Source organism: Legionella steelei, from assembly GCF_001468005.1.
In the GTDB taxonomy this organism is placed as follows: Bacteria; Pseudomonadota; Gammaproteobacteria; order Legionellales; family Legionellaceae; genus Legionella; species Legionella steelei.
Window position 1 is genome coordinate 955,030 of record NZ_LNYY01000019.1, and the last position, 57,671, is coordinate 1,012,700.

Sequence of the window (57,671 nt, forward strand, 5' to 3'; positions counted from 1 at the left end):
TGCGTTTTTGCTTTTAAATTTTGTTGATACAGTGTATGCAGCAAGGCATGTCCTGTTCTATCTGCTGCAGCACAAGTACGCGCTGCTTGCTCACCACCAAAATTTTTTGATTGGCCACCAAACTGACGTTGATAGATTCTTCCATTATCCATACGCGAAAAAGGTAAACCCATGTGTTCGAGTTCATATACCGCTTCTGGACCTGTTTTACAGAGATACTCAATTGAGTCCTGATCACCAATGTAATCAGCACCTTTCACTGTATCATACATATGCCAACGCCAATCATCTTCATGAGCATTTCCCAATGCACAAGTAATCCCGCCTTGAGCTGATACTGTATGTGAACGCGTTGGAAATACTTTGGATAAGAGTGCGACTTTTAAACCAGAATTTGCCATCTGCAGTGCAGCACGCATTCCCGCTCCGCCTGCACCAATAATTACTGCATCAAATGTGTTACGTGCAATTGCCATGCTACTGCCCCCAAAGGATCATTAAGCCCCAGACAAATTGACTAAGGAGCCATAAAACGACTAACATTTGTACTGATAAACGCAGAGCAGTACACTTCATATAATCTGTAGTCACTGTCCAAATACCTATCCATGCATGCAATGAAAGAGCAAACAATGCAATCAGTGACGCGATCCGAACTAATACATTAGAAAAAAGGGCATGCCATTGTGCAAAACCTAGTTCCGGATGCGTTAACAAGAATCCAATAATAAAAAAAGAATAAACAGCAAAATAAACTGCGGTGACTCGTTGAATCAACCAATCTTTTAGCCCATTACCTGTTAAGCTGGTGACATTATTTACCATATCCAGATTCCTAGAAAAATTGACAAAATAATGGCAAGAATAATGACTAAAACAGCGGAACGCCGACCGGCATCAAGATGCTCACCAAACCCCATATCCATCACAAGATGCCTAATCCCTGCAAGTAAGTGATAAATCATTGCTGCACCAAATGCCCACATTATCATCTTATAAGCAGGATGCGACAACAAACTTTTCACTTGGGTAAAGGCCTCTTCTGATTGCACTGATTGGCCAAAGATATAAAGCATTATGGGTAACAGTAAAAATAAAACCACCCCTGAAATCCTATGTAAAATAGACGATATCGCCATAGGGGGATATTTTAAACTACCCAAATCCAGATTAACGGGTCTTTTTTTGTTCACTGTGAGTTTCTTCCTTAATGAGAAAAGTTAATTAAATAAAGCACAAATGCGAAGTATAGCACTCTGTTTTTATCACGCAAGATTAAGTCGATACGGATTCTTAACTTACCGCTATCTAATCCAAATAAATTCGTTCACTGCTGCTATTTTTTAAAAAATCTTTTTACGCGAAAAAATATTTAGTAAATTGAAGATAAAAAATGAATCAATGTGATTTTGGTTGTATAATTAACATACATTTATTACGTTTAGGCATCACTTATGGCAATATCTGACGATCCAAATGCACGACTTATCTATTGCGTCTCCAAAGGGCTTGTTAAAACCGTACACAATATTGTAAATGATAATGATATAAAGCGAATTCAGAGAATTCAACCAAAAGTCATTGAGCAAGCAATAAAAAATATATTAGATGCAACAAAATCTGGGCACTTAACTATTGAACAAATCAATAAACAAGGAGAAATTCTTACCTTACTATGCAACCTACCAAAAAATGTTCCTCAACCCAACCCTAAGATTGCAGCAACTGCATTGGCAAAATATGCTGAATATCGACAGAATCAACTAGATGAGGAACTGACAAATTTAATTCCCAATGGGAAGGTAAAAGAGAGCGATTGGGCTGCTGTCTTTGCGTATATTCAAAAACATAAGATGCAACCTTCTCAGGCATCCATAGGGTATTTATTACGCGTGGCAGGAGCCAACGGGCAATGGGATAACGTTAAACCCCTATTAAGCCATCGAGAGCCTGATTGGAGAATGGCAGGTGAGTTACTCTTTATGGCAGTAAAAGCGGGACAACTTGATGTGGCGAAGCAGCTTTGTGATTTGTCTCAAGAGAATATGCCCAATGTGAATGGCATTAAACGCGCATTGAAAGAAGCAAAAAAAGAAGGGCATCATGAAATTGCCAGTTATCTATCTTGTGAACTCATACATCAGAGTAATTTAGAAAAAGATCCTTTAGTACTGACACAAGCCCTACTTCAAGATTATGTGGCGCATTCATTTGTAGGAAGTAGTTTATTCAGTACTCAAGTAAAAGCGGTGAAAAATATCCTGTCACAAGTAAAACGTGCAGCCGCACAAGAACATGATGACACCTCAAGAAATCAAGCCGTACTCGATAGTGTTCAATTATTACAAAAAGTTGTGGGTGATAATAAAGAATTACGCGGGTATGTTGATTACATTAAAGCACACAGTGATAAGCCTGAAGAATCTCCTTCTCTAAAAGCTGAACTTTGATTGCTTAATATTCTGAACTGAAAGCCCTCATTTCAATAGGGCTTTTATTTAGTAGGCCGCATAGAAGAGCCTCTTGGTTGCTTATAAGTGTCACGTGGCGCTTCAAGCGGATACCCGTATTTGTCTGCGTTCTGTTTAACAATTTGTAAATAGCGTTCACCCCATGCGCCCGGATCAAAGTTAGTTACTACAACGTTATAGGGTAAATTGATAATCGATTCAAAGGCTTTTCTTTGAGGAAGTAAATGTCCACCAAAAGATACTTGCACTTCAGTTTCTTTATCAGTACCCCCGTCTTTTAAACGCTCAACCAAGATATAAATCATTTTTTCTATGGTCATATAGAGCTTATACATGGACATCCCAGCAGACAACATCTCTTCACTTTTGGAAGTCGACAATTTTGATCCTGAATCAAGAATAGGATATACGAATTCGTACTCATTTGTTCCTTGAATTAGTTCTGGCTTGATAACGATTGGAGGTGAAATAAGATCTACATATGGAGACACAATATAAAGTTGAAAATCAGCCCAACGCCACCAAATTTGATAAACCCGCTCAACTAAGGTTATAGGATCATTTAAATCCTCTTGCATTTGCAGTTTACGCAAATCAATACTGTTCTCAGCGTTCTCATCAAAACTTTCTAGATATTCTGCGTTTTCGTCAGTAGTGGGGAAATCTGGTTCATCAGCCATTTGCATACCACATATAAATCAAGCCTATACGTCTATATTAGCCCAAATTTAATGAATGAGCACGAAAGTTAAATGCGCTTCGGTAAAAAATCCGAAAAAAATGTGACTACATGCGCATAAGGATTTGATTTAGCTCAATAAACCTAGGCTAGGCTGCTAAGCGCAGCATGGAGATACTTGTTAATTGGTCTTCATAATGGAGTTTTGGCAGTACAAATTAAATTCAGCAAACGCTGAGCTTAACGGCCGGTAGGATCTGTTTTCATTTCGCTAGCTTGGGTCAAAATGGCTTGATTTTCGAGTAGCGAAGCGCAGTATACACAAGTATGTGAGCATCGGAACGCAGAAAATCAGGTCAGTTTGGCCAAGATAGTAGAAATGGAAACAGCTCCTAAAGGTATTGATAATATTCAGGGGCGTTAGTACGACACTTAAAGCATGTACTTTGGCAGTTTGCTTTTTCCTGGCATTTTCGGATTACTCCCTTGCCAATCCATAAATCAAGCATAGGTTGTAGTGCAGGGAGATCCAAACGAAACTCTCGAGTCAATTGCTGAGTACTCACGACTCCTTGACGGCAAATGTAATCACGTATTTGCAACAGCATTATTCCTCCGCATATTTCGTTTGCTGTATTGGCGTAATCCAATTACAAAAAACAGAACCAATAAGAACACAATGATTTCAAGAGCACCTTGTTCTGAACTCTGAATCCACTTAGCAGATTGATAAAACAAAACGGCTATACCATAAGCAACAACAAAAGACCAAGCCACCGAAATCCACATATACTTTCTATTGGCTTCTTGTCGAATTACTGCCATTGTCGATACACATGGGATATAAAGAAGTACAAACAACAGATAAGCATAGGCACCTATTTTACCGTCAAAACGTTGTGCCATAATGCCATATACAGATTGAGATACTGGACTATCCGCAGCACTAGCCAATACAGGATTTGCTAAAGCAGAGCCCAATTGCGCCAAATTCTGCGGCACAGACCAAAAAGCGGCTTTGATTCCTGCCCAAAAATCAAAATGAACGGCAGCGATTTCTCCCACATGCCCTACCTGAGCATAAAGTGAATTTAACGAACCCACCACTACCTCTTTAGCCAACATCCCCGTTAACAAGCCCACTGTTGCTGGCCAATTGTCTTGATGAATTCCCATGGGTGCAAATAAAGGGGTAATCCATTGTCCCATTAAAGAAAGCAATGATTGAGTACTGGCTTCACCTGAGTTAATCCCACCACCCAAAGTAATGGCATTCAAACCACCTAAAATAACACAAATAGGCACAATTAATTTTCCTGCCCGCATCACAAAAAAACGCAGTCGCATCAAAGTTTCTTTAAATAAGCGCTTGAATGTTGGCCTATGATAAGCAGGCAGTTCCAAAATTAATGGGGACGCATGTCCTTTTAAAGCGGATTTGCGCAAAAGGAATCCTGTTAAGACAGCCATCAAAATCCCTACGAGGTATAAAGAAAACACTACGTTTTGTCCACCCGATGGGAAAAAAGCAGCGACAAATACGGCATAAATCGCCAAACGAGCACTACAGGACATAAAAGGACTCATCATTACCGTAAGTATGCGATCACGCTCTGAATCCAGAGTTCGTGCCGCCATAATTGCCGGAACATTACAACCAAAACCAACAATCATTGGCACAAAAGACTTCCCGGGCAACCCCATCATACGCATTGCTTTATCGACGACAAAAGCTGCTCTGGCCATGTATCCTGATGTCTCCAATAAGGACAAAAAGAAGAACATCGCCGCAATCACTGGGATAAAGGTTAACGTAGTATTTATGCCTTTACCAACTCCGTTTGCCAATAAAGCAATCAACCAATTGGGCGCATGAATCTGTTGTAATAACCAAGCCGTTCCTTGAACGAATATCGTATCCGTGCTGATATCGAAAAAATCCTGAAACGCACCACCTATATTGATCGCGAATAAAAACATCAAATACATCATGGCAAAAAATATAGGGAGAGCAAAAAAGCGATGCAACATAATCTTATCAAGCTTTGCAGTAAAATCTTCGCTGGCATCGCTTCGCTTTTTCTGTACGGTTGTTACCATGTCATGTATTTTCTGATATCGGGCATCAGCTAATAAGACATCGAGATTAGGCTCTGCTTCGCTCAGTAAAGTTATATCTTTGGTAAGTGCCTTATCTAATAACAACTCATCTCCCTCTGCCAGCCTGCGTGCATAATAATAAGCGAGGGGTTGGCTATATCCTGCTTGACTTAACGTATCTTCCAAAGTCATTAAGGTGTGTTGCACCGTTTTGGGCACAGGCAGTGTCCAGGGGGTATGCTCTTGAGGTAAGTGAGTTAATGCCTGCATTAAGTGCGAGAGACCAATCTTTTTATGGGCTTGAATGGGAATAACAGGACAACCCAATTGTTGGGACAACAGATTAATATCTATAGAGATCCCACGCTGCTGAGCAATATCCATCATATTTAGAGCCAGCACTACGGGTTTGCCCAGCTCCAAAATTTGCGTCGTTAAATATAAGTGACGCTCCAGATGACAGGCGTCGATCATATTAACAATACAGTCTGCCTCCATAGTGACAACCGAATGAGCAGCAATGTGCTCATCCTGACTGATGCCATTGGCATTAGCTACTAAAGAATAAACCCCCGGCAAATCAGTCACTTCAATTCGCTGTTGCCCTACAAAGAATTCTCCGGTTTTCTTCTCAACCGTAACGCCGGGCCAATTTCCTATTCGCTGATTGTCACCGGTTAATGCATTAAATAAGGTGGTTTTGCCACAATTAGGGTTTCCTACTAACAGCACTTGAGTCATATACGCTCCAAAATCAATTGACTCGCTTCTTCCTTACGCAGGGTTAAAGCAGTTCCTCTGACTTCAATTTGTATAGGACATCCTAAAGGTGCAATGCGGACCACTAAAAGTTCCGTACCGCAGGTCACGCCCAAAGACAAAAGCCTGCGTCTATATTGCATATCAGTTGTACCAAAATCGGTTAACCGTACTCTATCACCAGGTACTAACTCTGTAATTTTAATCATGTCCTAACAGCAAATAGTGAAATAAATTTGATCTTAGCACAAATGAAATCGAGAATCATTCTCAATTAAGAAAAAAATTATACATTTTTCCTGTCAGAAAAAACCTGTAGCCTGGGTGCAGCGCAGCGAAACCCGGGGTTACGAGATTGATAAACTGCTGCGTTCCCGGATTCTGCTGGCTCAGGTTACGGTACTTGCCATAATCAAGAATTATCAGCAAGTAACTCTTTAAGTTCTCTTTTCGGATGGCGTGCCAAATAATCTACTGACTGCATTTCCTGTAAACGACTTAATGTGCGCATGTAGGTTTCTTTCATTTCCCCTTCAACATACAACTCGTCTAGCGCAACTTCTGCAGAAATAATAATATTGATGCCACGGTCATACATCACATCGATAAAGTGAATGAACATAATGGTTTGCAACGTATGATTTACCGTTAAAGACGGTATGTTGCTTAAAAAAATTGTGTCGAATTTATCTGCAAGCTCTAAATAATCCAATTGGCTACGAGGTAAATTACACAAAATATCAAAAGCAAACCAAATCGACTTTTCGGCACACTTAAGATAGGGAATATCACGATTTTGTATTGTGATAAAACCATTTTCTCTAAATTCGCTGGCTAAAAGCGCAAATTGTTTCTCCATGATCAACGACGTTTGCTCATTTAAAGGAAATAAATAAGCATCGAGTAAAGGAGCTCGCCCAACGCGATAATCTCGTTGCTCATTTAAATGCAATACTTCGCAATTTTCTTTAATGGCAGCAATAGCTGGTAAGAATCGTTTTCTATGAACCCCATTTCGATACAAATCATCCGGAGGTATATTCGAAGAAATAACTAAAATAACCCCATGCGCAATCAAAGCTTGTAGCAGTTCCGCTAAAATCATGGCATAGGCAACGTCATGAACCATAAATTCATCAAAACAAAGTAGTCGTGTTGTTTTTGCCAACTCTTTGGCGATTTTGCGAAGTGGATTTTTTTGTCCTTGTAATCGTCTTAACTGAGAATCAATTTGTTGCATAAAATGATGAAAATGAAAGCGTGCTTTCTTTTTTTCCTCAAGACAATCATAAAATAAATCAATTAAATAGGTTTTTCCCACCCCAACAGGACCATAAAGATACACACCCTTAACTCGGGTTTTCATGAATGGATAAAACCAAGATGAATTCGACTTTTTTACTTCATCAGCTAAATATTGCATCCGCGCCAATATCTCTCGTTGCAACATATCATCATCAATTTCGCCACGATGAATTGCAGCCTCATATTGGGTAAGCACATTCGTCATAAAACAACCTGAGAATGAATATACTCCGTGAGTTTTGCTTTCAGTTCGATTAGTTTGCCATGAAAAAAATGGCCCGTATCGACAAAACGAATCACCGGGATCTCGGGATTAGCCTGAGTAGCAAACTCAAAAACCATATTGGAAGGAACAACCTCGTCGGCATCTCCTTGTAGCACAAGCCAGGGATAAGGTGCCGGGTTAAACTCATGATAATTATAATGATGTACTGCAGGAGCCACTGTAATTAACAATTTTGAGTCGACTTGCGATGCGGCCCGATAAGCCACATAAGAACCGAAAGAAAAGCCAGCAAAAATAAGTTTCTTCTCCGGCTGTTCCTTTTGCCATTCACGAACTAAAACCAGCATATCCTCACTTTCACCAAGTCCTGCATCATATTCTCCTTCAGACTGACCTACTCCTCGAAAATTAAAGCGCAATGAAGGAATACCTAATTCTCTAAAGGTACGCGCCAAGGTGGTAACAACTTTATTACTCATTGTACCGCCTTGCAGTGAATGAGGATGCCCCAGAAAAGCGATAAAAGCAGAATGATTTTCTTCTGGAACAGTTAAAACAGCTTCTAATTTCCCAACGGCCCCCTGCAAAAATAAAGCATGTTCACCAGGGCTCGCTAATTTTTCAGTGATTTGCATAAAAAACCTGTTATTATAAGTACACATTTCACGCAGCTATTTCAGTCTTCGCGACTAAGTGTTTCACAGAAGAGGACACTGCTTGAAGCATGAATGATAACTCGAATTATAGATGAACAAAATGCATAAAGAGCAAAAAGAAACAATGCCAATAACGAAATACCTCCCCTTTTCTAAACGTTTTGTTTTTTTAATTGTAATTCCAGCGGTGTTTGTATTCACCGGAAGTATTCTTTATCTGCTTGGGGGCCGTTATGTTGCAACAGATAATGCCTACGTCAAAGCGGATATGGTTCCTTTAAGTCCGCAAGTATCAGGGGCAGTTCAAGAAGTCTTTGTCATCGAAAACCAAAATGTAAACAAAGATCAGCTCCTATATCGCATTGATCCAGAACCGTTTAAAGTCGCGTTGACCAAGGCCGAATCTAAGTTAGCCCAAGTCCGCATTGATATTTTGGCGATGAAAGCCAATTATCTTGAAAAACAGGCTGAATTGGATCTCGCTCGTACTAAATATAATTTTTCTCTACGCACTAAAAAGCGCCAGACGGATCTCGCAGCAAAACATTTCGCCTCCTTATCTAGTTTAGATGAGGCGAATGAAGGCGCCGAACTTGCGGCGCAACAGATAGTTACTTCAGAGCATAATCTGCAGGGCCTGGCAGCATCTCTTGCGGGTAGTATTGATGAGCCTGTAGAGAACCATCCATCTTATTTAATAGCAAAAGCAGAATACGAGCAAGCCAAACTGGATTTGCAGCGTACTGAAATTAAAGCCCCGGTCTCTGGAACCATTAGCACGCCTCCCAAACTAGGACAATTCGTCACTAAAGGTTCCATCAGTATGACTTTAGTCGCTAATGAACATCCTTGGATTGAAGCAAACTTTACTGAAAAAGAGTTAACCTATGTGTATCCAGGGCAAAAAGTCATTACGACCATTGATATTTATCCTGGCAAAAAATGGAAAGGTACGGTCCAAAGTTTAAGCCCAGCAACCGGTTCAGAGTTTTCAATTATCCCAGCTCAAAATGCGACAGGAAACTGGGTTAAAATTGCTCAGCGTATTGCAGTACGCATCCAATTGGAGGCAGATCCTAACAGTCCGCCACTTCGTTCTGGACTGAGCTCCTGGGTGGAAATTGATACAGGACATAAAAGATATTCGTTTAAAAACGCTCCTCTTCCTAAAGTAGGGCAAGGTTAGAACCTTTGTAGCCTGGGTGTAGCGCAGCGTAACCCGGGATTATGAAACTCATTTACATGTAGAAACCCGAGTTACGCTGCGCTACACCCAAGCTACATTTTATCGATAAACTGATGAGCTCTATGGCAGAAACATATCAAGCGCCCCCAGGGTCACAAAGAGTATTTATTACATTATCCGTCATGCTTGCAACCGTAATGCAATCATTGGATACAACCATTGCTAATGTGGCCTTACCTCATATGCAAGGTGGGATGGGAGCAACTCAAGAGCAAATTTCTTGGGTTCTTACCTCGTACATTGTTGCAGCAGCCATCTTCACCCCTTTAACTGGTTTTTTGGGAGACCGCTTTGGAAGAAAACGAATTTTTATTTGGTCAGTAATTGGCTTTACTATTGCTTCCATGCTTTGTGGCGCTGCTCAAAATTTGTCGGAAATTGTATTATTTCGCCTACTCCAAGGCATTTGTGGTGCCAGTCTGGTTCCCATATCCCAATCCATACTTTTAGACTCTAACCCTCCAGAAAAGCAAGGCTCGGCTATGGCGATTTGGGGTATGGGGGTCATGGTTGGCCCAATTCTTGGTCCGTCTCTTGGTGGATGGCTTACTGAATATTACAACTGGCGTTGGGTTTTTTATATTAACCTACCCTTTGGAATACTTGCCTGGATCGGTTTAACCATGTTTCTTCAGGAAAATAAATTAAAAACCGAAAAACATTTTGACTTAATGGGATTTGCATTTTTAAGTATCGCAATAGGTTCATTACAGCTTTTTCTTGACCGAGGAGAGTCACTGGATTGGCTTAATAGCAATGAAATCATCATTGAAGGATTCGTTGCGCTTATCTGCTTGTATTTGTTTATTGTTCATATCCTCACTTCCAAGACCCCTTTTATCGATCCAATTATGTTTAAAGATCGTAATTTTAGTGTCGGGCTTACATTTATTTTTATTATTGGGATTATTTTGCTGGCAACGATGGCGCTACTCCCGCCATACATGCAAGGTTTAATGAATTATCCAGTCATTGACGTTGGACTACTCTTAGCTCCTAGAGGAGTAGGCACTATGACTGCGATGATGATTGTGGGCCGATTATCAGGAAAAATTGATGCACGTTATCAAATTGGTTTGGGATTAATTTTAACTGATTACTCCCTATGGCTAATGACCTTATTCAATACGGACATCAGCAGCAGCGACATCATTTCCTCAGGAATCATTCAAGGACTAGGTTTGGGCTTCATTTTTGTTCCCTTATCTACACTCTCCTTTGCCTCGCTGCCATCACAGTATCGTAACGACGGTACTTCTTTATTTAGCCTACTCAGAAATATCGGGAGCAGTATTGGTATTTCCATTGTCATGACCAAGTTAGCGCAAAATACACAAGCAAATCATTCAGCGTTTTCCCATTTTATTACTCCATTTAACATCAGCTTAAATCATGCAAATGAATCAGGAGTTTTTAATCTACAATCAACACAGGGGCTCGCTATTCTTGATGCAACAGTGAACAAGCAAGCTGTGTTACTGGCTTACTTACAAGATTTTCGCTTCATGATGTGGTTGGTATTATGTGCGTTCCCTCTTTTGTTTTTACTTAAACCCCCATCCAAAAAAGCTACTACTTCTCAATTATCTGAATTTGAAATATGATAACCCATGTGAGCCAGTATAATGGCTGCACATAACGACCTCCTTCCTAACTCGCTGAGGAGAGTGAAGTGCAAGAAGCCGCGAAGCATAGAGCTGAAGTGTACATAAGTACATGAAGATTCGAGCACCGCATCAACGAAGCAATTCATCTCATCAGAAGCTTTAGAATAAGGTCAAATGCATTGACCCACGTTGGCAGTGACTTTTTTAACTTTTTTTGGAGGACTTGATCCATGCGACAGGTACCTAGAGTAGTGTTTCTCGCTGTTCATAATGCTTGCTTCATTTTATTAAGGGGTAAGGCAATATGAAAATCCATGATTTCAAACGTAAAAAAGAAGAACAACAAAAAATTTCCATGATTACCTGCTACGATTATCCATCTGCCTGCATTGTAGCTGAATCGAACATTGATTGTGTTCTGGTGGGTGATTCTGTAGCTATGGCTGTCCACGGCCATGAAACAACAGTTACGGCAACTATGGAGATGATGATACTTCATACACAGGCCGTAGCACGTGGGATAAAACAGCAATTTTTAATCAGTGACCTCCCTTTTTTAGGTCATAAGACCTCATTACCCCAAACTGTAGAACATGTAAAAAGTCTTTTGCAGGCAGGTGCACATGCAGTGAAAATTGAAGGAGGTGATACCGATACGTGTCACACTATTTCTTATTTAGTCAATGCAGGAGTTCCCGTTATTGGTCATATTGGTTTAACACCGCAATCCATTCATCAATTAGGTGGCTATAAAGTCCAAGGGAAAAATCAAGAACAAGCAGAAAAACTAATACAGCAAGCACTTGATTTAGAGGCGGCGGGTTGTTTTGCTCTTGTCATCGAATGTGTCCCCCAACAATTGGCACAAGCAATCACCCAGTCTTTGGATATACCTACTATTGGAATTGGAGCAGGATCTAATACTGATGGTCAAGTACTTGTTTGGCATGACATGTTAGGTTTACAAACTGATTTTAATCCAAAGTTTGTTAAACGCTACATTCAAGGTAAAGACATTCTGCTGAATGCGTTAAATACTTATGTGCAACAAGTTCAACAACTGAGCTTCCCAACAGCCGAGCATTCATTTTAATTAGAAATTGTAACTATTCACATAAAAGTGTCTTAATTGTAGCGTAACCCGGGTTTAGTCCTGACTTCTCGGGTTACAGCAGACGCCTTCACCCAGGCTACAATGCCGATGACAACTCTATTGTGTGAATGCGTCCATAATTTCATAGGAGTTACCATGCAAATTTTCCACAATCTTGACGAATGGATAAGCTTTCGTAAAACTTTATCTCCCCAATTAACACTTGGCTTTGCACCAACAATGGGTAATTTACACGCAGGACATGCGTCATTGTTTTTAACCAGCAGCAAAGAAAACAACCATACTGTTTCAAGCTTATTTGTCAATCCAACGCAATTTAATCAAGCTGACGACTTTAATAATTATCCTCGCACTTTAGAAGCCGATCTTAAGATTATGGAAGATTCTGGCGTTGATTTTTGCATCCTTCCTAATGAACAATCAATGTATGCTGATAAATACAATTACCAGATTCAGGAAAAGCAACTTTGCCAACTGATGGAGGGGACGCATAGACCAGGACACTTTAATGGAGTATTAACTGTAGTAATGAAATTGCTCAACTTGGTCAAACCGCATCGAGCTTATTTTGGGGAAAAGGATTATCAGCAATACCTCTTAATTCAAGGCATGGTTAAGGCCTTGTTTATGGACATCGAAATTAAGGCCTGCCCAACCATTCGTGAATCAAGTGGCTTGGCTTACAGCTCACGCAACAACCGCCTTGATGGCGCGCAAAAAGCGTTAGCTGAAGAGTTTGCCGCCTTATTTCAACAAAAAGAACTAACATGTGCGCAAATCATCAACCAATTAACAGCAAGAGAGATTGTTGTAGAATATGTTGAAGAGCACCTAAATCGCCGTTTTGCGGCAATACGAATTGGCAACATAAGACTTATTGATAATTACTTATTAGGGTAAGGGATTAGCTGAAAATTGAACTTATCTTAATGCAACGTATTCTGGCTGTTTGCAGCCAGGATCCAATAAATGCATTTCTTGAAATCCTGGTTGCCTGCAATCAGGTTACAACAACTCGGGAATTGCTTCGCCTGAAACGCCTTCAGTAACCGCAGGTTGTCGAGCAACTTGCTGATGTTGGGTTCCAAGAGCAGTCGATTGAGCGGGAATTCCCGACCAATGGGTATTTTCAGGTAAACGCTCACCTTTCATCAATAAAGAAAGGCTGCCGAGAGAAGAGTTTTCTTCCATTAGCGTATTGTAGAGAACAATTGAACCAACCCCTACATTACAACCCGAACCAATAGTCACATTAGAGACTTTAAATATTCTATCTTCATAAAGGTGAGTTTGAATGATTGTCTCAGCGTTAATGCATACATCATTGCCTATCGTAATTAAATCAAACTCTGAAAACTCAGCACTGTCTGTGAAAATCCTTTTACCGGCTTTAGTTCCTAAACAACGATGTATCCAAAGTGCAAAAGGAGTTCCTAAAACTTTGTTCGTTAAATGCGGGTTCGTATAATAGTTATATGAATACTCAATAACATCATTTTTCCAAATAAAAGGATCCCAAATAGCCTTGGTTAAAGGTTTTAATTTACCGAGCATAAGCCATTTAAGCGCGACCAATACACCAACAAGGCAGACTGTAAAGAACATTTCAGCTGGAGGTAAAACCAGAGCTGTAGTAAGCCAAGAGTATTCGCTTAACATATAATCTAAAACATAAAGCATATTGAATAACGCAATCAATGAGAATGTTGATGGTAAAATAATTCGTATAAACTCAATAGCTAGACGCATACGATAGAGTTTTTTAGAGGGATAAAACGTATCCTTATCAGAAAAACCAACAAATAACTCTCGCTTTGGCAGAAAGACTGCCGGCGAACCCAACCAAGCAGAATGAGGCTCCTTTGCTTTGTCTCCTGGTGGCGTCACAGATAAACATCCTAATAAGGCACCTTCTCCCATCGACTTACCTGAAGACAATAAACTTACATTACCTACGAAAGCTCTTCGTCCAACAGTTACTGGAGCAAAAGAAATAAAACCATTGCAAACGCTAGGCCAAGCTAAAGCGACGGAACTGGCGGTAAATCCACCTTCTTCAATAGTTACTAGGTCAGGAATAATATGGGGGGTTTCTCCCATCTCGACCCCTTTGCCTAGCTTTGCACCAAGTAAGCGTAAGAACATAGGTAAATACAAGGTGTCCGCCATTACTGAAATTTCATCACCATCCAATAATTTCACCATGATCCAGTGGCGGAAATAATAAAAGCTCTTTAAGGGATATTCGCCAGGTTTTATCTTATCCATAATGATCTTTTTACAGATCACTATGCATAAATAGTATAGTACTAAGAAGAGTATTGCCCCTAAAGGTATTGCAAAAAACATCGTAGTAAAATAATGGCTTTGATCGTAGTAATAACTGATCAAAGAGATGGAAGGAATTAAGCATAGGTAATACACTACCATCACAAAAACGACGCCTAAATAATGCAAAATACCGAAAAGAGTATTTTCCAACATAGTAGACTCTTCTACCGCAATCTTTTTCCGGGTTATGTGGTCAACCGGAGCCATACCAGGCAATGCAGGAGAACCAGAAAAATAAGCCCCTTGAGGAATTAAACCTTGATCGTGAAGCATGGACATGTCATCCAAAATCCCATTATCTTCGATCTGTGTATTTAAACCCACAACCGCACGTGAGCCTACAAAACAATTATTGCCTATGTTGATAGTACCTATTTTTAACCAGCCATCTTCAACTATATAGCCGTTAAGTCTACAGTCGGCCCCTATAGAAGTATTATCTCCTATAGTTAACAAATCATGAGCAGAAACCTGCATAGAGCCCAAATGGCAGTTCTTCCCTATTTTGGCTCCTAATAATCGATAATATATAGCTGCTAATGGGGAACCAACCAAAAATTTACCTAAAAACAAATTCTTAAGCAGCCTTTGTACTAGCCACCAGCGAAAATAAAACCACCCCCAAAGCGGGTATTCACCTGGTTTCACTCGCCCAAGTAATATCCACTTCAAACAGATCGTAATAAATAACGAAATGATGGGCATAGATAAAAACAAGGCTAAAAATGCAAGCTGTGACTCTCTGGAAATAATTGAATACTCAGAGCTCACCCAGCTATAACACAAAATAACGGCCAATAGTTGTAAGGTACCTACTGCATATTGCAACAAGCATCCAAAAAATTGACCAACACCACACAAATAATACTTCCACTGCGGTGCTCTATATTTTTTCTTGGCCGCTTGTTCTTCGCTTACTTGTGGATTGGCATTAGGGTCATTAAATTTCTGCTCTAACTGGCCAATTGTTGGATTTTTATACAAATCAAGAATTGAGATATTCTTTAACGCAGGTATTTTGCGTAAGTTAGAAATCACTTTAGCCGCATGTAACGAGTGCCCACCTAAATCATAAAAAAAGTCTGCAGTTACAGAAATATTGATACAATCAAACACCTTTTCCCAGACATGAGCAATTTCTCGAGCAAGTTCAGACTCAGGTGCTTTATAAATACTGTCTATCTTTTGCTGTGCCGGTTTGGGCAACTTTTTTCGGTTTACTTTGCCGCTCGCTAACACAGGAAAATTGTCTATAATTTCAATTAATGCAGGTAGCATATAATCAGGTAGGCGCGCTCTTAAAAAGATTTTAAGTTCATTTGCATCCAGCACATGATTGTTATCAAGGAGCACATAAGCAACAAGGGTAGGTTGTTCCAATTCTTGTAAAGAAACTACCGCTTGCTTAATTCCAGCATATTGCATGATCACGGTTTCAATTTCGTTTAGTTCAATACGAAATCCACGTAATTTTATTTGATCATCCACTCGCCCTGCAAAACGCAGGTTCCCATTAGGCGCTTTGGAAACCAAATCACCTGTGCGATATAAACGTTGATTGTTGTTTGCTGGATTGAGGACAAATTTTTCCGCCGTACTCTCGGGACGATTGACGTAACCACGCGCCAAAGCAATCCCTGCAATACACAACTCACCCTCCTCACCATCCGCCACTTCTCGCAATTGTTCATCCACAATCAGTACTTCATAACCTGGTAAAGGTTGTCCAATAGTGATTTCTTTGTCGGAATGACATTCTGCATAAGTCGCGATGATCGTTGCTTCAGTAGGACCATACGTGTTGACTATCCTTAGACCGTCTCTACTCCAACGTGCGACTAACGTAGCCGGGCAGGTTTCTCCGCCCAAAATTAAAAGACGCAAATCAGGCAATTGTCCCTCTAACGTAGACAATAGAGTAGGCACTGTTGAAAAAACACTAACACGGTGTTGTTGTAAAAAAGAAATTAAACCTAAGCCTGAACGGATTTCTTTTGTCGTACACGCAATAAGAGCAGCACCATTAGCAAAAGCCATCCAAAACTCTTCTAAAGAAGCATCAAATGCTAAAGAAAATCCTTGATATACTCTATCATTACTGGTTATATCGTAAAGTGTGCTCGCAACGTCTACATAGTGACAAATGCTACGATGCGTAATTTCCACTCCCTTAGGTTTTCCTGTTGAACCTGAAGTGTAGATGATGTAACACAAATCATCGGGATTCAAATCATCTTGAATCAACCTTTGTGCAGGGCGTTTAGAAATTTCGTCAGCAAGCGCATCAACTCTATAAGTAGTAGGCCATGTCAGATTTTTTTGGGCTTGCACGGAAGACGTTAAAACTGCATTGAAAGGCAAATCAGAAAAAATGTGGTTAATACGCTCATCAGGATAATCCACTTCAATAGGTACATAAGCAGCACCTGTTTTCAAAGTAGCGAGTATTGCAACATAGCATTCTACAGAGCGTTCTAATAGAATACCAACAATACTTCCTTTGGATATTTTGTTCTCGGAAAGGAAATGAGCTAATTGATTTGCGCGATGTTCTAATTCTTGATAAGAAATAAAAGCGTTATCACAAATCAATGCGATGTTGCTTGAGTAATTATCAACTGTTTTTTCAAAAAAATGATGCAATTGCATAGTGTTATAACCGGGTGAAAAACTCAAATTGGTTGACTCCTACTAATTGCGCTATTTTTCCACAGTTTAATTGATTTAATTGCTTATTTTTAACAAAAAAAGCGAGCAAGAGCGTTTATTCTCAATATATTATATTTAGCATCAATAGTAAAAGGCTTATGGAAAAAAACACAGAAGTAAGACTATAATTTTGGGGATTATAATTGTTTGTCGAATTACAATCGAGCCTATTGAAATAATTTTTTTCAATATTTATTTTCAATGCTACTAGGGCCTGTTTACAGACCCTAATCTAGTCCTCTCTCGACTAAGAAGAACAACTCATTACCTAAAAATTTCCTGCAGAAAATGGGTCATGGCTTGCCAAGAACGGTGTGCAGCAACCTCATTATAAATGGTGCCCAATTGCATATCATGCGCCAGCGGATTCGAAAAAGCATGTTGTACATGCCCATACATATGCATTTGCCAATCCACATTGGCATCAGTCATCTCTTTACAAAATGCGTGCACTGTTTCAGGCGGAACCATAGGATCGTCGTAGCCATGCAGAGCTAAAATTTTGGCTTTAATGGGTTCAGACTTTAGACTACCAGGTTTATGCAACAAACCATGAAAACTTACCACTCCCTTAAGATCAGCACCAGAACGTGCTAACTCAAGAGCGCACAAGCCACCAAAACAAAATCCAATAATTGCAACTCGCTTACTATCCACTTCAGGCATAGAACATGCAGCGGTTAATCCCGCTTGAATACGACGACGTAATAAATTTTGCTCAGAAACTAATGGATTCATGAGTGCTTGTTTTTCCTCAGTAGTGGAACCAAGTTGACCATGACCATACAAATCTATCGCAAAGCCAACATACCCCATCTGAGCGAGTAATTTGGCTTTCTCACATGCAAACTCATTACGACCAGACCAGTCATGAGCGACCAATACCGTAGGGCGAGGACCAGAAAAAGCCTTATCATAAGCTGCAAAACCATGACATTCCAACCCATGATCATGATAAATATAATTTGAAGTGTGCATTCCAAGCTCCCTAAAATAAACCAAAATTAAACGCTTAATGTGCCCTAGTTTATTAAATTGAGCCCAAGAGATAAAGTTATGAAATACATTAATTATTATTTAGGCAGATTATTTTATATCTGCTGATTACAGATTCTCTTGATTTATTTTTTTGAGAAAAAACATCATCTTCTGTGTATCTTGCTTGGTATGAACTCATCGTGGACAATGCATAGAAAAAACAAAGATAATTTATTCTTTTTTGGACTAAACTTAAAGTAAACTCTGAAGGGAATATAATCATGATAACTTCATCATTACTTCATGTACGCGATATTTTACATGCACAGTTGTGTTATCAGGCTTTTATTACACCTATTTTTTTCCCGGTGGAAAAACAATATAGAGATTTTGCAAAATTGGCTTGTGAGTTTGTGGAGGGAAGACGTACCGAGGTAATACATAATGAATTTCCACGCCATCATGTATTGCATCGTTTTGCGGCACAAAAAAATGCAAAAGGGAAAAAAATACTGATTACCCATGGATGGATATCTCGCGCAGCTTATATGGCACGCTTAATCCATACGCTACATCAACAAGGCTATGAAGTATATGCTCTTGATTTTCCAGCACATGGCGAAGCCAAAGGACTTCAACTACCATGGACTGATGCGGTTGCGATTTTAAAGAATACAATCAATCAATATGGTCCTTTCTATGCAGTTATCGGGCATTCTTTTGGCGGCTCTATGTTACTCAATACCTTGAATGTCGCTGGCCAACTTCCCGAATGGCAGCTAAAGCATAAGCCCGAACGGGCGATTTTAATTGCATCACCAACTCAAATGCGTAGCCCCGTTAACCAAATTGCCAAAAAATTTAAATTAAGTGGACATGGATATCTGCATCTACGCCAGGTAATGAAGCAGCAAGCACGCTTTGACATTACGCTGGTGCGCTTACACAATTTCATCTCTCAATACCCCCATATCCCTTTTTTATGCATCCATGGGGAGCTTGATGAAACGATAAGTACTAAAGAATCGATAGAATTCTGTAAAAAATACCCTGACTCCAAACTGTGTCTGCTTCCTGATGCAAATCATGTGAGCGTCTTATTGGACGAACGAGTAGAACGGTTGGTTTGTGATTTTCTGGAATGACTCTGTGGTGTTGGGCCAACACCACATGATTTTAAACACTTTCTATATATTGTCGCAATTTTTTCATTGCATTTTTTTCAAGCTGTCGGACTCGCTCAGCAGATACGCCATATTTTTTAGCCAAATCATGTAATGTCAGTTTTTCTTCAGCTAACCAGCGTTGTTGTAAAATATCCTGGCTACGCTCATCTAATTGCTCTAGAGCAAGCATTAACTTCTCACGGCCTTGTTCTCCCGCACTTTCTTTTTCCAACATGACTGAAGGATCATCATTCGCATTAAACAAATACCGCTCAGGTGCCGTATAGAATTCATCATGCTCATCAGCATCAGGAGCATCGTAAGGTGTATCCATCGCATTTAAACGTTGTTCCATGAGTAACACATCTTCACAGGTTACACCCAGATCTTGTGCTACAGCGGTCACTTCTTCGCGACTCATCCAGCCCAAACGATTTTTCATTTGGCGAAGATTAAAAAATAACTTGCGTTGTGCTTTGGTTGTCGCAATTTTAACAATACGCCAATTGCGTAAAACAAATTCATGAATTTCTGCTTTTATCCAGTGCACTGCAAAAGAGACGAGGCGTACGCCCATCTTAGGGTCAAAACGTTTTACTGCCTTCATCAAGCCAATATTACCTTCCTGAATTAAATCATTCAGAGGCAAACCATAGCCTAAATAACCACGGGCTACGCGAACAACATAACGCAAATGCGCAAGAACCAAATGACGTGCGGCCTCAAGATCCCCTTCAGAATGAAAACGTTCGGCATAGGCAATCTCTTCCTCTAAAGTTAACATAGGAATTTGATTGACCCTGTGAATATACGAATCAAGACTGCCCACAGGTAAATTCATTTCGGCAAGTTGCAAATATTGACTCATGCTTCTTCCTCTAAAATTTCTCTGTACAAATTAGGTGAGAATAAGACAAAACTCATAATTGAGGTTCTATGGAGGCTAATTGACGTTTTACAGATAAACGCGCTCCCATCCATCCTAGTATAATTGCAAATAAAACAAGTAGCAAGATCTGCCGCATTGACAATCCGGTTAACGGATAGTGCATTTGGTAGGCAACTGCTAGCTGGTTTACAGCCGCTCCCAGGCTGAAAATAAAAATATTAACCATAAAAATAGCAAAAATAGCCCCTAACGCACCGTACCACACTCCTGAATACAAAAATGGTCTGAGAATAAAAGGATCTTTTGCTCCAATTAATTTTAAGACTTGAATTTCTTCTTGTCGGCTATGCAGTGCCAAACGCAAGGTAGTACCTACAATCATAATTACAGCCATTGCTAATAAAGCCAATAATGCATCTGCAAACTTAGCAGCAAACCCTAACAAAGCATGCAAGCGACTTATCCACTCCATATCGACTTTTGCATTTTCAACATGCGATACAGATTGTAATTGCCGCGCTAACATATCCAGTTTTGCAGGTGAATCTATAATCAACGCCGGTACAACATCTATTAGCGCAGGCAAAGGATTCTCAGGAAGATAGCGCATAATATCCTGCATGCCCTCTTGCTGAGTTAACTCCGACAAACCATCAGCGGATGATTTTAAGGTTACTTGAGCGACACCATCTGTTGCGCGCACTTTTTGAAGAACAAGCTGCTGCTCCGCTTCAGATAAACCAGGTTTTAAATAAAGAGATATATGTCCGCCGCGCTGCCAGTTTGCAGTTAATTTGGCTACATTATCAGAAAATACCCAAAAAAGAGCCGGCAATGCTAAGGCGATCGCGATCACTATAGAAGTCATCATCGTTGCCAAAGGTTTGCGGCATAATGAATTTAAACTTTGTATTGCCGCCTGCAGGTGATAAGAGAGGATTGCTTGTGCTCGCTTTAACACATTCGGCCTCCTTTTAACATGACAATACGGTGTTTCATTCCGGCAATCAATGCCAAATCATGTGTGGCGATTAAGATACTTACGCCTACTTGATTAAACTGTTCAAAAATAGCCATGATTTCTGTAGAAAGTTTGGGGTCAAGATTTCCTGTTGGCTCATCTGCCAATAATAATGAAGGCTTATGCACAACTGCACGTGCAATGCCCACCCGTTGCTGCTCACCTCCTGATAAATGGGCGGGAAGCATTTTTTCCTTGCTTAGTAAACCCACCATATCCAAGGCTGCGTGCACTCTTTTGGCAATCATGGGATGTGCCATACCCTGAATTTGTAAAGGTAGGGCAACATTATCAAAAATGGTACGATCATTAAGTAAGTAAGGTGATTGAAAAGTAATACCCAGTTGGCTGCGATGCGCAGCAACATCACGTTTTTTTACTTGATTCAAACGTAAACCATTTACTGTGAGTTGGCCCGAAGTAGGCCATTCTAAAAGAGCAATCAATTTCAGTAAGGTGCTTTTCCCTGCTCCTGAATGTCCAGTAAGAAAAACCATTTCTCCCTTCTGCAAGGAAAAATTCACTTGACTTAATGCTTCAAAACCACCTGGATAACGTTTAGTTACTTGGTCAAATGTGATCATTGAATAGTGCACCAACAAATTGCGCTGCATCAAAGGGTCTTAAATCCTCAATCCCTTCACCAATCCCTATATAACGAAAGGGTATTCCTAGTTCATTCGCAATAGCAAACAAAATTCCACCTTTAGCTGTTCCATCCAATTTAGTCATGGTAATCCCAGTCAACCCAACTGCTTCATTAAATTGCCGCGCTTGAACTAGAGCATTTTGCCCTATGCTTGCATCCAATACCAACATTGTTTCATGAGGAGCCTCGGGACAAAGCTTCTGTAATACCCGTTTTACTTTCTTTAATTCGTCCATGAGATTACCTTGCGTATGCAACCGACCAGCAGTATCAGCAATTAAGATATCTACTTTACGCGCTTTTGCTGCTTGCAACGCATCAAAAATCACTGAGGCACTATCTGCGCCTGTATGCTGGGCAATCACGGGGATATCATTTCGCTCCCCCCAAACATGCAATTGCTCCACTGCAGCAGCTCTAAAAGTATCTCCCGCCGCTAACATGACTTTTTTACCTTGGCGCTGAAATTGTTTCGCTAATTTCCCTATAGTCGTCGTTTTCCCAGCACCGTTCACGCCCACCATTAAGATAACAAATGGCGAATGGTCAGCAGTTTCTAAAGTTAGCGTTTGGTTGCTTTCACCTAGAATGGATTGTAAATGAGATTTCAACGCATCATAAACAGCATTGCCATCTGATAACTGCTTACGAGCCAAGCGTTCAGCCAATTGATTTAATACAGTTTGAGTAGTCTCCATACCCAAATCAGCACTGATTAAAAGCGTTTCTAGCTCATCCAACAAATCTTGGCTGATTTCCTTTTTACCTAACAACAATCGCCCAATTCCATCACCTAGCTGGTGACGTGTTTTACTTAATCCTTTTCTGAACCGTGCAAAAATCCCCTCTTTTACAAGCTCTTGTTCCGGTTCCGTTACATCCACAGAAACTTGAGGCAACGAGTCAGCAGCACTTTGTGAATTATCGGGCTCTGCAGAGGTGGAATCATGACTTCGCTTAAACCATTTAATCATATAGTATACAAATCCTGAAAAATATGAAATTCTATCATCTTTTTTACTTTGAGGTTAAGTTGTGCGCAAAATACTGTTTACTTTACTCATGATACTATCTTGCCAGACCTTTAGCCAAGTTCAAGAGTTTATCTTGAATAATGGATTAAAAATATTAGTGAAAGAAGATCACCGTGCTCCTATTGCAGTATCAATGATTTGGTATAACGTAGGTTCCGCTGATGAGCCTGGTGGGATTACAGGCTTATCCCATGCAATGGAACATATGATGTTTAAAGGCACTGAAAAATTTCCTTTAGGTGTTTTTTCCAAAACCATAGCGGAAATTGGTGCTCAAGCTAATGCATTCACTAGTAATGATTATACCGCTTTTTTTGAAAAAACAGATGCATCAAAACTCGCTACCAGTTTTGAGCTAGAAGCAGATCGTATGAATCATTTGCTTCTTGATACTAATGAATTTGCTAAAGAAATTAAAGTAATCCAGGAAGAGCGGCGCCTGCGCACAGATGACAATCCACAAGCACTAGCCTTTGAGCGCTTTTTAGCTACTGCGCACTTAAGTGCTCCTTATCATCATCCAGTGATTGGCTGGATGAGTGATTTGAGACAGATGAATGTTGAGGATCTAAGAGCGTGGTATAAAAAATATTATGCGCCGAATAATGCGACTTTAGTTGTTGTGGGAGACGTTAACCCAGAACAAGTTCGCACTTTAGCAGAACAGTATTTTGGGGCGTTGCCAAAACAACCTATTCCTGAAAGAAAATTAAAAAAAGAGCCACCTGAGTTAGGCCTGAAAATTGTTCATATTCAAACAACTGCAGCAAAATTACCGCTACTCATGATGGGCTACTCAGTTCCCAGTGTAAATACTGCAAAAAAAGCATATGAACCTTACGCTTTAGAAATTATCACGGGAATTTTAAACGCAGGTGAAAGCGCGCGTTTTTCTAAAAATTTAGTTCGCATCAAACACATTGCTAATGATGCAAATAGCTATTATAACCCCTACACAAGATATCAAACTCAGTTTATCGTATATGGTTCTCCTAACCAAAATCATACGATTGGCGATTTACAAAGCGGACTTCTTACTGAATTAGATGATTTGAAAAAAAATCTGGTTAGTGAAACTGAATTACAACGCATAAAAAATCAAATCATTGCACAAAAAACTTTTGAAAAAGATTCCATTTACGGGCAAGCCTCAGAATTAGGTCTTTTAGAAACAATCGGAATTGGTTGGAAAAAAAGCGAGGAGTATACGCAAGCAATCAATGCGATTACGCCACAGCAAATTCAACAAACCGCCCAACGTTATTTTCAAGAAAAGAATATGACTACTGCAATATTAGAACCTCAAACACAAAAGGTGGCACCATGAGAATTTTTAGCGCATGTATTTTGGCAATAACGATTGGACTGTCACATTCAGTAGCTGCAAGTACATTTAAAACCGAAAAATGGTTAACTAAAAATGGCGTGCAAGTTGTTTTTTATCCGGCGATGGAAGTACCCATGCTGGATATATGCATCGCTTTTGCAGCAGGATCCGCCTATGACGAAAACCAATATGGGCTCAGTGCCTTAACCAGCAGCATGATGAATCAGGGAAATGCTGGCCAAAATGCAACAGCCGTAGCTGAATCTCTAGCTGATGTAGGCGCTCAATATAAAGTCGAAATCAACAGAGATATGGTGGTATTTAGTCTTAGAACCTTAGTTACCCAAGAAGCTCTATCCAAAGCAGGTTATACCTTTACTCAAATTATTAATCATCCCGACTTTCCTGACCCCGCATTTTCCAGAGAAAAAAAACAACAGCTTATGGCAATCGAACAGTCTCAAGATGCTCCCGATGACGTAGCACAGCTCAATTTTTTCCAGGCTTTATATCAACAGCATCCCTATGCACATCCAGTTCGTGGGACAGCTGCGACGGTCAATGCACTAAATAAAAGCCAAGTGATTGAATTTAATAAACGTTATTACGTTGCAAAAAATGCCATTTTAGTTATGGTCGGAGCAATGAATAGCAAGACGGCACACCAACTTGCCGATCAATTGACTCAAGAACTTCCAGAAGGACAAGCAGCCCCTGCTATCCCTAAAGCCCCCCAACTACCCCAAGCAAAAACAATAAACATTCCATTTCCATCATCACAAACGATGATACGCCTTGGTCAGATCGGTATTGATCACCATAATCCCAACTATTTTCCTCTCCTAGTAGGAAATTATATTTTAGGAGGAGGAGCTTTAGTTTCCCGACTTGCAGTCGAAGTAAGGGAAAAACGTGGCTTAACGTATGGGATAGAAAGTCAGTTTGCTCCTATGTCGGGAAATGGCCCTTTCCTTATTAGCTTATCAACTAAAAATAAACAAACTAAAGAAGCCTTGAATGTGATTCAGAATGTTTTGCGAACCTACATTGATAAAGGTCCTACTGATGCAGAGATGAATGCTGCGAAGCAATACCTTATTGGTAGTTTTCCACTTTCGTTATCCGGTAATCGCAGTATTGCAACGCTCTTATTGCGAATGACTTTTTATCATTTGCCGGAAGATTTCCTTGACAGCTATACTGCTCGCATTAATGCAATAACCAGTGAACAAGTAAAACAAGCATTCCAACAACAAGTCAATCCCGATAAATTGTTACTCGTCACTGTGGGTAAATCGTGAAACAAGTCATTCGCATTATTGGTGGGATGTATCGAGGGAAAAAACTACATTTTCCAGATGTAGAAGGCCTACGCCCTACCCCGGATCGTGTACGCGAGACGTTATTTAATTGGCTGATGCATGACATCAGAGAAGCCCACTGCCTAGACGCTTTTTCAGGGAGTGGTGCTTTAGGCCTGGAGGCATTCTCCCGAGGGGCTGCGCGCGTTGTTTTTCTTGAACAATCACCCAAAGCACATGCCAGCTTACAGAAGATAATCGCTGCATTTAACAGTCCAAAACTTAAACTACTACAGACCGATGCGATACAGTATCTGCAGCGTGTTCAAGAAGAGTTTGATATTATTTTCTTGGACCCTCCTTTTGCGCAAACCTATCTTCCCCAATGTATTGCTTATATAGCACAAAGCAATATTCTCAAACGTGGAGGCCTTGTTTATGTGGAGTCCCCTTCTATGCTGCATTTGGATGAAAAAATATGGAGACAAATAAAACTCAAACAAGCAGGACAAGTTGTATATGCATTATTTGAGAAACTAATTTGAGCGCTAAAGTTGCATGCGATACCCCTGGTTCACGTTCCTACAACCAGGCTACAAAACAATTAAAGTCAAAAATTTTCTGAACTTATTTTCATTTAAATTCATACAATTCCTTATTTATAGGCTTGACAAGCAGCCTAGCTCCTGTTTCAATCAAACGAATAATTCCAGACATTAAAGAACATTGAATGAACAACAAGCTTGTCACGCTGTTTCTTGCCTCAATCCTGCTTGTAGGTTGTAAACATGGTGCTGTGCTCTTTAAAAAACCACCAATGAACAATCCTAGTGATGATGCTACAATTAAACTAGCAGAAGCAGCAGTATCTGTAAGCGATTCCATGCATGAAATGGCACGAGTCCAAAAAGTCATTCAACCGCCGCCTGTAGACAACACACTGACCATACCTAATGCGTATAACTTACAAGCCAGAGCAAGTGTAGACTGGTCTGGTCCTATTGAAGAGTTAACTGCCCGCATTGCCAAGTCCGCACATTTCAGGCTTCGTGTTTTAGGAAAAGCCCCTTCAATTCCAATTTTAATTAGTCTTAATACTAAAGATGAAAGTTTAGCTGAACTCCTGCGTGATATTGATTACCAAGCTGGGTTGAAAGCCAGTATTCACGTATACCCTAACAGTCAAGTTGTTGAATTGCGCTATGCCAAAATTTATTCATAGTTTAATAGTTGTATTGTCTGCTTTATTAATTGCATGTCACTCATCAAAATATATGGGCGATACGAACTCATTAGCAGGGCTACAGGCTATGGCCAATGTAACCCAAAAGGAAAGAAATAAAAAACAAAACGGTAGAATACGCCAAACAGCACTACGAGAAACTGCTTTAAGTCTTGGCGCTCAAGCAGGTCTGGCAAATCGTGCCAAAGCTATTGATGAGCAACTTATCAAACAAACGCGCAGACTCGATGCCATTTATGATTTTAATTCTTTGATTCTAGAACATAACATTTTGCCCCCAGTACTCTTAGAAGGCAGAAATACCCTTAATCTTGCCGATGCGCAAACCATCCGTATTTCTGATCGTACTTATAGAGTAGCAAAGCAAGCTCATTTTGTTACCACGCCACCAACTTGGCGGCAATATTTATGGCTAGATTATGTAAAACCAGAATACCCTCACTATACTCTGTTGCCTAAGAATAAGGTAGAGAAGAAGATATGGTGCCTGTACGTAGCAAGAGGCTGGAAAAACGGTATTGATCAAGCTAATACCATTCTTGAGGAAAACATAGCCCGTATCAAAGAAGATTTTAGTGGAATGATCCTTTACAGAAAATTATTAGCAATGAATATGGTCACCCCCCCTTATGTCTCTCATACAGACTTGGGAATCACCGGTGATGCGTCTGAAATTCATATTGACGATAGAGTTCTGAGAATTACGGCATTGCCAGCCTTGAATGTGAACAGCGACCAATGGCGAGCAGCAGTTTCTAAAGATGAAAATGCGCTAGAGCAGTTCAAAAACATGGAAAAATTAGCAAATCGTTCTAAAATTATAATAACAGATAAGTCCTGGCAGCCTACAATTGCCCCGGTTAACGACAACAATAGTATTCACTGATAATAAGTATGAATAATAAAACTTATTTAATGCCTGATGAGCCAACACGTTTTACTCCTTTATTTATGGATAAAATGTTGGAACATACTGAGCGTTTAAACGCTTCTGATATTACAATTCAAACCGGCGAACCCATTTACGCTGAGGTTTATGGGAAGCTTTTACGCATCACAAATCGTCGTTTATCTAATACAGAGCTCGGTGATTTAATTAATGCGATATATGGCCCTAATGCCACAACCCAGCTCCTTTCAGGTAAGGATATTGATACGCACTATGAGTTTCGTCCTAATCGTGGAGTCAGATACCGTTACCGTGTCAATGGTACTGCTTGTCTTGTCGAAGGTCATGATGCAATCCAGATTACTTTAAGAACGATTCCTACAACCCCCCCCAGACTGGCGACGATGAATCTACCCGATAACGTGCTGGAAGCTGTTGCCCCACAAGAAGGAATTGTATTTATCACCGGGGCAACTGGTTCAGGTAAATCAACATTATTAGCGTCCATCATTCGAGACTTAATCGAAACAGAGGATTCAAACCGTAAAGTGTTGACCTATGAATCTCCAATCGAATTTGTCTATGATGAAATTGAAACCATCTCTGCCGTCGTGAGCCAATCAGAAATTCCACGTCACTTACCAAGCTTTGCAGATGGAGTAAGAAACGCTTTACGGCGTAAACCACGTTTAATTATGGTGGGTGAGTGTCGAGATGCAGAAACAATCAGCGCGGCTTTAGAGGCAGCACTTACTGGACACCCAGTATATACAACTTTACATACTTCCGGCGTGGCCGAAACCATGCGTCGTCTTGTCACTTCATTCTCTGGTGAAGAGCGTTTAGGACGAACTATTGATATTTTGGAAACAATAAGATTATGTATTTGGCAAAAACTTGTGCCCACCGTAGACGACAAAAGGGTTGCATTAAGAGAGTATCTCGTATTTGATGAAGAAGTCCGAGATATTTTACTTGAAAGCGATCCTAATGACGTAACCTCTGCTACTCGTAAATTAGTACGCCAAAAAGGTCAGCTGATGACCTGGGATGCAAAAATGAAATTTGAACAAGGCATTATCAGTGAGCGGGTATACAAATTAATTATTGCTGGCGCTAAAGATTATCAACAAACAGAGAATCTTTAGTAAACTAGACCTGGCTTTTAATATGACACCCACCGAGTCCCTTATCATTGAAAGGTGCAAGCGGCAACACTGAAGAGCAATACGCCTCAGAACAACAATACGTCATCCCGAAACCTCTAACTTAATAATAGACTGCTGCTAAGTCGAGCGCCTAACAAAACGCCAAGGTATTGCTTTCTTCAGAACGATAAGCACTTGTTCATTGAGCAGTGATAGCTTAATCAAATTGTCATCTTACATAGAGCGCATGGCAACTGGTTCTTGATGATCAGAAACCGCTGCTTGCAATATATCCGAATGCTTATGATTGGGTTTGTCCATAAACCCTTTAGCCAGACCTTTTAGATCTATATTTCCTGGATCGGCTTTTATCAATTTTTCCAATTTTTGGACGCACTTATCTTTCATATCACTCGTAAATTCTTTATAGCGTCCTTTGACGTCATCTCTCACCTCTTGAGTCATATTCGCAAAGCCACCTCTGCGATTGGCCTCTTGGCATAGAAGAACACCATGAATATTAGAACGTGTATTTGCTATAGTACAATTATCAACTTTCTGTGCACGTTGCTCGATAGTAGATATTGGAGGTTGGCCTTTAGTAACCTGATGAATTTTATCCATTACTTGTCCATGTGATAGCCCCTTATCGTGGCCGCTCATCACACCGTTTATAAAATCCGCGTTAACATCCTTTTTGTCTACCTCGTAAATTTGCGTCCCATACTTTCCCTTTGCTCCCTCACCTCGATTGGTGAATACTAAATAAACTTTGTCAGGGTTTCCTTCAACTGGCACAAAAGATAAACCCATAGCATGTCCCTTACAATTAATAGGTACCGAGGTGACCTTTCCTGCTTGTACTCGCTCAGAAAGCGCACGCCCTGCTTCAGGACTCCCTTCAGGAGTACTGAATTGAAAGTCTGCTTTTTTATTTGCAAAATCGAACGCATCTGCAATTTGCGCGAAATCTTTTTTAGCCGGTTGTTTCGTACACTCCTGGTTATATCCCTTTACAGCATCAGTCATCAATTGATAAGTGGGGCCCACATGCGCACGTTGAGAGGATGTGTTATCGACACTTTGCATTACTATACCCAGTACAAGCCCAAATTCTTTAACTACATGCAATTTATCTGGGCGTGATGCAGCATAGTCCTCAGGAGGAGTTATGGTCTTTTGTTGAAGCGCCTGCTGTCCACGCTGGCTATGAATTGCAAGATCATATTCATCCATGGATTGAACATCATATTTTGCGCCTGAATTAAGTAACGTTTGCGCCAGAGAGAAATCTTGCCCTTGCAGGGCTTGAGTTAATGGTGACTGTCCGCTTGAGTTTTTTGCAGAATTTAACGCAGTAGGCAGGTCTTGATAGCCACAATCTTTAGCAAGATCAGTTAATTCCGCTTTGGGATCCACTAAACCTTTGAGAATTGAAGCGAGCATCTTTTGGAAAAACAGAAATAATTCTTGAATGAAGCGATCTTCATCGATTTTTGCTTTTTGTAAGCCTTTAAGTTTATCTTGAGCCATATCTGTCTGGCTCATCGTAGTACTTTTAGGCGCAGATAAGTCTGTCATAATGAGAAGCACTTTTGTTTAAAAAAATAGGCATATCGAATCAAAATATGCCGCACCGAGTAAGAATGGTTCGTGAATTCTCCTACATTCAGCAGAAAAATGACCATCATTTTTATTAATTGTTACTTCCCTGCCCCTCCTAGATCACCACCACTCTTACCCTTTTTTTTACCGCCACCATCATCTTTATCGCTACTCGGAGTCGAATTACCTTGGGCAGAAACATCTCCACCGCCACCACCTTTGCCCATAAAACCTTTAACCGCACCAACAGCTTTCGTACCGTATCCACCCAAAGTTTTATCAATTTGTCCCTGTGCAGTTTGGGTTTCCTTACCGGCTTCCTGAGTCTTACCTTTTACTTCCTCACCCCATTGCGCAGTTTCTTGCCCCAAGCTTTCAGGAGAACCGCCAATCCATCGTAAGATTTTATCAGGTAAATAGGATATCAATGTAAATGATTTTTGGATTATCACTAAGTACATAGTGGTATAAGTTAATATTGAGAAGAAGAATGCATAGATTCCGGCCCAATCAGTATATCCACCTGTACCAGAAGGCGAGTCCGTACCACCTTGCGACCAGATACCCCTGGCGAGGTGAGCAGCATTAGTATTTTCCTGTTGGATAAATGCGATAGCCTGATCATATCCGGCATTGAGAACCCATACCCCCACATAAGATAACGCGATGGCCGAAATGTATCCAATAATCATCATGGAAGGTCTTAGGAACACATTAACCAAGATCATGATCGCCGCTTCACCTTTACCAAAGGCGTCATGTCCCTCAGGATGTGTCACCCCTAATGCAACAATCGGTGCAGCAACCATCGCTTCAATAACTGAGATTATCCAGCCCAAAGCCCCAAAGGTAAAAATCATATAAGGTAATATCGGGATGTAATACGCTGTGGTAAAGCCTACGCTGACCATGACGCCTACCCAAGCGATCACCAGTGGCATCGCTAAAGACATCATCGCAAAAATAAAGACCCCAAATACGGGAATTAACGCACTGGATATTGCCAAATTCAATAAGAGCATCCATAAGTTACCAGCGAAATTGATGTACTCATTTCCCATATTTGCTAATGCAATAACAGGGTTTACGCCTGGCTGCGAGATAATCGCAAGTCCCTGTTGAAAGATTGCTGCCATCCCTTGTAAGGGGATCATCAAGAAGGCTAAAACCACGCTATTGATAATCTCGCCAAAGATATCAAGAAACAGGTTATATACGGTAACTAAGATAATATTGTAAAATATATTTCCAAGTATTTGTCCTAAACAAATTGAGAAGAACGGCTTTACTTCACCGCAAGAAAAATTTTGGGGCTGTAATCGATACAGCGATGTACTGACACTGAAATTAATGGTGTTCGCAAAGGTCATTGGTTGTACTCCAGGTTGCCCAGGAGTTTGCATCATCAGTGCATTGTTAATAAAACCATATACGGTAGATGAGCTAGTACCACCCACCGCCGTCATGTTGGATTTCCATGAAGGTTTTACATTTTTAGAAGAATCTGAAGTAATTAAATTTCGTACTGCTTGTAATGGCGCAACATCTTGATTAAACCAAAGGCATAAATTCTTCAAACTTTTATTAGGAAGACTTCCATCAACACAGGTAGTACTTTTACCATCATCACTTATTTTAAATGCACTCGTTATTGCATCAGGACTAAATTTGCTGTCTCCCAAGCCGGTGTTTGAATCGACTTGACCTGCATTCTCTATGGTTCCAGATGTTCCCTGGATTCCTACCAAGTTAAAGAAATAGGCACCAGCCATAATCCATCCCTGCGTCTCAGCCTTATTGATAAACTCAGTGGATTTATCACCATTCGATGCTGAATTAATCAGGCGGTTTAGATTAACTGTGGGCATCATAATGCCGTTATAATCATTAATCGCATTGAGTAATTCGATACCAGTAAACAAAACTCCGCCAGCTGCAGAGCCTTGTGTAGGTCCCCAAATGACGCATCTGTCTTGCTGCGAAGTACCACTATCATAACTGGTACAAACTGTTCCATTTTGTTTATATGGCACACCAAATTGCTGAGTCGCATTCGCAGTAAACGCGCTCGGGTTGGCTTTTTGAGTAAAAGGGATTCCTGGATCATTAGTTATCATAGACCGAGCCACTGGCGCCAAATCCGAATACATTTGTTGGACTGCAATAGACCGTGACATTTGCGTTGCAGCAATTTCTGAAGGAGTTAACGTGTTATTGCCAACGGTTACGTTATTTCCTGCAGTATAATAGTTATAAACGATGTTACCATTTTTATCTTTCACAACGTTTCCGTTTTGATCGAGTTTAGGACTCTTACTTTTATCCAGTAAATCAGTAAAATTAGCGTTCCCGTTGCTAATGCTGTTCCATGTAATGGTGCCGCAAATCCCATTTAGAAATGCATAGTCGCTACCGGAATCAAAATTGGGCATGTCGACCTTCCAAGACTGATTGTTTGGCGCATTATTTTGCACAGCAACTGCATTGACCGAACCTAAAAAGTCAGGAACCGCAGTATTACAAAATTTATACATGGGGTCCTTAGAATCTTTGGCTGTATAGCACGATCCTTTTTGTTGCGATGCTGCATTGAGAAGATATTGTCTTTGAGCGGTCAATTGCGTCTGCAAGCCCAGCATGCACACTTGACCAGAAAGTATATTTACCACCCCGGTTGCAATGCTGCCAATCCCCGTACTTGAGCCAGTGACTTGCGATGTAAGATCGGAGGCCGGATTTATCTGTTGGGCCTGAATAATAACACCACCACGATTCAAATAACTTAAAGCAGCATTCCACACTTTATCTGCTGCACCAACCCCTTGCACAACCACCCACATAACAAAAATTTGCATTAAGCAATAACCAGAGGCCTTAGGGATCAATAAAGCCAAACCTACAGTGGAGCGAATTGGAATCCAAATGGAAGACCATTTTTGTCCCAGCATCTGCCCTTCGTGAGCAGTGTTCATGGTAGCGACCAAAAGGGTATACATAATAATGATACCGCCTAATGCCAAAACTGCGGCATTAAATACCGCAAACATACTACCCATAATTTGGCTGCCGGTGCCACTTAAAACACCATCAACAACACCAAATAAATTACTAAGAAAGACTACAGAGAAATCACTAGCAGGAGGTGCAAAACTCAACGATCCAGAACTATCGGCTAAAACTAAACCGGGACATAAAAGCAGGAGTAGAGTAACCAACAACTTATTCATTTCTTCTCTCCCAACAACCCCTGCCTATACCACTCATTAAAGGTACAACCAAGCTTACGATGCTTTATCTGAAAGTACCAAAAGTGGTAACGGAAGGCTAAAACAAGCGCAATCATAGTAACAATAAGACTAATAAGAAACGCTTTGATTGAACCGTAAAAAAGCTGATAACCAGCATACCCCAAAATCAAAACAGCAGCGATGACCATAATAATGCTTAAACGAAACAATGATTTTTGTTTCGTAAGTATATTTTCATCGCTAAGATTAAGTAACTTCACCGCTTCTTTAAATGATTCACCATCCGTTTTTTTCTGTGGCACAAACAAGCGTTTACAGCCATTTCCTAAATATAAGGTAAATGCCCTCATTCGCTCCCAATCGAACCATCTACGAACATTAAGGATCGTTGAAATTAGCCTAATTATTCTTGACTTCTTTTTCATATATTTTACTTCTTTCTTTTACCTTTCATAATATACTATAGTAGTAAGTAATGGTTTCGTCCATCCGCTAATTATAAGTAAAGAAAGAGTAAAAAATGCCAGATCTTAGTCATGAAGCATCCGCACAATACTGGTTTGAATATATTGATCCAATGATCTATAGAGTGATCACTTTTATGGAAAGTGTGGAAGATTGGACCCTTGATGGAAATCCAGAGTTTGAGCAGGCTATGGAGCAGTTAGGTAGAGAACTTGACGACATAGAAAAAATAGATATGGGGCTCCTGGCCGAAGAGGAGAAATTTATTCGCATCGTAGGAAATATTAAATCAGGTCGCGGACTGCGTCTGCTGCAGGCAATTGATACAGTCCATCCAGGTAGTGCTTCTCGTGTTTTAATCCATGCAGAAGAAACAAGTACAGGAAGCCATGATCCAGCGGGGGTTTTTCTCAAAAGAAACATTGTATTTGAACGTTTAAGATTGTTGTCGCGAGTTTTTTGTCAGTACCGTCTAAAACTTGTTTTACGTGCACTTGAAGGGGAAGAATAAATGAAATTATCGTCGTCTAAATTTGTATTGCTTAATCTGCTTTGTTTTACTGTTTTTCCTGCTGGAGCAGATAATGCAACTATGTTATATAGTCAACAGCAACAAATGTCTACTAATATGCAACAAATGGTCAAGTATTTCCAAAATTTTGGTAATTACTTGGGTTTTGATGTAACTAACCCTCCCCAAAAACCCCAGAACTTTGTGCTAAACTACACATTGATCAACACACCTGTAGCACAACTGGCTCAAACCTATGCGTTTTATACTTATTTAGGTTCGATCCCGGTAAACACTTATACAAGTGGTAGTACTGCGAATTCGAGTGGATCTACTGGAAATGCAGCAACTCCTTTCTCTGAATTAGTACCGAGTAACCTTAATAATATTCCTATAGCTCAAATAGCTAATAACCAAGTTAATAATACGTTTAATGGCTTTAATGGCTCGGGGTCTTCTAGCACCTTGTCAACAGTTACTGCGAACCCATTGTTCGATCAATCAGTGCAACAAAATCAATCATCAGGAGCTACTGGGGGAGCTGGCCAAGGAGCGTTTCAACAAGAGCCAGTAAGCCAAGCCATACTCAATATTTTAGGAACACCTGATGCCACTTACTGTATGGAAAATGGAAATCAACAAAATCCAACTATCTTTACAACAAACTGTAAGTATCTATATGGAGGATTAGTCTCCCAAAATGTAATAGGAACCTCCATACCCACTGCAACAACATTTTTTACCGGCAGTTACATTTCACAATTTTTAAATCAGCTTAATAGCAACGCACTAACTGGGCCATTAATGTATTCAACTGATAGTCTTGATAATGCTGGCAGTACAAACGGCGGATTAAACGCACAAAATCAACAGCAACTTGCCAATAATTTTATTCGTTATGTTTCAGGCAGCCTTGTGCCTATAAAATTGCCCAAATGGTATGATTTCGACCAACTTTCTTTGGCGACTACGCCTAACACTGACGGTTCTGTCGGTACGAAACAAATTCAGGCGACACAATTAATTACCAAATACCTGACAAGCTTGCGTACCTATGCTGCCCAAAACTCAGTAGGAGTAAGTAACCTATACTATATTATGTCTAAAAGAATGCCTCAAACTCCAGCGCAGGGCGCAGGAACAACAGGAACGGGGGGGCAAAATCTAACACCAATGAGCCAAGCCCTAAGTGAATATAATATGGCAACTTGGCGATTATTTCCTAATGGTGCCACTGCTGCAGGTGCTACCAATACTCCGAGTACCGGAGGAGCTGGTGGTACTGGTGGTCAACAAGAAAACACTCAGTGGATTACTCAACTTAACACTGCAGCACCAGCTACTGTAGAAAAAGAAATTGCCATCTTACTTGCAGAGATTAATTATCAACTGTACTTAGATCGACAAATCCATGAACGTCTATTAATGACCAATAGCATCTTGTTATTACAAAGCGTTCGTAGTGGCGCACCAAATGCTGATCTCACTACATCACAATAATAACCCTATTCATTCTGTATTCGTTTTAGTCTGGGTAATTTGCATATGCATGTTACTCAGACTTTTACACGCCGATATCATTTTATATACGTCATTTACAAAGCGAAACAAGATACGCTTACAAAAGACTAAATGAATACACTGTGACAAACTGAGCACTATTATCCAGAAAGAACAAACAAGGCAAAGAACAAATGGTTAATAAGTAAACGATTACATCAATACTTCGTAATATCATTAAATAAACCCGCCCTTAATGTAGAAATTTAATACTTGGTATTTTAAAATTAGCCATCATTTTTCCATCCGTTGCTTGGTATGAAAAACATCCTTTTTCAAGAGTCCCTTCTCGTTTCTGGCATCATGTGTTTTGATGGTTGCGGCAATGCAATCCAAAACTTACTGAGTTCATGTATTGATGATTGTATTAAAGACAAACTTCTTCCTGCAGATGCACACCCCATCATAGATGCGGAACCAAATGGACTTGGTATTCATCGCTTAAATATCTCCATTGAAAGTGAAACGAGTGATTTTATTCCCGCGAAAAATTTTCATGCAACTCTTTTAGCTAAGATTAAAGAGGACATACCCTTCGAGTTCATAGACAACCCTGAGGAAGAGCAAGAGCATAAACACTCTAAAACCAATTGGATAAATATATTAATTAATCTCATTGCAATGGGTTTAGTTACCACGTTAGCGCTCATATTTCCGCCCTCAATTTTGTTGACTGTGGGTTTGACTTCAATCTCTTTTCTCGCTACCGCTTTTACAGCTCGTGAATATTTGATTAATTTTTTCCGTAACTTGCGCACCGGCTCCCTGACCAACATGGCTACCACGATTAGTCTGGGTTGGTTTTTATCTCTAGCACACACACTTTTTCATACAATTACTATGCCGTTAGCCAGTAGTTTTTCCATGGCCTTTATGAATTTTATCATGCCAATTATGTTGATAACTTGTATCAACAGCATGGATGAAATTAAACGTCTTGTTTTAGACAAGTCAAAAAAAATGCAATTAAAGGGGATGAAAACTATATTCCCACAAATGTCTGAACAATACGATTGCTATCATTTATCACAGGGCGAGTCAGAGGTTTTAATCAACAATATGACTATTTACCTCAAAAACAAAGTCCAGCCTCTTTCTGAAAGTCGTTCTTTAGCAAGCGATGCAGAGGATAGTACTTTATTGTTAATTAAAGATTTAAAAAATAGAGAAATACGAGGGGTAAAGAAAGGTTTACTGAGAGAAGGTATGCTGATTAAGGTTAAACCTGGAGAATGTTTTCCCGTTGATTGCATTTTAGTTGAGGGTAATACCATTATCGATGCGTCACTTCTCACAGGGGAGTCGCAGCAAAGCAAACAACTTTGGCAGCATATTCCTGCAGGAGCAATTAACCGTGGTCAATTGGTATCAGTTTATGCTACCAAAAACTCATACAATAGTACTGTCAATAGTCTGCTATTTCGTGCAAACCGTGCGCGAAAAACATCGACTCCTACCTCTGAGTCAATACCTCCATTTGCATACCTTTATACAGCCTTAGTTGTTATTGGCATCGCAGCGGCTATCATTGCTCCAATTGCCTTCGGGATCGCAACCTTTTCTTTGATCATGCAAAATATAATTGGCATCCTATTTTCAGTATGTCCTTGTACTATTGCCATTGCCCACCAGCTACCCAGCTTAATCAGCATCCACCATCGGAATAAAAAAGGAATTCAATTACGCGATGAGACACTAATGGGCGGACAGGATGATGAAATACACACCATTGTCTTCGATAAAACAGGGACTCTGACTACAGGGAACTCTGAAGTAGAATCATCTGATATTAATATCAGTTCACCATTATGGCAAAGAATTTATTTATTAGAAAAAATTTACGGTGGAGAGCACCCCCTGGCTAAAGCAATCATGAAGCACTATGAAACGCGCAGAAACCCTCATATTCGTTTTGATGAGATCAAGGATTGCAACATAGATCCGCAGAGCCGTGGGTTAGCTGCGATGATACAAGGAAAATTGATTCAAATAGGTAACGCTGAATATTTAAGAAGCAACAAAGTAATTCTCCCGCAAATCGATCAAGCAAAAATTGAACAAGGCTTCTCCGCTGTTTATGTTGCAGAAGACGGTATTTACCAAGGAGTTATCTATATTAAGCATGAGGCAAGAAAAGGTATTGTAGAGGCCCTTTCCCGCTTAAAGAAAGAAGGGAAGAAAATTATCATGCTCACTGGCGATAATCGTGCATCAGCTAAAGGATTTAATCATCAAATCGGTTCTATTTTTGCAGAGGAAGATATCCACACGGAACAAACACCACGAAATAAAGAAAGTTTTCTAACAACACTCATGGCTACTTCGGGGATCAATCCTAAAGGAGTCTGGTTCGTGGGCGATGGTTTAAATGATGCTCCTTGCTGTCGCGTTGTTTCTGAAAGGGGAGGAGTCAGTTGTGCTATGAATTCTAGTGATAAATCAGCATTTTTTACTGATATTTGTTTAAACGGCTCATTAGATTATTTATTTCAACACAACAAATTAAATCGTTTTGCACATCAAGACGTCACACAAAACAAGTTGATTTTAACCTATAGCACCATCGCTTTCTTAGCTTTTATTATCAGCTTCTGCATCGCCGGTATCCCAGTTTCACCGCTAATTCCTATGGCGATAATGCTGTCAACGACTCTTTTTGTTTTATTTAATTCTTATCGAGTACAGCTTTCTATTGATACTGCCCTTGAGAAGAGTACCCCCTGGCCTAAAGCTCTTTTGGCATCGAATCTATCCATCGGCTTATTATTGGGAGCAAGCGCCTTACTCATTTGCAGCGTGTTGATTGCAACAATTGCGACAGGCGGTCTCGCATTACCCGTCATCACTTTTACAGCAGGGGCTGCCGCAGCCTTTAGCAGTATTTGCTCCTTGTCCGCAATGGGCTTATTCAGTGCCTTTACGACATTGCTAACGACCTCATTATTGTCCGAACGATTTACAACTTCACCAACTGATGAGGTGAATTTAAATGTGCATCAACAGCAATCTAGCACACATGAACCGCCTACAACACCTGACGTTGATCGAGAGACAGAACACTTTGGTTTTTTTCTTGATAGATTTCCTAAAACGAGTGCCACCCCAAAACTGCGCCACCCAGAAGAAGGATTGTCAGAACATTACTCTATGATTTGATTCGAGCCTAATATTCTGTTTCTTATTGGAAACAATAAGATCAACTTAGAAGCAACCTCAATAAAAACTCAAAAAGCCGCAACAGGTTTCACTTCATGTCACCCTGGCCACAAGTAAATTTATAAAAATATGGGATGTCCAAAAAATAATTTTTTTCTCGATAAATTAACGTCATCTCTGTTTCAAGGATCGACAATTTGAGTTAAATTAATGTGAATATGGGAAACAAACGGATCATTCCCGCACTCACATGAATAAAAATGGAATAAAAATAAATGGACCTTTCCTCTAGAAAAAAAGCATTTCAATTATTTAGTGATTATTTTATTAATTCCGATCAGAAATTAACTGCATGGCTCTTACTTGGAGGGATTTTTTTAAGCATTATCGCCATTGTTGCGATAACGGCCTTTCTGCCTTGGGGGTTTTTAGGATTTTGGGCAGCACTTACAGCAAAAGAATTAACGGGGTTTCTGTTTTATAGTGGCGCCATCGCCCTAACCAGTGCCGTCATTATTGGCATGAGTAGCTTAATGGATTATTTAACTGATACCTTATCCATCAAATGGCGGTCATGGTTAACATCAAAATACATTAATAAATACCTCTTTGGGAAAAAAAACTATCTGGACTTAGCCCGTGTTGCACCACATATTGACAACCCGGAACAACGCATTCAAAAAAACATTAAAGGCTTTGTTGATCATACTCTGTCGTTAAGCACTGAATTTTTTAGATCCACATTAAGCTTAGCGATCTTTATTGGCACGCTTTGGGTTATTGGCGGCACGCTTACCATAGTAGTTTTCGGGGCTAATCTCGTTATTCCCGGGTATCTTGTGTGGGCTTCGTTAGGTGTTGCATTAATCAACAGTGTGATTACCCATATGTTAGGCAAATCATTAACCGCGATTAATCAAAAAGAAGATCTTTTGGAAGCAAAACTTAGGAAAGATTTGGAATTTATTCATAACGAATCTGAAAATATTGCTCTTGAAGGTGGAGAGCATTACCACCAAAAAATACTAGAGAATGATATAGAGCAAGTATCACAAAATGCATTCCAGAAAATGTGGGTCAATTTAAAGGTATCTGCCTTTCAAATGTGCAACAGCTACCTTGCTGATATATTACCCTATCTTTTCGCAGCTCCTGCTTATTTCTCAGGATTAATCGATTTTGGACAGATAGCCCAAATCGGCATGTCGTTTAATGAGGTCAATAAAGCCTTTAATTGGTTTGTTGACTCCTATACTGAATTGCAGAAGTATCAATCGAGTATTGAGCGAATTGCCCAACTCGAAGAAGAGCTGGATAATGAACGACGTGAAATAAACCCCAAGAATATTCATATTCATGAATCGCAAACAACGACTTTAGCGGTAAAAAATTTAACACTTGCATATCCACGTGCTTCAAAGCCTGGCCACATGATGCGTAATTTAAATTTGGAATTTAAACCCGGAGAAAATACCTTAATCAAAGCACCTTCAGGTTTTGGTAAGAGCACCTTTTTCAAAGCAGCTCGCAGAACTTGGGGCTATGGAACTGGTGAAATTAGTATTCCCCAACATCAAAAAACTTATTTCTTACCTCAAAAACCATTAATTCCTCATGACACATTAAAAGCCATACTTGCCTACCCCGACCCAGTTAGCACCTATGTTGATGATCAATATAAAGCAGTATTGTGTGCTGTTGGTGGGAAAATGGAGCAATTTATTGCAGAGTTAGATCAAGAAGATGCCTGGTCAACAAGATTATCTCTTGGCCAGCAACAACGAATTTCTTTTGCTAGAGCCTTATTAAAGAAGCCCGATTGGCTCTTTTTAGACGAAGCCACTGCGTCACTGGATGAGGAAAGTGAGGCCCATCTCTATCGCCTTTTAAAAGAAAAACTACCCCACACAACTGTAATCAGTATTGCACATCGCTCTACGGTAATGAAATTCCATCAACGTGTTGTGTCATTTGAACCATCATCTGAGGAGATACAACAACAAAGTAGCTTAGGCCGTTCAATCTAGTGATTGATATCCTTCTAAAACGATCGAGAGCTTCTCCATCACCTCATCAACAGAAATTAATTGCATGGGCTCTTCACCATGTACATGCTGGCCCCAGACATCTTCAATGCGCTTACTACCTAGAATTTTTTCTGCCGCTTCGGGATAACGATTTACAACTAAATGCTGAAAAAGATAAGGACCTGAAATAAGCGGGTTAGTCACCGCATGCAAGGCAATAACCGGAGTGTTTACCGCAGTAGACATATGCGAAGGACCTGTATCAGGACAAAGAACAACCGTCGCTTTACTGATAAGTGCCAATAATTGTTTGGGTTTGGTTTTGCCAACGAGATTGACTGCAGGGATAACTTGGGTTATTTGTTCTGCCAAATGTTTATCAAAATCAATCGGCCCCCCAGTAATAAGCACTTGCACATTCCATTGTTCCTGCGCTCGTTGCAATACTTCGATATAACGCGCAACAGGCCAACTCCGTTCGGGCTTGCTTGCTGCGGGATTAATTACCAAAATTGGGCCCTGTTTTGGTAAATGCTGTTCTGCCCACTCATAATCCGCAGAAGAAATAGGTAAATCCCAGCGAATAACACGTTCCTTTATTCCTAAAGCCTGAGCAAATTTCAAAAAACCATCTAAAGTATGCTCCAAGCCTGGGGTAATGCGCTCATTAACAAATAAACCATGTGCATCGTTTGCTCGATGTTCATCATACCCTATTTTGCGTTTTGCTTTGATCAAAGGATAGAGGAAGTTGGTCCTGAGACTGGCTTGTGGCGCTAATAAAACATCAAAGGTACGCCCTTTCATTTGCTTTTTAAAGCGCCAATAGTCTACAACTGTGTTCGGTTTGTCAATTAGAATAAACTCAACACCGTCCATCCCTTCCACCAAATCAAAAGCAGGCTTGGAAATGATCCAAGTCAATTTGGCTTGGGGAAGACTGGCTTGTAAGGTTCTAATGAGCGGAACCGCCATTAAAACATCACCTAATGCAGATAAACGTACAATACAAATGGATTTAATCATTCTGCAAAACAAACCTCGAACCACAATAAGGACAAACTTCCACACCAGTTTTTTCAATAGGTAAATAAACCTTAGGATGGGCATTCCATAACACCATATCCTTTGTCGGGCAACTCAAAGGTAATTCATTACGATGTACTACATAATTTTTTTTCGTACTCGCTGGTTCTTTTTTAGCGTCTTTCATGATGTTCCTTTAAACTTATTTGGTAGGATTATCTAATATTTCCCCAATTTTCGCTATAATCTCATCGCGAAAAGCCTCATTTTGTGGATCATAATAAAAAGCCTCCCCCCAACTCCTAAGCCAGGTTAACTGACGTTTCGCCAGTTGCCGGGTAGCAGCAATCCCTTTATCACGCATTAGAGAATAATCAAAATCATCCTGCAAATATTCAAGTGCTTGTCTATACCCTACACAACGCATTGCAGGCAAATTCATGGTTAAACTCCATTTTTGCTGTAACTGTTTTACTTCCTCAAGAAAGCCTTCCGCGAGCATATGATCAAAACGTTGTGCAATACGTTCGTGCAACCATGCTCTTTGCTCAGGAAAAAGAATAAAATTCACAAAATGATAATCCGGTTTCTCATTGTGCTGCGCAAGGAAAGAAGACAATGTTTTACCCGTCACATAATATACCTCTAATGCACGTTGAATTCGTTGTGTATCATGAGCATGAATACGTGCAGCAGCTTCAGGATCAATCTGTCTTAATTTTTGATGAAGTGCAGGCCATCCAGCTAAAGCAGCCTCATCCTCTAATTGCTGGCGCACAACAGGATCGGCTTCTGGTAAAGTAGATAAGCCTTTTTGTAATGCATTAAAATACATCATCGTCCCTCCCACGAGTAGAGGAATTTTGCCTTTCTTAATGATCGCGTCACATAAGGATAAAGCGTCAGTACAAAATTGAGCAGCAGAATAAGACTCAATTGGATCTTTGATATCAATTAAATGATGTGGCGCAACGTGTAGTTCTTGAGGAGTTGGTTTAGCAGTTCCAATATTCATATCTCGATAAATCATTGCGGAATCAACACTAATCACTTCAAAAGGATAATGTGTTACTAACTCACACGCCAAAGCCGTTTTCCCTGAAGCAGTAGGTCCCATCAAACAAAAAACTAATTTAACCATTCATCATCTCAATCAAACACCGTAATCACACCCTCATCCGCCCTACGGGCACCTCCCTTGCAAGGAAAAGGGATTTTAACTTAAGTTAAGAAAAAATCCCTTCAAACATCTACTAATTTTCTACAATCTTCATGTGTTAATTCTTTAAATAATCCTGGCTGCTGATTTCCCTCTTTATAAATAGCCAACAGCAACTCATTTAATTCCATTTTTTCCTCGAAACTTAAAAGTCTGGGATCAAATTCTTGTGTGCGATTCATTAATTCCAACAATGTACTTTGATGCATGACATCGCATTCAACAATAGAATCTAAAAACAAACGCAAATCCAAATAAGGCATACAAAGAGGAATACTACGGATAAACACCTCATGTTCTCCCGCCCACTCAAGACTCATGCCTAACTGTTTGAGACACAGTTCCCACTCCACCGCGCTGCTCTGAAGTTTTGCTGGTAAGACATAACGAATCGGCACCAACAAAGGCCTGCTTGCTAAAGGAAAATTCAACTGGGAAATTTGCTGTTGCAACCTATATTGATGTAACGCCACGACATCAACAACATACGGTTGCTGCTGTATTACTGTTAAAATATATCTACTATTTAAAACAACCCAAGATAATTCAGTTTTCGAATGATAAATACTTCTGCTTAAACCCGTCAATTTGGGATAGGGTTCATAAATCTCTGGCCTTTGCTCCTGACTCGGCTGTGTGTATAACGCATATGATACTTCTTCTTGAGGTGCATTTTGTGACATCAATGCTGCAAGCAGTTGTGAGGTAAAAAAATCAAATACCAAGCGCGGTTGCTGAAAGCGTACCTCATGCTTGGTAGGATGCACATTCACATCTACCTCTGCGTGGTTCATTGTAAAGTACAGCACACATGCAGGAAACCGTCCAGGATGTAACAAACCATCATAAGCTTGCTTTAGCGCTTGATTAATCAACTTGTCTTTTACCATGCGCTGATTAATGTAAACCCACAAACGATCATTCTGGCTACGCTGAAAATTAGGGCCGCTTATCCAGCCACAAAGTTTCATTGCCCCATGTTCTACATCAAGATAAATTGCTTCTTTAACAAAAGGACCTCCTAAAATACGAGTTATACGTGTTAGGCGAGTTCGTTCATTGGTGGCGGCAGGCAAAGATAAAATCTGTTTTCCATTATGTTTTAATGTGAGCGCAATTCCCGGCGCACTTAAAGCAAAACGCTTCACTACAGTTTCTATTGCTAAAAACTCCAGTTTTTCACTTTTTAAAAATCGTTTTCGAACCGGTGCATTAAAAAATAAATCAACCACATCGACTGTAGTTCCTACACCACGAGCACAAGGAGAAAAAGAGCGTTCTGTGCCCTGTACGCGTAACATTGCCGCCGTTTCTTGATATTCCGGTTTAGAACTAATTGTAACTTTTGCAACCGAGGCAATGCTGGCCAAGGCCTCACCGCGAAAGCCCATGCTATCAATCGCATATAAGTCATCGAGTGAGTTGATTTTACTGGTCGCATGTGCAGCAATAGCTAAAGGTAAATCCTCAGCAACGATTCCTATGCCATTATCACTGATTTTGATTTGATTCAGACCACCGTAACCTATTTCAATGCTAATCGCATCAGCCCCTGCATCCAAAGAATTTTCCAATAATTCTTTTACTACTGATGCCGGTCGCTCTATTACTTCACCCGCAGCAATTTGATTTGCTATAAGTGGCGGTAATTGCTGAATTCTTATGCCCATGCTGGAGGAATCACCAATTTCTGCCCTGGCTTAAGTCGAGTAATACCACGTAAATGATTTGTGGATTGGAGGGCAGCAACCGAGACACGATAACGAGCAGCGATAGCAGGTAAAGTTTCGCCTGCACGTACTAAATGCACATTGTTCGTTGTCATGGCTTCAAGGCGCGATCCATGCGGAGGATTTTCCCAGAAATAACCTTTAATACCTTGAAAAATTGCCTGACTCAAACGTGCTTGATAACGAGGGTTTGTTAAATTACGTTCTTCTACGGGATTTGAAATAAATCCTGTTTCCACCAAAATTGAAGGGATGTCAGCAGACTTCAACACCATAAATCCGGCTTGTTCCACTTTATTATTATGTAAATTAGTAAAGTTGCCCAGTTGATTTAAAACCCGTCCCCCCATTTGCAACCCAGAGTTAATCGTAGCAGTTTGTGATAAATCAATAAGAACCGAACGTACTACACCATTCTGGTCGTCTAAATCACCTAAATTCACACCACCCAATTCAGAATAGTTTTCTTTTTCTGCAAGCCAGCGAGCCGCTTCACTCGTTGCACCTCGTTGTGATAAAGCAAATACAGAGGCCCCATTTGAATGAGGGTTATTAAATGCATCCGCATGAATGGCTACAAAAATATCACCATTATATTTTCTGGCAATATCCAAGCGTTGTCGCAAACCGACATAATAATCTCCAGAACGCGTTAATACTGCACGCATTCCTGGTTGCTTATCAATTAATTGTTTTAACTTTAATGTAATCGCCAATACAACGTCTTTTTCCCGGCTGTGATGAGGGCCGCGAGCGCCAGGATCTTTGCCTCCATGACCTGCATCTAAAACAACAATCACATCACGCAAATTAGAAGGCCTACCACTTACCTTAATCGGCTGTTGATTGGCTAAAATCGGATGAGCTGGCTGTTTCGGCTCAATTGGCGCAGGCAATTTTGTCTGTTGTGCCGTCTTTATCTTGATAGGGAATTTTTGAGGCACTGCAGGAGCAATTTTTGAGGGAATATGTGCCACAATTGGACTCACAGGACGACCACTATGTACTAAATCAACCCGCACGCCCCCAAAAGCGCCATTAGGTTTCCAAGGAGACGATCTGAGCTGTACTTTTTGATTGAGGTCGAACACTAATCTTAAGGTTCGTGGATCAGAATGTCCACTACGAACTTGTCTTACCAACCCATTGATTAGACCCAGCTGGTTTAAATTCACAGCCAATTGCGTTTCCTTTAAATCCACTACAACACGCTCAGGATTACTTAAAAAAAACACTTTATGGGTGAACGGCCCATTGATTGTTAGAAAAAGAGAGGTTTGATTCCCTTGTTGTTTTAGTGCCACAGATTTAAGTTGCGCACTAAATGTTGCAATGGAGCAAAGACACATTACAATAAAACACCATGAGCGAAATATCATCTTTCACCTACCAGGCGAGCCAAAATTCTTTTACCCACTGTGCTCAATGCCATTATTTGCATTTCACGTCCAGCCCCTTTAATACTTAACTTAAAACGAATATCTACATTAGGCAATGTTTTTCCGGCATTTTCAGCCCATTCAATACAACATATACTCTCTGGCGTAAAATAATCTCTGAATCCCAAATATTCCAGCTCGTCTTCATGATGTATTCGATAAAGATCAAAATGATGAACAGTTAAATGCTTGCATGTATAGCTTTCTACTAGTGAAAAAGTAGGGCTTTTAATCGCCGATTCGACTCCCAGATGTCGCAACATGGCACGAATAATGGTGGTTTTACCTGCCCCCAACTCCCCACTAAAGGTCATAATTAGCGAGGGACAAAGACAAGCTGCCAATTGAGCGGCGAAACGCTCACTTGCCGTTTCATCAGGCAAATCTAATATGCTTACTGTATCCGATTCACTGTTTATCATCATTCAGTGTAATTCAATATATGAGGTAAAACATCAAATAAATCACTGGCTAATAAGCCAGTTCCCCCCAGTTTTTTGGCTACCTGGTCTCCAGCAACCGCATGCGCCCAAACACCGCATTGTGCTGCATCAGCTAAAGAAAACCCTTGCGCACAGAGGCCGGCAATAATACCGCTTAATACATCACCCATGCCAGCACTTGCCATAGCAGGATTACCCCGAGGACAAACAAAAGTATCTTTTTCTGCAGTTTGAATCACAGTACCAGCACCTTTCAACACCACCACCCCACCATATTGCTGTTGAATGTTTGCCGCGGCTTGGTACCTATCTTTCTGAATCAAATCGGTAGAAGAGGATAACAGACAGGCCGCCTCACCAGGATGTGGGGTCAAAATCCAATTATCATCCAGTTGAGCATACTCGGATAACAATCTTAATGCAGATGCATCAATCACCATAGGTAATTGTGACGTAATAGCAGTCAAAAAGAGGTTAAGCGCCCATTCACTTTCCCCTAAGCCGGGACCAATCACACAGACTGTAGCGCGAGCTAAGAGTGGCATTAAATCGTTAGCTGTTTTTACTGCGCTTATCATAGCCTCTGGAATTAATGGTAACGCACTCTTTGCATGTTCAGGCCAAGTTGCAACAGTTACAGCACCTGCGCCCGTGCGCATTGCAGCTTTCGCAGCCAAGCTAATAGCTCCCGGCATGCCTGGCCCACCGCCAATTATTAACACATGACCATAACTTCCCTTATGCGAATTTTTTTTACGCTCAGCAAGCGGCAACGGTAAAGTCGCTGAATTTAAAAGATGTGCAGCAGGGGCTAGTTTTGAAACACATGCATCAAGCTGTAACGAACAGCAATGAATCGCCCCACAATAATCGGGACCATCTGCTGTATACATACCCGCTTTCGGCGCTATGAACGTTAGCGTCGTATTGGCTTTGACACAAAAATTTTCAACCTTTCCTGTATCTGTATTAAGGCCAGAGGGAATATCTAAAGCCACAACCGGCAGACCGCTGGCATTGATCTGATGAATTGCCGAAGCAATAACTCCATGCACAGGCCCTTTCAAGCCAATCCCTAAAAGCGCATCAATAATTAACTCAGCGTCACTATCTATAGGCTCATCCGCTGCTTGGCAGTCAACCCCAGCATTTATCGCCGTTAACGCTGCATGCTGTGCTGCAAAAGGAAGATCGGCTACAGCCTTGCACTGGTAAATCGTGACGAATAATCCGTGTTCATGTGCTAAACGTGCAACAACATACCCATCGCCGGCATTATTTCCTGCACCACAATATACTGCAAGATGCCGAACCTGTGGGTATAGTTTTGTTATAAGAAAAAATGCTTCGCTTCCTGCTCGTGACATTAATTCATTTTCGTCTAATTGATACAAAGATATTGCTTGTTGTTCACAAGCCCTAATTTGTTCACAACGATAAAGGGAGTTTGCTGGGATGCTCACCTTGTGCTCCAAATCTATTAAGGCCTGTTTTCAGGCCTTAGTTCGAACACGTTTCTTATGTAGTCTAGGATGCAATGAATCAAAACCCTGACTTCAGAACGTCCAGGTTTTGGGTTCGCCTTCACCCAGGCTACTTCCTTTTACTTGACTAATTTTAATGAAGGCTTACTTTTAGAAGCTGATGCGCCCTCAGATTCTGCACCAGAGGTTCCAGAAGATGCTGGTGGCGGTTCTTCTTCATCTTCTATGGCAAAAGCGATGCCTCTGCCATTTTCCTTAGCGTAAATTTCCAACACAGCTGCAGGCGGAACAAAAATTTGTTCTGTCTTTCCTGAAAATCGTGCAGTAAAAATAATTCGATCGTTTTCTAATAAAAGACCACGAGTTGCTGCAGGAGAAATATTTAACACAATACGATCATTGTTCACATGCTCTTTAGGCACTTGCACCCCTGTATATGCAGCATTAACCATGATATAAGGTGTTAACTCGTTATCCACGATCCAATCGTAGGCAGCACGAATTAAATAAGGTTTATTTGATGTCATTGTCATAGATTTATGCCGCTCTTAGTTGCCGCTCAGCATCAGTCAAGCTTGCTTGAAACGATTCCCGTTTGAACAAGCGCTGCATGTAAGCAATTATTCCTTTAAACTCCGGTGTAATCTCTATCCCCAATCGAGGCAAACGCCACAATAAAGGTGCTAATGCACAATCCAACAGGGAAAATTCATCACTTAAAAAATAGGGCTTATCTGCAAATACAGGATCAAGAGCAGTTAAACTTTCAAATAAGTTTGCCCTAGCCTGCTCCACATTATCATCCCTTAAAATACGATTCATTAAATAATACCAATCATGTTCTATTCTGTGCATCATTTTTCGAGTTTCAGCACGAGCAACTGGGTATACTGGTAATAAAGGTGGATGAGGAAAACGCTCATCTAAATATTCCATAATAATACGTGGCTCATAAAGTACAAGTTCTCTATCAATTAAAGTAGGAACAGTTCCATATGGATTAACTGATAAAAGATCAGCGCTGGGATCCGACTGTCTCGCAACAAGAATTTCTACATTCACCCCTTTTTCAGCCAACACAATCCGCACCTGATGACTGTAAACATCATCTGTATCGGAAAATAAAGACATTATAGTGCGCTTCGCAACAATTGCCATGAGCAACTCCTATTTAATTCATTAAACCTATATAAAGGTAAAGTTCACACACAAAACCCGCACTTTACCACATTTTTGCCTTTTTGGGTTACTTTATGCCGATTTTTCGCCAATAAACTGTTTTTAAACCCACTACAACAAGGAATAAAACAAATAAAAAGCCAACAACAAAGAATCCCATGCGATAACGCAGCGGTTGTATTGGCTCCCCCACATATGCAAGAAAAGTAACCAAATCTTGTAAATTCATATTAAATTGCCCAGAAGGCAATTCATGATTTAATGTGTCTAGAATATTTGGCATAGCAACGTCAGGAACAAGTCGGTTATTGGTTCCAAAAGGTCGTGCTTCATCCTTATAAAAACCATTGAGATAGCTATAGAGCCATCGCGTACCTTTTTCTCGAGCAACTAAAGATAAATCCGGAGGTACAACTCCAAACCATTGTTTTGCATCCTCTGGAGGCAAAGCAATACGAATAGGATCATTAATTGTTGCTTGAGTAAAAATTAGATTATTCTTTAATAAATCTTCATTTATTTGGCCATCAAACCGAGTTAAGCCCAATCCTTTGGCCATATGATTATAACGTAAATACTTCAAAGAGTGACAGCCAGAACAATAATTCATAAATAGCCGAGCACCTCTTTGCAAACTTGCCTTGTCTTGTACATTAAACTCAACTGGATCTGCGTATACAACTGGATTCACAAATAAACCTGAACATGCCAACAAGTAAAAAACGCCTGCTGTCTTATGCATTATCGCCCTCCTATGCGAGCAGGCAATGGACGCGTTGCTTCTAAACGAGTATAAAAAGGCATTAATAAAAAATAAGCGAAGTATAATCCAGTACTGACACGAGCCAAAAATAAGCGCACCGGTGTGACTGAGGTTGTTCCTAAATAACCCAATAACACAAAAGCAATGACACCAAGAAACAACATAATTCGTGAGTAGTTTCCTTTATAACGCATTGAACGTACTGAGCTGCGATCAAGCCAGGGTAACAAAAAAAGAAATAATAAAGCGAATCCCATACACATTACACCCAATAACTTATCTGGGATAGCCCGTAGCATGGCATAAAATGGTGACATATACCACATTGGTGCAATGTGATCTGGCGTAACTAAAGGATTAGCCGGGGTAAAATTATTATGCTCTAAAAAATAGCCGCCCATTTCGGGAGTGAAAAACACTACCGCAAAAAACAGAATGAGAAAAGCAAGTGTCATCACTAAATCTTTAATCACGTAATAAGGATGAAAAGGGATTTTATCTAAAGGCTCACCTTGTGCATCCCGCTGTTTTTTGATGTCGATCCCATCTGGATTATTAGAACCTACCTTATGTAATGCAACAACATGCAAGAACACCAGCATAAAGAGTAGCAGAGGAATAGCGATAACATGTAAAGCAAAAAAACGTTGTAATGTCGCGTTACCAACCGTGTAATCACCTCTTAACCACACCACGAGGCTTTTACCGATATAAGGTATTGCACTTAACAAGGAAGTGATTACCTCAGCCCCCCAATAGGACATTTGCCCCCAAGGCAATAAATAACCAAAAAAGGCACCGGCTAAAAGCAAGAGATATAAAAACATCCCTAAGAGCCAAACCAACTCCCTTGGTCTTTGGTACGAGCCATACAATAAACCACGAAACATATGTAAATAGATAACAATAAAAAATGCTGAGGCGCCAGTAGAATGCATGTAACGCAATAACCAACCAAAATTAACATCGCGCATTATATATTCTACAGAAGAAAAGGCCTGTTCCGCACTTGGAGTATAAAACATGGTAAGCCACAAACCAGTAATAAATTGGTTGGCCAAAACCACAAGTGCTAAAGAACCAAAAAAGTAAAAAAAATTTAAATTTTTAGGAAGATAATAAGCACTAAAATAATTTTTCCACGTGCTCATCAGCGGAAAACGCTCATCGATCCAATTAAGGAATCTATTCATTTAATCTAGCCTTGTTTTATTACTCATTGTATTTGTTGTAGCCTAGGTGCAGCGAAGGAGAACCCGGGACTGTAAACATAGTTTTCCCGGGTTTTGCTTCGCTGCACCCAAGCTACTAATTATATAGGCATAAAATTTATGCCTTATCCTCGCCAATAACAAGAGTATGCTTATCAATAAAATAATAGGGAGGAACCTCTAGATTAATTGGCGCAGGAACATCTTTAAAAACTCTGCCAGAAAGATCAAAAGTGGAACCATGACAGGGACAGAAAAAACCACCTGGCCACTCGGGGCCTAAATCACCAAGATTAGGTTTGTATTTAGGAGAGCAACCTAGATGCGTACAAATTCCTATAAGTACTAAATATTCTGGGTTAATGGATCGATGTTCATTTTTTGCATAGGAGGGTTGCTGTTGGGTTAAAGAATGGGGGTCACGTAATTTTGAAGAATATGTGGATAACCGTTGCAGCATTTCTTGAGTTCGTCTGATTATCCATACGGGCCTACCACGCCATTCAACAACGGCCTGCTCGCCTGGTTCCAGTTTACTTAAATCCACCTGCACTGGAGCACCTTCTGCTTGCGCTTTGGCACTTGGTAACCAAGAAGCAACAAAGGGTGTTAAAGCACATAAAGCCCCTATACCTCCGAGCACACAGCCTGTAGTTAACAAAAATCGGCGACGATCTTCATCTACAAGATCGTTTTTCTCCTGCTCAGGATCAGCAATTTTATTCACCATAGCATTTGTTTGTATGTAGTAGCCTGGGGGCAGCGAAGCAGAACCCGGGGATTACGATTTATAAAGCCTGCTGGATCCCGCTTCGCTGCATCCAGGCTACGTAAACAAAAAACCCCGCAAATGCGGGGCCTTTGAACCAAAAAACGATTAACGTTTTGAGTATTGAGTTGCACGACGTGCTTTGTGCAAACCCACTTTCTTTCTTTCAACACGACGTGAATCACGAGTTAACAAACCACGTGCACGAAGCTTTCTGCGAACAGAATTTGGATTTGGCTCAGCATCTTCTGCTAATCCTTTTTCATCATAAGCAACTAAGGCTCTTGCGATACCTAAGCGTACAGCACCTGCTTGACCAGAAATTCCACCACCAGCTACTGTGATGTAAATATCAAACTTATTAACAAGGTCAACTGTTTCTAATGGCTGCATAACAACCATGCAAGAGGTTTCACGACAGAAATATTCTTGTAAAGTACGACCGTTTACTTTGATGTCGCCTTTGCCTGGACGCAAAAACACACGAGCTGTTGAACTTTTTCTACGGCCGGTACCGTAGTATTGCTTCATTTCAGCCATAATACTTATTCCTCAATATCAAGTTGCTTGGGTTGCTGTGCAGTATGTGGATGCTCGCTACCAACATATACTTTTAGCTTACGATACATCTCTCTACCTAAAGGATTTTTAGGTAACATGCCTTTAACAGCAAGTTCGATAATTCTAACAGGATTTCTAGCCTGTAATTTTTCAAAACTATCTGATTTTATTCCACCTGGATATCCAGTGTGACGATAGTACATCTTATTAGTAAACTTACGGCCGGTCACAATAACCTTTTCCGCATTTGTAACAACGATGTAATCGCCTGTATCAACATGGGGGGTATACTCAGCTTTATGTTTGCCACGTAAACGACGGGCAATCTCAGTTGCTAAGCGACCCAAAACTTTATCGCTGGCATCAACCACTAACCAGTCACGTTTGACTTCATGGCTTTTGGCACTAAATGTCTTCATTAAATGAACTCCGAACCGCCTAAATTGGTAATCTTCTATCATGGACGGGCGATTTTAACCAAAACAGAAACATCCTACAAGTAAAAAAGGATAAAAATTTATAAGCAATTAATTAAATCCGTGTAAATATAACAAATTTCATACAAGAATCATAATGATTTTTGTTCTAATTGTAGCCTGGGTAATCGTACGAGGGATACTACGTTGTATCAGCATGTCTAGAAAATAATCTAAACTCATCCGTATTAGACGTTTTCCCTCATTGATATGCTTTGCTCAATTTGATACAGGTGGGGCCTAGGTCCAACCTACACTCATTCTTGATCAATTAATAACTGGTCAACAACACCACCAGCAATTAAATGTTTTTCTATAATTTCGTCAATATCAGAAAAAGAGGAATAAGAGTACCATACCCCTTCAGGATAAATCACAATACAAGGACCTGAACTACAACGTCCAAGACAGCCTGATTTACTGACGCGCACTTTACCTGGACCATGCATCTCTAATTCCAGAAGCCGTGTCTTCATATAATCAAAAAAAGCTTCACCACCAGTATTGGCGCAGCATTGCTTGCCTGCAGCCTTTTGGTTGGTGCATAAAAGAACATGTTTGTTGTAATACATCAATGACTTACTTTCCTATAGACTCAATTTTTGTTTTTAACTTTAAACCTGGTTTAAAGGTTACCACTCTTCTAGCTACTACAGGAATTTCTTCTCCTGTTTTAGGATTTCTTCCTGGTCGTTGCGGCTTATCTCTTAAGGTGAAATTACCAAAACCAGATAATTTTACATGATGACCATGTTCAAGTGCATGCCGCAATTCTTCAAAAAAATTCTCGACCATTTCTTTTGATGCGGGTTTGGACAGTTTTAATTCATCACTCAAGGTTTCTGCCATTATTGCTTTGCTTAGTGCATTCACGATTATTCCCTCAATATGATTGAAAATTCATTTTCTAACGTATTGATTATAGCACTAATTAAAGAATTAATCTCGGCATCAACCAAAGTCCGACTTTCGTCCTGTAAGGTCATAGCAACCGCGAGACTTTTCTTTCCCTTAGGCACACCTTCACCAGTATAGACATCAAATATATCAAAGGATTTTAGCCAATTTTCATTAATCGTTCTACGGACAACTGATTCAATCTGCATGACACTAATATCGGTATCAACCAAAAATGACAAATCTCGGCGAATTTGTGGATATTTGGAAATTGTTTTGTAGCGTGGGGCCTCATGCCCTATTAATGCCGCTAAATTGATTTCAAAAAGCAAGACATCATGTTGTAAATCCAAGGCATCCGCTAAACGTGGATGTAACATACCTATCCATCCTGCAGGAGCTCCATTAATATTTATCTGGGCTGATTGGCCAGGATGTAATGCATCATGTGTGGCTGCAATAAATTCGACCTGCTTTAATTTGAGTGTGGCGAACAAAGATTGCAGATCGCCTTTCAGATCAAAGAAGTCAAAACAACGCGTAGACTCACTCCAATTAACTCCGCCATGTTCGCCCATCAACAAGCCTGCAACACAAGGTCGCTCAATGAGTTGCTCTTTATTCACATCAAAGACTACACCAATTTCAAAAAATTTAACCGCATTTTGTTGACGATGTACATTATAAATCATTGATGCAATTAAGCCTGGCCACATTCCTGCACGCATTTGCGATAATTCAGAAGAAATGGGATTCAGTAACTGCATAAATTCTTTATGTGGATAAAGTTCATGCTGAAGCTCAGGGTCAACAAAGCTATAGCTAATCGTCTCGTGATACCCTCTACCGCTAAACCATCGTGCAAGCTTGGTCGCTATTTCTTCATTCCCGCACGTTTTCCCTGCTTGCACAAATGTATAGGCAGGTTGCGCATGCAAATTATCATAGCCATACAGGCGAATGATTTCTTCAACTAAATCTACATCCTGTTGAATATCAAAACGATGCGAAGGAATAGTCACATCAAAAAAATTAGCCCGTTCTTTTGCAACTGTAATGCCCAGGCCTTCTAATAAACTTTTCATTTTGTTTTGTGAAATACTTAGCCCAGTTAATTTTTTAACCTTATCGGTATCAAAAGCAAAGCTTCTTATTTCGGGTAAATATTTTTTATCATGCGCTTCAATAACCGGTCCAACTTCGCCACCTGCTATTTCTAAGATTAATGCAGTAGCTCGCTCAAGCGCTTTCATCTGCAACCCAGGATCGACTCCACGCTCAAAACGTTGTGACGAATCACTGAATAAACCGAACTTTCTTGCAACGCCCGCGATAACGATAGGATTAAAGTAGGCGCTTTCCAAAAATACATTTTGTGTATGTGCTTGTACGGCACTTGCCTCTCCCCCCATAATGCCGGCCATTGCCAAAGGTGTTTCTTCGTCAGCAATAACCAATACTTTTTCATTGAGGGTTAATTTTTGCCCATCAAGCAATTCTAATTGTTCATCTGCTCTGCTAAATCGTACGTTAATTTCGCCTTTGACTGTTTCTAAGTCAAAAGCATGCATGGGTTGACCCAGTTCGAGCATCACGTAATTCATGATATCTACAATAGGATGCAAAGAACGAATACCACCACGACGTAAGCGTTCGCTCATCCATAAAGGAGTTGTTGCTTTAGGATTGATATTACGAATCACTCGCCCACAATAACGCGAGCAGGCCTCAGGATCCTGTAGTTGTATTGACAATACATCATCAATACTGGGGGTTATCTCAGGAATAGGTCGTGTCAATAAAGGTAATTTGTTCAACACTGCGACTTCGCGAGCAATCCCTAACACACTAAAACAATCGGCACGATTAGGTGTTAAATCAATATCGAAGACATGATCATCAAGCATTAGATATTCACGTAAACTCATCCCTACTGGGGCATCACTTTCTAATTCCATAATCCCTTCAGATTGCTCTGCCATGCCCAGTTCACTCACCGAACAAAGCATTCCTTGTGACAGCTCACCCCGTAGTTTAGATTCTTTAATATTAAAACCACCTGGCAAACGCGCTCCAACCATAGCTAATGCCACTTTTAATCCTGCTCTAACGTTAGAAGCACCACAAACGATTTGTAAAGGTTTGTCTGTATTTGCATTCACTTCACACACAGTCAACTTATCCGCATTAGGATGAGGCTTGGTACTAAGAACTTCGGCTACAATCACCTGGGTAAACTCTCCTGCTACGGGACTCACTGCATCCACTTCTAGACCCGCCATAGTCAGTTGATGTGCTAATTCTTGTTCAGTTAATGAGAAATTCACCCATTCACGTAACCATAATTTACTTAATTTCATTTATAGTCCTTACCACCTGATTAAACTTTGTAGTACCCAATAGGCATATTGATTACTGTCTCTTTATTGGGCTTCAATTGTGCGCGTTCTTAAAATTGACTTAAAAAGGTAAGATCATTTTCAAACATCATACGTAAGTCATCGATTCCATAATACAGCATCGCCAGTCTATCCATACCCATGCCAAATGCCCATCCCTGATACTCATCCGGAGAGATATTCACTGCTTTTAGCACGTTAGGATGCACCATTCCGCAACCTAAAACCTCGAGCCATCCAGTAAATTTACAAGAACGACAGCCTTTACCACTGCATTGCGTACATTCAATATCAACTTCTGCAGAGGGTTCAGTAAAAGGAAAATAAGAGGGCCTAAACCGTAATGCTAATTTACGACCAAAGAAATCCGCAAAAAGATCTTCGAGCAATCCTTTTAAACCAGCTAAAGTAGCTTGTTTATCAATCAATAATCCTTCCACTTGATGGAACATGGGTGTGTGTGTCAAATCTGAATCACAACGATAAACTCGTCCTGGGGCAATTAAACGAAATGGAGGTTTGCGTTGCTCCATTGAGCGGATTTGTACTGGTGACGTGTGCGTCCTCAGTAAGCGGCCATCACCAAAATAAAATGTATCATGCATTGCACGTGCGGGGTGATGCCCGGGAATATTTAACGCTTCGAAATTATAAA

52 protein-coding genes (2 of these 52 only partly in view) are annotated in these 57,671 nt (G+C 40.3%); 16 read left to right on the plus strand and 36 right to left on the minus strand.

The features are described from left to right. The 3 genes in view from sdhA to sdhC are tightly spaced (at most 1 nt apart) and all read right to left on the minus strand, a layout consistent with a single transcriptional unit that may run on beyond the window. A protein-coding gene (gene sdhA / locus Lste_RS08315) for a succinate dehydrogenase flavoprotein subunit (RefSeq protein ID WP_058510570.1) crosses the window boundary here: on the minus strand, window positions 1–476 show its 5' end (the start). Its footprint begins 1,294 nt before the window's first position; the window shows 476 of its 1,770 coding nt (coding positions 1–476); its start codon is at window positions 474–476; the stop codon falls past the left edge of the window. Window position 477: 1 nt separating this feature from the next. Continuing rightward, on the minus strand, window positions 478–825 hold the full coding sequence (sdhD, locus tag Lste_RS08320) for a succinate dehydrogenase, hydrophobic membrane anchor protein (protein ID WP_058510571.1): 348 nt from the start codon (window positions 823–825) through the stop codon (window positions 478–480). Beyond that, window positions 819–1,193, minus strand: a complete 375-nt coding sequence (gene sdhC, locus Lste_RS08325) for a succinate dehydrogenase, cytochrome b556 subunit (protein ID WP_058510572.1) — start codon at window positions 1,191–1,193, stop codon at window positions 819–821. The genes sdhD and sdhC overlap by 7 nt, the downstream gene beginning before the upstream one ends. Before the next feature lie 261 nt (window positions 1,194–1,454). On the opposite strand from sdhC, the gene Lste_RS08330 reads away from it, so the two are divergent. Then, window positions 1,455–2,450, plus strand: coding sequence for an ankyrin repeat domain-containing protein (locus tag Lste_RS08330; RefSeq protein ID WP_058510573.1), 996 nt, complete (start codon window positions 1,455–1,457; stop codon window positions 2,448–2,450). 44 nt (window positions 2,451–2,494) lie between these two features. On the opposite strand, the gene Lste_RS08335 is transcribed toward Lste_RS08330, so the two are convergent. The 6 genes from Lste_RS08335 to Lste_RS08355 all read right to left on the minus strand — a co-directional run bounded on the left by Lste_RS08335 (window position 2,495) and on the right by Lste_RS08355 (window position 8,175). Continuing rightward, on the minus strand, window positions 2,495–3,151 hold the full coding sequence (locus Lste_RS08335) for a hypothetical protein (protein ID WP_058511692.1): 657 nt from the start codon (window positions 3,149–3,151) through the stop codon (window positions 2,495–2,497). Window positions 3,152–3,542: 391 nt separating this feature from the next. Continuing rightward, the gene (locus tag Lste_RS18750; protein ID WP_083503935.1) at window positions 3,543–3,758 is read right to left on the minus strand and encodes a FeoC-like transcriptional regulator; all 216 of its coding nucleotides are present in this window, start codon (window positions 3,756–3,758) and stop codon (window positions 3,543–3,545) included. Beyond that, window positions 3,739–5,991, minus strand: a complete 2,253-nt coding sequence (feoB, locus tag Lste_RS08340) for a Fe(2+) transporter permease subunit FeoB (RefSeq protein ID WP_058510574.1) — start codon at window positions 5,989–5,991, stop codon at window positions 3,739–3,741. Before feoB ends, Lste_RS18750 begins: the two co-directional genes overlap by 20 nt. Beyond that, window positions 5,988–6,218 (minus strand): FeoA family protein, encoded by a 231-nt coding sequence (locus tag Lste_RS08345; RefSeq protein ID WP_058510575.1) that lies wholly within the window; start codon window positions 6,216–6,218, stop codon window positions 5,988–5,990. Before Lste_RS08345 ends, feoB begins: the two co-directional genes overlap by 4 nt. 203 nt (window positions 6,219–6,421) lie before the next feature. After that, complete coding sequence (gene zapE / locus Lste_RS08350; RefSeq protein ID WP_058510576.1) at window positions 6,422–7,519, minus strand: cell division protein ZapE; 1,098 nt, start codon at window positions 7,517–7,519, stop codon at window positions 6,422–6,424. Next, window positions 7,516–8,175, minus strand: coding sequence for an alpha/beta hydrolase (locus tag Lste_RS08355; RefSeq protein ID WP_058510577.1), 660 nt, complete (start codon window positions 8,173–8,175; stop codon window positions 7,516–7,518). Before Lste_RS08355 ends, zapE begins: the two co-directional genes overlap by 4 nt. Window positions 8,176–8,296: 121 nt before the next feature. On the opposite strand from Lste_RS08355, the gene Lste_RS08360 reads away from it, so the two are divergent. The 4 genes from Lste_RS08360 (at window position 8,297) to panC (ending at window position 13,063) form a co-directional block, all read left to right on the plus strand. After that, a complete protein-coding gene (locus Lste_RS08360) occupies window positions 8,297–9,382 on the plus strand; it encodes an HlyD family secretion protein (RefSeq protein WP_237760451.1) in 1,086 nt (361 codons plus the stop codon). 122 nt (window positions 9,383–9,504) lie between these two features. Beyond that, the gene (locus Lste_RS08365; protein ID WP_058510579.1) at window positions 9,505–11,046 is read left to right on the plus strand and encodes a DHA2 family efflux MFS transporter permease subunit; all 1,542 of its coding nucleotides are present in this window, start codon (window positions 9,505–9,507) and stop codon (window positions 11,044–11,046) included. Window positions 11,047–11,353: 307 nt separating this feature from the next. Then, complete coding sequence (gene panB / locus Lste_RS08370) at window positions 11,354–12,142, plus strand: 3-methyl-2-oxobutanoate hydroxymethyltransferase (protein WP_058510580.1); 789 nt, start codon at window positions 11,354–11,356, stop codon at window positions 12,140–12,142. A gap of 156 nt (window positions 12,143–12,298) precedes the next feature. Next, a complete protein-coding gene (panC, locus tag Lste_RS08375; protein WP_058510581.1) occupies window positions 12,299–13,063 on the plus strand; it encodes a pantoate--beta-alanine ligase in 765 nt (254 codons plus the stop codon). A 105-nt stretch (window positions 13,064–13,168) separates the two neighbouring features. Here panC and Lste_RS08380 read toward each other — a convergent pair whose 3' ends face one another. Beyond that, window positions 13,169–17,170: a Pls/PosA family non-ribosomal peptide synthetase gene (locus Lste_RS08380; protein ID WP_237760452.1), complete on the minus strand. Its 4,002-nt coding sequence runs from the start codon at window positions 17,168–17,170 to the stop codon at window positions 13,169–13,171. Window positions 17,171–17,467: 297 nt separating this feature from the next. Next, entirely contained in the window at window positions 17,468–18,181 is a 714-nt protein-coding gene (locus Lste_RS08385; RefSeq protein ID WP_058510582.1) for a dienelactone hydrolase family protein, read from the minus strand. Window positions 18,182–18,462: 281 nt separating this feature from the next. Between Lste_RS08385 and Lste_RS08390 the strand changes: the two genes are divergently transcribed. After that, window positions 18,463–19,326 (plus strand): alpha/beta hydrolase, encoded by an 864-nt coding sequence (locus Lste_RS08390; protein WP_058510583.1) that lies wholly within the window; start codon window positions 18,463–18,465, stop codon window positions 19,324–19,326. A gap of 31 nt (window positions 19,327–19,357) precedes the next feature. Here Lste_RS08390 and rpoH read toward each other — a convergent pair whose 3' ends face one another. The 4 genes from rpoH to ftsY are packed head-to-tail and all read right to left on the minus strand — an operon-like array spanning window position 19,358 to window position 22,880. Continuing rightward, on the minus strand, window positions 19,358–20,215 hold the full coding sequence (gene rpoH, locus Lste_RS08395; RefSeq protein ID WP_058510584.1) for an RNA polymerase sigma factor RpoH: 858 nt from the start codon (window positions 20,213–20,215) through the stop codon (window positions 19,358–19,360). Window positions 20,216–20,267: 52 nt separating this feature from the next. Continuing rightward, the gene (gene ftsX, locus Lste_RS08400; RefSeq protein ID WP_058510585.1) at window positions 20,268–21,197 is read right to left on the minus strand and encodes a permease-like cell division protein FtsX; all 930 of its coding nucleotides are present in this window, start codon (window positions 21,195–21,197) and stop codon (window positions 20,268–20,270) included. Then, window positions 21,191–21,841, minus strand: a complete 651-nt coding sequence (gene ftsE, locus Lste_RS08405) for a cell division ATP-binding protein FtsE (protein WP_058510586.1) — start codon at window positions 21,839–21,841, stop codon at window positions 21,191–21,193. The genes ftsX and ftsE overlap by 7 nt, the downstream gene beginning before the upstream one ends. Continuing rightward, on the minus strand, window positions 21,828–22,880 hold the full coding sequence (gene ftsY, locus Lste_RS08410) for a signal recognition particle-docking protein FtsY (protein ID WP_058510587.1): 1,053 nt from the start codon (window positions 22,878–22,880) through the stop codon (window positions 21,828–21,830). Before ftsY ends, ftsE begins: the two co-directional genes overlap by 14 nt. Before the next feature lie 61 nt (window positions 22,881–22,941). Between ftsY and Lste_RS08415 the strand changes: the two genes are divergently transcribed. The 6 genes from Lste_RS08415 to dotB all read left to right on the plus strand — a co-directional run bounded on the left by Lste_RS08415 (window position 22,942) and on the right by dotB (window position 28,848). Next, entirely contained in the window at window positions 22,942–24,267 is a 1,326-nt protein-coding gene (locus Lste_RS08415) for a M16 family metallopeptidase (RefSeq protein WP_058510588.1), read from the plus strand. Continuing rightward, entirely contained in the window at window positions 24,264–25,568 is a 1,305-nt protein-coding gene (locus tag Lste_RS08420) for a M16 family metallopeptidase (RefSeq protein WP_058510589.1), read from the plus strand. The genes Lste_RS08415 and Lste_RS08420 overlap by 4 nt, the downstream gene beginning before the upstream one ends. Further along, window positions 25,565–26,113: a 16S rRNA (guanine(966)-N(2))-methyltransferase RsmD gene (gene rsmD, locus Lste_RS08425; RefSeq protein WP_058510590.1), complete on the plus strand. Its 549-nt coding sequence runs from the start codon at window positions 25,565–25,567 to the stop codon at window positions 26,111–26,113. Before Lste_RS08420 ends, rsmD begins: the two co-directional genes overlap by 4 nt. A 185-nt stretch (window positions 26,114–26,298) precedes the next feature. After that, a complete protein-coding gene (gene dotD / locus Lste_RS08430; RefSeq protein WP_058510591.1) occupies window positions 26,299–26,790 on the plus strand; it encodes a type IVB secretion system lipoprotein DotD in 492 nt (163 codons plus the stop codon). Further along, complete coding sequence (locus Lste_RS08435; RefSeq protein WP_058510592.1) at window positions 26,771–27,697, plus strand: type IV secretion system DotC family protein; 927 nt, start codon at window positions 26,771–26,773, stop codon at window positions 27,695–27,697. Before dotD ends, Lste_RS08435 begins: the two co-directional genes overlap by 20 nt. An 8-nt stretch (window positions 27,698–27,705) precedes the next feature. Beyond that, on the plus strand, window positions 27,706–28,848 hold the full coding sequence (gene dotB / locus Lste_RS08440) for a Dot/Icm type IV secretion system ATPase DotB (RefSeq protein WP_058510593.1): 1,143 nt from the start codon (window positions 27,706–27,708) through the stop codon (window positions 28,846–28,848). A gap of 234 nt (window positions 28,849–29,082) precedes the next feature. On the opposite strand, the gene ankD is transcribed toward dotB, so the two are convergent. From ankD to icmV, 3 genes are all read right to left on the minus strand, one after another. Beyond that, window positions 29,083–30,429 carry a Dot/Icm T4SS effector AnkD/LegA15 gene (gene ankD / locus Lste_RS08445; protein ID WP_058510594.1) on the minus strand — a complete coding sequence of 449 codons (1,347 nt, stop codon included), beginning with the start codon at window positions 30,427–30,429 and terminating at the stop codon, window positions 29,083–29,085. A gap of 122 nt (window positions 30,430–30,551) precedes the next feature. Then, window positions 30,552–33,680, minus strand: coding sequence for a type IVB secretion system protein DotA (gene dotA, locus Lste_RS08450; RefSeq protein ID WP_058510595.1), 3,129 nt, complete (start codon window positions 33,678–33,680; stop codon window positions 30,552–30,554). After that, complete coding sequence (gene icmV / locus Lste_RS08455; RefSeq protein WP_058510596.1) at window positions 33,677–34,126, minus strand: type IVB secretion system protein IcmV; 450 nt, start codon at window positions 34,124–34,126, stop codon at window positions 33,677–33,679. The genes dotA and icmV overlap by 4 nt, the downstream gene beginning before the upstream one ends. Window positions 34,127–34,221: 95 nt before the next feature. Between icmV and icmW the strand changes: the two genes are divergently transcribed. The 4 genes from icmW (at window position 34,222) to Lste_RS08475 (ending at window position 41,420) form a co-directional block, all read left to right on the plus strand. Continuing rightward, window positions 34,222–34,677, plus strand: a complete 456-nt coding sequence (gene icmW / locus Lste_RS08460) for a type IVB secretion system protein IcmW (protein WP_058510597.1) — start codon at window positions 34,222–34,224, stop codon at window positions 34,675–34,677. Then, window positions 34,678–36,177, plus strand: coding sequence for a type IVB secretion system protein IcmX (icmX, locus tag Lste_RS08465; protein ID WP_058510598.1), 1,500 nt, complete (start codon window positions 34,678–34,680; stop codon window positions 36,175–36,177). It begins immediately after the preceding gene. Window positions 36,178–36,495: 318 nt separating this feature from the next. Continuing rightward, entirely contained in the window at window positions 36,496–39,393 is a 2,898-nt protein-coding gene (locus tag Lste_RS08470) for an HAD-IC family P-type ATPase (protein WP_083503936.1), read from the plus strand. Window positions 39,394–39,668: 275 nt separating this feature from the next. Next, on the plus strand, window positions 39,669–41,420 hold the full coding sequence (locus Lste_RS08475; protein ID WP_058510600.1) for an ABC transporter ATP-binding protein/permease: 1,752 nt from the start codon (window positions 39,669–39,671) through the stop codon (window positions 41,418–41,420). Here Lste_RS08475 and Lste_RS08480 read toward each other — a convergent pair. The 18 genes from Lste_RS08480 to pheS all read right to left on the minus strand — a co-directional run. After that, complete coding sequence (locus Lste_RS08480) at window positions 41,412–42,446, minus strand: glycosyltransferase family 9 protein (protein ID WP_058510601.1); 1,035 nt, start codon at window positions 42,444–42,446, stop codon at window positions 41,412–41,414. The genes Lste_RS08475 and Lste_RS08480 overlap by 9 nt on opposite strands. After that, complete coding sequence (locus tag Lste_RS08485) at window positions 42,439–42,633, minus strand: zinc-finger domain-containing protein (RefSeq protein WP_058510602.1); 195 nt, start codon at window positions 42,631–42,633, stop codon at window positions 42,439–42,441. Before Lste_RS08485 ends, Lste_RS08480 begins: the two co-directional genes overlap by 8 nt. 15 nt (window positions 42,634–42,648) lie before the next feature. Further along, a complete protein-coding gene (gene miaA / locus Lste_RS08490; protein WP_058510603.1) occupies window positions 42,649–43,587 on the minus strand; it encodes a tRNA (adenosine(37)-N6)-dimethylallyltransferase MiaA in 939 nt (312 codons plus the stop codon). Window positions 43,588–43,688: 101 nt separating this feature from the next. Next, window positions 43,689–45,335, minus strand: coding sequence for a DNA mismatch repair endonuclease MutL (gene mutL / locus Lste_RS08495; protein WP_058510604.1), 1,647 nt, complete (start codon window positions 45,333–45,335; stop codon window positions 43,689–43,691). Continuing rightward, complete coding sequence (locus Lste_RS08500) at window positions 45,326–46,774, minus strand: N-acetylmuramoyl-L-alanine amidase (protein WP_058510605.1); 1,449 nt, start codon at window positions 46,772–46,774, stop codon at window positions 45,326–45,328. The genes mutL and Lste_RS08500 overlap by 10 nt, the downstream gene beginning before the upstream one ends. Next, window positions 46,771–47,259 carry a tRNA (adenosine(37)-N6)-threonylcarbamoyltransferase complex ATPase subunit type 1 TsaE gene (tsaE, locus tag Lste_RS08505; RefSeq protein ID WP_416338563.1) on the minus strand — a complete coding sequence of 163 codons (489 nt, stop codon included), beginning with the start codon at window positions 47,257–47,259 and terminating at the stop codon, window positions 46,771–46,773. The genes Lste_RS08500 and tsaE overlap by 4 nt, the downstream gene beginning before the upstream one ends. Continuing rightward, window positions 47,256–48,734, minus strand: coding sequence for a bifunctional ADP-dependent NAD(P)H-hydrate dehydratase/NAD(P)H-hydrate epimerase (locus Lste_RS08510; protein WP_058511695.1), 1,479 nt, complete (start codon window positions 48,732–48,734; stop codon window positions 47,256–47,258). Before Lste_RS08510 ends, tsaE begins: the two co-directional genes overlap by 4 nt. Before the next feature lie 146 nt (window positions 48,735–48,880). After that, window positions 48,881–49,294, minus strand: a complete 414-nt coding sequence (locus tag Lste_RS08515) for a ClpXP protease specificity-enhancing factor (RefSeq protein WP_058510606.1) — start codon at window positions 49,292–49,294, stop codon at window positions 48,881–48,883. Window positions 49,295–49,298: 4 nt separating this feature from the next. Continuing rightward, a complete protein-coding gene (sspA, locus tag Lste_RS08520) occupies window positions 49,299–49,919 on the minus strand; it encodes a stringent starvation protein SspA (protein WP_058510607.1) in 621 nt (206 codons plus the stop codon). 88 nt (window positions 49,920–50,007) lie between these two features. After that, window positions 50,008–50,685 (minus strand): cytochrome c1, encoded by a 678-nt coding sequence (locus tag Lste_RS08525; protein WP_420324189.1) that lies wholly within the window; start codon window positions 50,683–50,685, stop codon window positions 50,008–50,010. After that, a complete protein-coding gene (locus tag Lste_RS08530; protein ID WP_058510609.1) occupies window positions 50,682–51,896 on the minus strand; it encodes a cytochrome b in 1,215 nt (404 codons plus the stop codon). Before Lste_RS08530 ends, Lste_RS08525 begins: the two co-directional genes overlap by 4 nt. A gap of 136 nt (window positions 51,897–52,032) precedes the next feature. Beyond that, the gene (gene petA, locus Lste_RS08535) at window positions 52,033–52,644 is read right to left on the minus strand and encodes a ubiquinol-cytochrome c reductase iron-sulfur subunit (protein WP_058510610.1); all 612 of its coding nucleotides are present in this window, start codon (window positions 52,642–52,644) and stop codon (window positions 52,033–52,035) included. Window positions 52,645–52,791: 147 nt separating this feature from the next. After that, a complete protein-coding gene (gene rpsI, locus Lste_RS08540) occupies window positions 52,792–53,223 on the minus strand; it encodes a 30S ribosomal protein S9 (RefSeq protein WP_058510611.1) in 432 nt (143 codons plus the stop codon). 5 nt (window positions 53,224–53,228) lie between these two features. Next, the gene (gene rplM, locus Lste_RS08545; RefSeq protein WP_058510612.1) at window positions 53,229–53,663 is read right to left on the minus strand and encodes a 50S ribosomal protein L13; all 435 of its coding nucleotides are present in this window, start codon (window positions 53,661–53,663) and stop codon (window positions 53,229–53,231) included. A gap of 314 nt (window positions 53,664–53,977) precedes the next feature. After that, the gene (locus tag Lste_RS08550) at window positions 53,978–54,292 is read right to left on the minus strand and encodes a (2Fe-2S) ferredoxin domain-containing protein (RefSeq protein WP_193393394.1); all 315 of its coding nucleotides are present in this window, start codon (window positions 54,290–54,292) and stop codon (window positions 53,978–53,980) included. Between the two features lie 7 nt (window positions 54,293–54,299). Further along, complete coding sequence (locus Lste_RS08555; RefSeq protein ID WP_028380711.1) at window positions 54,300–54,593, minus strand: integration host factor subunit alpha; 294 nt, start codon at window positions 54,591–54,593, stop codon at window positions 54,300–54,302. A gap of 2 nt (window positions 54,594–54,595) precedes the next feature. Then, complete coding sequence (gene pheT, locus Lste_RS08560) at window positions 54,596–56,977, minus strand: phenylalanine--tRNA ligase subunit beta (protein ID WP_058510614.1); 2,382 nt, start codon at window positions 56,975–56,977, stop codon at window positions 54,596–54,598. 89 nt (window positions 56,978–57,066) lie between these two features. Next, a protein-coding gene (gene pheS, locus Lste_RS08565) for a phenylalanine--tRNA ligase subunit alpha (RefSeq protein WP_058510615.1) crosses the window boundary here: on the minus strand, window positions 57,067–57,671 show its 3' portion. 409 nt of this gene lie beyond the right edge of the window; 605 of the gene's 1,014 nt are visible here — the last part of the coding sequence; the start codon falls outside the window, past its right edge — the gene reads right to left on this strand; the stop codon is at window positions 57,067–57,069.

Excerpts from the sequence above, each read along its gene's own strand:
- sdhD (WP_058510571.1), bottom strand. The coding sequence starts at position 825 with ATGGTAAATAATGTCACCAGCTTAACAGGTAATGGGCTAAAAGATTGG.
- Lste_RS08330 (WP_058510573.1), top strand. The coding sequence starts at position 1,455 with ATGGCAATATCTGACGATCCAAATGCACGACTTATCTATTGCGTCTCC.
- Lste_RS08335 (WP_058511692.1), bottom strand. The coding sequence starts at position 3,151 with ATGGCTGATGAACCAGATTTCCCCACTACTGACGAAAACGCAGAATAT.
- Lste_RS18750 (WP_083503935.1), bottom strand. The coding sequence starts at position 3,758 with ATGCTGTTGCAAATACGTGATTACATTTGCCGTCAAGGAGTCGTGAGT.
- feoB (WP_058510574.1), bottom strand. The coding sequence starts at position 5,991 with ATGACTCAAGTGCTGTTAGTAGGAAACCCTAATTGTGGCAAAACCACC.
- Lste_RS08345 (WP_058510575.1), bottom strand. The coding sequence starts at position 6,218 with ATGATTAAAATTACAGAGTTAGTACCTGGTGATAGAGTACGGTTAACC.
- zapE (WP_058510576.1), bottom strand. The coding sequence starts at position 7,519 with ATGACGAATGTGCTTACCCAATATGAGGCTGCAATTCATCGTGGCGAA.
- Lste_RS08355 (WP_058510577.1), bottom strand. The coding sequence starts at position 8,175 with ATGCAAATCACTGAAAAATTAGCGAGCCCTGGTGAACATGCTTTATTT.
- Lste_RS08360 (WP_237760451.1), top strand. The coding sequence starts at position 8,297 with ATGCATAAAGAGCAAAAAGAAACAATGCCAATAACGAAATACCTCCCC.
- Lste_RS08365 (WP_058510579.1), top strand. The coding sequence starts at position 9,505 with ATGGCAGAAACATATCAAGCGCCCCCAGGGTCACAAAGAGTATTTATT.
- panB (WP_058510580.1), top strand. The coding sequence starts at position 11,354 with ATGAAAATCCATGATTTCAAACGTAAAAAAGAAGAACAACAAAAAATT.
- panC (WP_058510581.1), top strand. The coding sequence starts at position 12,299 with ATGCAAATTTTCCACAATCTTGACGAATGGATAAGCTTTCGTAAAACT.
- Lste_RS08385 (WP_058510582.1), bottom strand. The coding sequence starts at position 18,181 with ATGCACACTTCAAATTATATTTATCATGATCATGGGTTGGAATGTCAT.
- Lste_RS08390 (WP_058510583.1), top strand. The coding sequence starts at position 18,463 with ATGATAACTTCATCATTACTTCATGTACGCGATATTTTACATGCACAG.
- rpoH (WP_058510584.1), bottom strand. The coding sequence starts at position 20,215 with ATGAGTCAATATTTGCAACTTGCCGAAATGAATTTACCTGTGGGCAGT.
- ftsE (WP_058510586.1), bottom strand. The coding sequence starts at position 21,841 with ATGATCACATTTGACCAAGTAACTAAACGTTATCCAGGTGGTTTTGAA.
- ftsY (WP_058510587.1), bottom strand. The coding sequence starts at position 22,880 with ATGATTAAATGGTTTAAGCGAAGTCATGATTCCACCTCTGCAGAGCCC.
- Lste_RS08420 (WP_058510589.1), top strand. The coding sequence starts at position 24,264 with ATGAGAATTTTTAGCGCATGTATTTTGGCAATAACGATTGGACTGTCA.
- dotD (WP_058510591.1), top strand. The coding sequence starts at position 26,299 with ATGAACAACAAGCTTGTCACGCTGTTTCTTGCCTCAATCCTGCTTGTA.
- Lste_RS08435 (WP_058510592.1), top strand. The coding sequence starts at position 26,771 with ATGCCAAAATTTATTCATAGTTTAATAGTTGTATTGTCTGCTTTATTA.
- dotB (WP_058510593.1), top strand. The coding sequence starts at position 27,706 with ATGAATAATAAAACTTATTTAATGCCTGATGAGCCAACACGTTTTACT.
- ankD (WP_058510594.1), bottom strand. The coding sequence starts at position 30,429 with ATGACAGACTTATCTGCGCCTAAAAGTACTACGATGAGCCAGACAGAT.
- dotA (WP_058510595.1), bottom strand. The coding sequence starts at position 33,680 with ATGAATAAGTTGTTGGTTACTCTACTCCTGCTTTTATGTCCCGGTTTA.
- icmV (WP_058510596.1), bottom strand. The coding sequence starts at position 34,126 with ATGAAAAAGAAGTCAAGAATAATTAGGCTAATTTCAACGATCCTTAAT.
- icmW (WP_058510597.1), top strand. The coding sequence starts at position 34,222 with ATGCCAGATCTTAGTCATGAAGCATCCGCACAATACTGGTTTGAATAT.
- icmX (WP_058510598.1), top strand. The coding sequence starts at position 34,678 with ATGAAATTATCGTCGTCTAAATTTGTATTGCTTAATCTGCTTTGTTTT.
- Lste_RS08470 (WP_083503936.1), top strand. The coding sequence starts at position 36,496 with ATGAAAAACATCCTTTTTCAAGAGTCCCTTCTCGTTTCTGGCATCATG.
- Lste_RS08475 (WP_058510600.1), top strand. The coding sequence starts at position 39,669 with ATGGACCTTTCCTCTAGAAAAAAAGCATTTCAATTATTTAGTGATTAT.
- Lste_RS08480 (WP_058510601.1), bottom strand. The coding sequence starts at position 42,446 with ATGATTAAATCCATTTGTATTGTACGTTTATCTGCATTAGGTGATGTT.
- Lste_RS08485 (WP_058510602.1), bottom strand. The coding sequence starts at position 42,633 with ATGAAAGACGCTAAAAAAGAACCAGCGAGTACGAAAAAAAATTATGTA.
- miaA (WP_058510603.1), bottom strand. The coding sequence starts at position 43,587 with ATGGTTAAATTAGTTTTTTGTTTGATGGGACCTACTGCTTCAGGGAAA.
- mutL (WP_058510604.1), bottom strand. The coding sequence starts at position 45,335 with ATGGGCATAAGAATTCAGCAATTACCGCCACTTATAGCAAATCAAATT.
- Lste_RS08500 (WP_058510605.1), bottom strand. The coding sequence starts at position 46,774 with ATGATATTTCGCTCATGGTGTTTTATTGTAATGTGTCTTTGCTCCATT.
- tsaE (WP_416338563.1), bottom strand. The coding sequence starts at position 47,259 with ATGATGATAAACAGTGAATCGGATACAGTAAGCATATTAGATTTGCCT.
- Lste_RS08515 (WP_058510606.1), bottom strand. The coding sequence starts at position 49,294 with ATGACAATGACATCAAATAAACCTTATTTAATTCGTGCTGCCTACGAT.
- sspA (WP_058510607.1), bottom strand. The coding sequence starts at position 49,919 with ATGGCAATTGTTGCGAAGCGCACTATAATGTCTTTATTTTCCGATACA.
- Lste_RS08530 (WP_058510609.1), bottom strand. The coding sequence starts at position 51,896 with ATGAATAGATTCCTTAATTGGATCGATGAGCGTTTTCCGCTGATGAGC.
- petA (WP_058510610.1), bottom strand. The coding sequence starts at position 52,644 with ATGGTGAATAAAATTGCTGATCCTGAGCAGGAGAAAAACGATCTTGTA.
- rpsI (WP_058510611.1), bottom strand. The coding sequence starts at position 53,223 with ATGGCTGAAATGAAGCAATACTACGGTACCGGCCGTAGAAAAAGTTCA.
- rplM (WP_058510612.1), bottom strand. The coding sequence starts at position 53,663 with ATGAAGACATTTAGTGCCAAAAGCCATGAAGTCAAACGTGACTGGTTA.
- Lste_RS08550 (WP_193393394.1), bottom strand. The coding sequence starts at position 54,292 with ATGTATTACAACAAACATGTTCTTTTATGCACCAACCAAAAGGCTGCA.
- pheT (WP_058510614.1), bottom strand. The coding sequence starts at position 56,977 with ATGAAATTAAGTAAATTATGGTTACGTGAATGGGTGAATTTCTCATTA.